Raw genomic sequence first — 57,671 nt, forward strand, 5'->3', positions numbered from 1 at the left:
AGGGAGTGGTCCCCTTGAGCTGACCCTCACCCCCAGGAACACCACTGGCCACACACCTGGGTTTCTGATGGCCACCAGCCTGGACACTCAACGGCCACCTACCTGGGCATCTCAATGACCGTTGACAGAGAACACGGGGCATGGCCGTGAAACTGCGTGATCACCAGGTCGAGGCCGTTGCCGCCATCGTGCGCGGTCTCGATATCCCGCCGGGTGGTATTCCCTTCAACGGTCTGCGCGGGCAGGTGCACGCCGCGTGCGGCACGGGGAAGACGATCATTGCTGCGGCGTCGGCGAAGCGGATTGTGCCCCGCGGGCGGGTGCTGGTGCTCGTGCCGACGCTGGATCTGCTGGCGCAGACAGTCAAGGCGTGGCACGAGGTGGGGCATCGGGGGCCGGCGGTTGCTGTGTGCTCCCTCCAGGACGATCCGGAGCTGTGGAACCTGAAGGTGCGCTCCACCACCAACCCGGTGCAGCTGGCGCTGTGGCACGGGCAGGGACCGGTCACCATCTACGCGACGTACGCGTCGCTGGGTGTCCTGGCGGAGGCCTTCGAAGGTGTCTACGGCCAGCAGCTTGATCCAGTAGACCTGGCGGTCGTTGATGAGGCGCACCGGACTTCCGGGTCGATGGGTAAGGCGTGGGCGGACATCCACGACCAGGCCGTCATCCCGGCCTACCGACGGCTGTACCTGACGGCCACCCCGCGGATCTGGGAGGAGCGTCTCAGTCGGGAGGTTGCCGAGGGGGTGCGGGATCCGCTGCCGCGGGAGATGGCGGCTTCCATGGACGACGAGGAGGTCTTCGGGCCTGTCCTGTACAAGCTGTCACTCGCCTCGGCGGTCTCGCGGGGGTTGCTTGCGCGGTACCAGATCATCGTCCTCGAGCTCCAGGACCCCGCCCTCACCCCCGAGCGGCTCTACGGCGAGGACCGGTACACCGAGGAGGTCCGCGGGCAGCGGCTTGGGGCGCTCCAGGCCGCGCTCCTGCACACCATGGCGCAACACGGCCTCAGCACGTGCATCACCTTCCACCACCGGACCGTCGAGGCGCAGGCCTACGCCGAGGGCCTGGAGCGCGTTGCGGCGAAGCTCCACGCCAACGAGCCGGAGACGTACCCGGCGAAGATGTGGGCGGACTGGCTGTGCGGCGAGAACGCCCCCGAGCACCGGCGGGAAGTCCTGGGCTCGTTCGGTACTACGGCGCGGCGGGCAGTGCTTTCGAACTGCCGCGTCCTCGGGGAGGGCGTGGACATCCGCGCGGTGGACAGTGTGGCCCTGCTGGACCCCAAGGGTGCGCCGCACGACATCGTCCAGGCCATCGGCCGCGCGCTCCGGCAAAAGCCCGGACAGGGGAAACTCGCCTCATTGATCGTGCCGGTATTCCTCCAGCCGGGAGAAACACCAGAGGACATGTTCGGCTCGGGATCGTACCGTCCCTTGGTAAAAGTTCTTGAAGGGCTGCGGGCTCATGATGAAGAAGTCGTTGAACTGCTCGCTATCCCGCAGGAGCCTCGGAAGGACATGGCGCAGCCGTCCGTAAATATTGGCACGGAACCTGAGGAAGGCGAGGAAGAATCTCGTCTGCTGCTCCGTCTCGCGGCCCCACGTGACCCCGTGATGGTCGCCAACTGGGTCTCCTTCAACGTGATCGACACCGAGCGTCAGGACTGGGCGCGTGGCTGGGCGAAGCTCAAGGCGTATGTGGAGCGGGAGGGCCATGCCCGCGTGCCCTACGGGCATCGTGAGGAGGCGACACCCCTCGGGCAGTGGGTGGCAGAGCAGCGCAGGGCCTACGCGGCCGGGGAGATGAGCGGCCAACGCGCCCGGCGGCTCGAGCGGCTCGGCATGATCTGGTCCATGGCCGACGAGCGGTTCCAGGAGAACCTGGAAGCCGCAAAGGCCTACTACGAACAGCACTGGACACTGTGCGCGCCCCGCACCGCCACCATGCTCGACCGGCCCATCGGGCAATGGCTGTCCAACCTGCGCAGGCCCGGGGCGCTGGACGGGCACCCCGAGTGGAGGGCGGCACTGGAGGCCGTCGATGAGCACTGGGACCCGAAGTGGCCGGCGGACTGGCAACGCCACTACGCCGCGGTGCGGGAGATGCTCGCCGAAGAGAACGAGCTCGCGTACCTGGAGCCGGGCGTCACAGTCCATGGAATGGACGTCGGCCGGTGGCTCCACAAGCAACGCCAGCACACCGTCTGGCATGGGCTGAAGGACGAGCAGCGCCAACTCCTCGAGCAGCTCGGCATCACACCGCTCCCGCCGGAGCAGGAGACGCCCGCCAAGGCCCCCAAGACGGCCTCCGGCGCCTTCCAGCGTGGTGTTGCGGCCCTCACCCAGTACAAAACCCGCGAGGGCCACCTGACCGTGCCAAGAGGGCATGTAGAACGGCTCGAGGATGGCACGGAGGTCCGGCTTGGGGTGTTTCTGAGTAACAGCAAGAGCAGGCGCGCCAAGCTCACCCCCGACAAGCTCGCCGCCCTCGCCGAGTTGGGCTACAGCTGGGCTGCAGAACAGTCCGGGCGCTGAGATGTGCCGATGGACGGGCATGCCCATTACCGGATGGGCCGATAAGCCGTTTGGTTCTGTATGCAGGATGCCGGGTGGGACGGAGCGGGGACACGGCGGCTCGAAGTCGAGTCGGTGGATGTGCTGTTCCATGCTGCGGGCGGGGCTAGGGAGTGTTGGAGATGGTCGTCAGCCGCCGCCGAGGTGGTCTTCGAAAATTGTCCGCCGCTGAAGCCGTTCCCGGCCCGCAAAGGCAAGCGGCTGGCGCCGGGATGGTGGTGGTCGTCCACCACGGGGCGGCTGGTGCATTACGGATCCGCTGCGATGCGGCTGCACGTGATGCTCCTCGACCGCGACCCGCGCGTCAGCGGCATGGCCGCCCGGCCGCTTGAACTGCGGTGGCATGTGCCGAGCGGGGTGCGGGCGCATGCTCCTCAGTTGATGCTGCGGCTGGCCGATGGCCAGGGGGTGCTCGCCGACTGCACAGGGAGGGGAGAGCTGTCTCGGCGTCAGCGGTCTGTTGCTGCGGTGGTCGGAGAGATCTGTACGGCGGTGGGCTGGCGGTACTGGGTGCTCGGGCCTGTCGACCCGATCTACCGGCGCAATGTGACCTGGCTGGCCGGGTACCGGCACCCGCGGCATCACGGTGGTCAGTTGCTGGCTGCTGCGCTGCAGGAGGCGTTCGCCGAGCCCGCGCCGCTGTGGGAGGGCGTACGCGGGATCGGGGATCCGCTGATCGTGCTTCCCTCGCTGTTCCATGCCTTGTGGGCGGGATGGCTGACGGCGGACCTGGGGGTGGCGATGCATGAGCGGATGCCGGTGGGGGCGCAGGCGGCAGAGTGAGGGCGGGCAGCGGGATGCCGGGCAGGCCGGTGGTGGAGGTGGGGAGCCAGGTGCGGTTCGGGGGGCGTACCTGGACGGTGGCGGCCCTTGCTGACGGTCAGGTGCGGCTGGTCGCCGAGGGCGGTGAGGTAGCGGCGGTTTTGCTGGCGCTGCTGTTCGCCGATGCGGGGTTCGAAGTCCTGGATGCTCCGGGAGTCTCAAGGGTGCCGCCGCTGGGCTTGCTGGAGTCGTTGCCGGAGGCGGTGCGGGAGCGGGCGTTTGTCTGGGAGCGGCATGTGCGGGAGGTGGAGACAGGGCGGCCGGGCGGGCCCGATGCCGCAGGTTCGCCGCGGGCGGAGTACGACCCGCAGACGCGGACGCTAGCGCAGCGCGAGGAGGCGAAGGCGGCGGAGCTGTCCGCGGCCGGCATGCCCACCAGCGCGGTGACGGTGCGGCGGATGCGGGCCCGCTACCGGCAGGACGGGGTGTGGGGGCTGGTGGATCACCGGGCCACCCGGCTGCGGTCCGTCCTGGGGCGTGCGGACGAGCGGGTGGTGGCCGCCCTGCGGGAGGTGTTGGAGGCCGGGCGGGAGCGCTCCAGCGGGACGCTGGGGCGGCTTCGGGTGTACACCGAGCGGCTGCTGGCCGAGCAGTACGGAGACGGGGTGGTGCGCTTGCCGTCGAGTGCGACGTTCAACCGGCTCGTGCACGCCCTCGCCGACGGCCGCGGGCTGCTGGACAGTGCGCGGCAGCGCCGCTGGCGCTCAGCCCGGCCGGCTCCCCCGTTCGTGCCGACGACCGTGATGGCGCCGGGTGAGCTGGTGATGATGGACAGCACCGTGCTGGACGCCTTCGTGGTGCTCGATGACGGGGTGGTGGAGCGTCCGGAGCTGACCCTCGCGCTCGATGTGGCCACCCGCACCATCTGCGCGGCCGTGCTGCGTGCGAAAGGGACCCGCAGCGTGGACGCGGCGCAGCTGCTGGCTCAGATGATGGTCCCGGCGTCGATGCGGCCCGGCTGGGCCGAAGCGCTGGCGATGGAACACTCGGTGGTGCCCTACGAGCGGCTGCTGAGTGTGGATGCCCGGCTGGAAGGCGCCGCGGCGCAGCCGGTGATCACCCCGCGGACCATCGTGGTCGACCAGGGCAATGTGTTCGTCTCGTCCTCGTTCATCGCCGCCTGCGAGTCGCTGGGCATTTCCGTGCAGCCCACGCCGCCGGGCAACGGGCCCGCCAAGGGGCACGTGGAGCGCACCTTCTCCTCGATCAACACCCTGTTCGTGCAGCACGCGGCCGCCTACACAGGCTCACACACCGGCGAGCGCGGCAAGGACGCCGAAGGCGAGGCGGTGTGGACGCTGGCCCAGCTGGACGACCTGCTGCAGGAGTGGATCATCTGCGGGTGGCAGGAGCGCGAGCACGACGGGCTGCGGCACCCGATGATGCCCCGCTGTGCCCTGTCGCCGAACGAGATGTGGGCGGCGCTGGTCGCCGTGTGCGGGTACGTGCCGGTGCCGCTGGGGCGCGAGGACTACATCGAGCTGATGCCCCTCAAGCGGCAGAAGATCAACGACTACGGCATGCGCATCGACTACCGCGCCTACGACCACAAGGTCCTCAACCCCTACCGCGGCGAGCCCTCGCCGGCGGCGGACGGCCTGTGGGAGATCCACTACAACCCCCACGTGCCCGGCCAGGTCTGGGTACGCCTGCCGAAGCCTGACCAGCCACGCGGATACGGGTGGGAGGCCGTGCCGTGGGTCCACCACACCCTGATCAGCGCCCCGTTCACCGACTTCACGTGGCAGCACATCAAGCGCACCGTCGCCCGCCGTGCAGACCGCGCCCAGCACGAACACGACCTGGCGCTCGCCCTGCGCGAGCTGCTGGAGCGCGCCGCCGCCGGGCAGGGCACCCGCCGGGAGAAGGTCGTCGCTGCCCGCGCCCGCACCGCCGCAACCGAGGGTGCGGTGTGGGGGATCCTGTACGGCCAGCAGCCGGAGGCTGGGGTGCTCGAGCCTGCCGACGAGGACGTCTTCGACGACGGTGGGGACGACGAGGGGCCCCTGACCGACGACGCCGTGGGCACCTGGTCGGCTGAACACGCACAGCCGAGCGACTCCTCAGCGGCTCCAGTGCAGGAATCCGGCGTGCCTGTTCCGCGTCGGGCCAAGGTCACGGTCTACGACCCCTTTGAGGAATCCCTGCGATGGTGAGTCCGCTCTCGAACGACGCCGCGGGGTTCGCCCCGCTGGTCCCTCCGACCGTGTGGCAGGGGTGGGATGCCTTTGTCCACCGTCCCCCGGCACCCGTGCGCGACGCCGACGATCCCGCCTGGTCCCAGACGGGGCGCGAGGACTACCACTCCGAACTCGCCGTCATGTGCACCCCCGCCATGGACAGCGTGTTCACCGCCGTATGCCGGCTGCTGCTGGTAAACCGCCGCCAGCAGGCCGGTGCCCGGCGCGGTCTGATCATCTCCGGGCCAGCCACGACGGGTAAGACCACCACGATGATGGCGCTCGGGCGTTCCTTCCAGCTGGCCGACGCCCGCCAGCACCCAGGACAGGCCGAGCGCAGGCCTGTGCTGTTCATCAGCGTGCCGCCGGCCGCCACCCCGAAGATGCTCGTCAGCGAATTCGCCCGGTTCCTCGGCATGCCCGTCACCGACCGTCTCAACCAGACCCAGATCACCGGCGCCGTGTGCGACCTGCTGTGCGAACTGGGCACCCAACTGGTCCTCGTCGATGACGTCCACCTCCTGGACACCCAGCGGCGCGCCGGAGCGGAAACCTCCGACCAGCTCAAGTACCTCGTCGAACGCATCCCGGCCACCTTCGTCTACTCCGCCATCGACATCGAGACCTCCTCACTGCTCAGCGGGGTGCGCGGGGTGCAGATCGCCGGCCGCTTCAAGCTCTTCCGCCACCGGCCGCTGGCGTATGCGACCGAGCAGGACCGGGCGGTCTGGGACGACCTCGTGCGGGCCATGGAAGACCTGCTGCGGCTGCGCGCGCACCGGCCCGGGACCCTGGTCAAGCACGCCGCCTACCTCCATGCCCGCACCGCAGGGCGGATCGGCAGCCTCTCCTACCTCATCCGCGAAGCCGCCCTGATCGCCCTCACCGAAGGCACCGAGCGGATCACGAAGCAGCTGCTGAGCGAGGTCGAGCTCGACGCCGCCGCTGAAGCCCAGGCCCGGCCGGCCCGGCCCACACGGCGGAAGTAGGGGCATCCGGCATGGCACACCGGCGCAGCAATACCGCACCCGGCGGCGTGCCCGGGGATGGGCGTGCGGCACGCAGGGCGGCAGCGTCCGGCGCGGTCGTGCCTGCCATGGTCGGCGGCGCGGCAGGACGGGTGGCCCCGCAGCGGGGAGAGCTGACGCTGTCGTTCCTGACCAGACTCGCCGCCCGCTACCACCTCACCCTCCGCGACCTGCTCGCCGCCGTCACCGACCTCGGCGGCCTGCAGAACCTCACCGGCATGCTGTACCCGGACAGCGAGATCCGCCTCAACGCCCAGGCCCGTAACCGCGTTGCCACGCTGTGCCGCGTTCCACCGCGGGTGCTCGAGCGTGCCCTGCCCGCATGGAGGCGGGAAGAGCCCTGCGGCAAGTACGGGGCCGGCCCGGTCGGGCGGCTGATGCGCGGCGAGGAGGCCGTCGCCGCCTGGGGACCGGCCTGCCCCGCCTGCACCGCCGCCCGCACCGGACGCCGCGTACCCGCCCGGCGGTACCTGGCACCTGAGGAGCGGGGTCTGCGCGCGCCACCGGTACTGGCTGCTGTACCTGCCCCACACCAGCGGCCTGCCCGTGCCCCTCGGCCAGTGCCCGGAGGTGATCGACGCTCAGCGGTGGCATGTCCGGCTGCTGCGTCGCTCCCCCACCGGAGCGCGGGCCTTCCAGGTTGCCCGCGCCGTCACGAACTCCTGGTGGGACCAGCCTTGGCCGGTCGAGGAACGGGCGTGGCCGGCCCGCCTCAACGCCACGCGACCGGACGACGCCGATCCGGGCTGGTGGAAGGTGGCCGCCCGCGACCTGATCACCTATCCCGAAACCGTCGCCCTCGCACGCCTGCTGGCCTGCCACCCCCTGCAGCGACGCATCCTTACTGAATCGGGCGGGCATCTCCCCTACCGTCTCGGCGAGCTACCCGCCCTGCTGGCTGAACTCGCCGACCAGCTCCAGCGGCCCTGGCTCGCCCACCACCTCGCCGACGTCGCCCACGGACCGCTGTTCACCTGGGCCCACTCCTGCGTACGCACCCGAGCCGCCCCCACACCCGCGGCGCAGAAGACACTGTGGAGGGTGCACTCGGCACACCGGCCCCGCCCTCTCAGCGACCTTCTGCCCCCACCGCGATCAGCCGCCGACAGCGGCCAGCCGGAACCACGGCCGGTCAAACGGCTGCGCGGCCACAGCCTCCAAGCCGAACGTGCCTTCGAGAGAAGCCTTGCCCACGCCCGTGTCTACCACCAGCAGTACGGGCACCTGGCCGCCCCCAAGGAAGACGCTTTCGGGGAGTACCCGCTGGGCACGTGGCTGTCCAACCTGCGCACCCGCCACACCCGCATGCCCGCCGACCAAGCCGCCGCCCTCCACGCGCTGTACCCATGGTGGAACGCACCCTGGAGCACCCTGTGGCAGCGCACCTGACACCAAGCCCGCACCCACACCCAAACCCATGGCCCGCTCAAGCCGGCCCGCGGCTTTCCCTCCACCAGCTACAGCCTGGGCGAATGGCTGTATCTGCAGTGCACCCGCTACCCCGCACTTCACCCCGAACAGCAGCGGCTCCTGGCCGAGATCGGTATCGACGCCGCGACGGCAGCCGCTGCCCGGCCCAGACGACGCAACCTCAAGGCCGGAGCCGAAGAAGCCCTCGCCCACGCCCGCTCCTACGCCGCCGAACACGGCAGCCTGGCGTCCGTAACCTCCGCAACCGTCCACGAGGGTTTCCGCCTGGGACAGTGGCTCGCCAACCAACGCAACTACCAGCGCACCGGCAACCGGCCCCTGCCCGTCGGCCGCGCCCAAGACCTCAACGCCATCGACCCCTGGTGGTGTCCGCCTTGGAACCTGCGCTGGCAGCGCCACTCCTACCGCGCCCGCGACGCCGCAGACAGTCGCTTCCTCCGGGCCGAGAACGGCTTTGATGACCTCAACGACTCTGGGACCGCAGACTGGCTATGGCGCCAGTGCGCCACGTACGACGAGCTCCACCCCGAACAGCAGCAACTCCTGACCGACATCGGCATCGCTGCCGGCGTAGCCCGCGCGGCCCGGGAACACTCGCGCGCGACCTCGAAGACATCGGCTGTGGATCGGGGCTTGGACATGGAAGACACGGCGAGCCGCGTCAGAAGGCTTGCAGACCCTGCGGCTCTGACCGGTCGGCGTCACGCTCGGCGTGCCGTCGAGTTGAAGCGTCCCCGCGAGCCCCGCAGCCATCTGGGGCACCGCCCCGATCTGAGGCCGGGCTTCGAGGCGGCCCTGGCCCACGCCCGGGCCTGGCACGCTGAACACGGCCACCTCGCCGCCCCCCGCGACACCCTCTACAACGGCTTCCAGCTCGGCTGGTGGCTGTTCAGCCAACGCAACCGAGCCAAACAACGCGCCCGAGCAGGACAGTCGCCCTCACCCCACCTGACCGAGCTCACCGCGATCGGCCCCTGGTGGAACCCACCCTGGGATCTGCACTGGCAGCGCAACTACTACCGCGCCCGCGACCACATCAAAGCGGGCTGCCCCTTCGACCCCGCAGCCCGCATCCCCGCCCCAAGCACCGTCCTGGGCAGCTGGATCACCCGGGCATGCCTCCAGTACGACCAGCTCCACCCGGACCAGCAGCACCTGCTGAGCACGATCGGCATCACCGCTCAGACCGCCGGACGGTGGCCGCCCAGCCCCCGCCCCCGGCCCCATGCCGAAGCCCTCACTCACGCCCGTACCTGGGCTAGCGAACACGGCCATCTCTGTCCGCCGATCAAGACCGTCCACGACGGCTTCCCCCTCGGCGAATGGCTCAACCGACAGCGCGAACTCGCGAAGAAACGCAGCAGCCCCTCCCCCACCCAGCAAGCACTCGCCACGATCGACCCCTGGTGGAACCCGCCCTGGCCCATCCTGTGGCAACGCGCCTGCCACCACGCCCACACCCACCCCCGCCACCCGGCGGCCCGAAACTGGGTCCACAGCCAGCGCCGTGGCTGGCTACTCCTCCACCCCGACCAACAACACCTCCTGGTCAGCATCGGCATCGCCCCCGGCCTGATTCGCTAACGCCCGTACCCGAGCTGAGCCCTGTCCCGACAATGAGCAGATGGCCGACGTGCGCTTCTTCAACGACGAGCCCTTCCTCGACCACGAGGAAGGACCTGACCTGCTCGGACACGGACAGTACGCCCAACATGTCATCAACCTGATGGACCGGGTAAGGAACCAGACCGAAACCGGAGTCCTCGCGTTGATCGGCCCCTGGGGCTCGGGCAAGTCCAGCGTCCTGGGCAAGGTGACACGCCGCCTACGGGACGGCGCAGCCAGCGATGACGGCTGGCTGGTCGCGGAACTCAACCCGTGGCTGTACTCCGATCTGGAGTCGCTCACGCTGGCGCTGTTCAGCGAGATCCGCGAAGCCCTCCCAGATGACGGGCGGTGGTCCGAGGCGCGAGAGAAGATCGGCGGATTCGGCAAGGCCATCAGTCCTCTGGGGAAGGTCACTGCTCTCTTCGGCCTGGACTCCGAGGGGCTGATCCAGGAGGTCAGCAACCGCATCAGCGGCGACACGAGCGCATCCGCCGCCAAACACAAAGCCGAGGAAGCCCTGCGCAAAGCGGGCCACCCGGTCCTCGTCGTCATGGACGACTTGGACCGCCTCACCCCCGAGGAGCTCCTCGTCGTCTTCAAGCTGGTACGCCTGGTAGGGCATCTGCCCAATGTGTACTACCTGATCAGCTTCGACGAACGGACCCTTCTGGACGTCCTGCAACGCAGTGAGCTCGTCGGTAACAGCGAGCCGCGCGCACGCGACTTCTTGGAGAAGATCATCCAGGTCCGGCTGGATCTTCCCGCCTTCCGCGAGCGCGACGCCGACCTCCTGGTCGACCGCTCCCTCGCCGCAGTCCTCGCGTCGCACAGCCTGGTCTTGACGCCCGGCGAGCAGCAGCGGCTCTCCGAGGCCTACTACCGGCACCTGCAGGCCCGGCTGCGCACCCCGCGCGCCATCAAACGGTTCTTCGGTCAGGTGGACGCCACCCTCGGCCAGCTCACCGGCAACGTCGACATCGTCGACTTCCTGATCGTCACCTTCCTGCGCACCAGCGAGCCCCGTGCCTACCAGTTGCTGTGGCAGCACCGAGCCGAACTCACCGGCACCAGCATGAACCTGCCCTCGCGCCGCGACGAGCGGCCCGAACAGAGCATCGAGCGCTGGCGTGCCAGGCTGCAGGAGGCGGGCGTCGCCGAGCAGCACCTGGACGGCGTGATCGGCCTGATGGGGATGTTGTTCGCACCAGTCCGGCAGGCTCTCGGCCATGGCATCAACTTTCAGGTCATCGCGCGGCGGCGCGGCATCGGCAGCATCGACCACTTCGACCGGTACATGGTCTTCGGCGTCCCCGACGACGACCTTCCCGAGCACACTTTCGACACCGCCCTGCAGCAACTGGCCGACAACACCCCAGGCACCGAAGCAGACGAACTCCTCCTGCGCCTGCGCGACGACACCCAGCGCATCACCCGCCGCATCGGTTACAAACGCGACGCCGGTGCCCCCTGCCGGCGGCCGCGCTCCTCAAAGCCGCAGCCCCGCACTACGGCCACCTCACCGCCGCCCCTCAAGGGGCCCTCGGCCTGTTCACCGCGGACCGCGCCATGGACTTCCTCGCGAAAGACCTCCTGACCGACCTTGCCGATCCCGACCGGCCCGCAATCCTCAAGACCATGGCCGAGACCCCTGACGGAGCCGTCCTGGCTGCTCGCACCCTCCAACGCGTCACCAGCCGCAACGACTCCGACACCCCGGACCGCCCACAGGCAGCAGCCGCCCTCGACTGGGTAGGTGAGGCCCGCTCACTGATCAGCCACGAGATCGCCCGGCACCTCACCCCCGCCGCGAGCCGGCCCGTACACGGACTCACCGAACGGGAGATCACCCTCATCCGGGCGTGGCGTCACACCGACTCCGAGATCTGCCGGACCTGGATCAACCAACGTTTCGACCAGGGGTGGAACTCGCTTGACCTCCTCGCCACGCTCCTACCGCCCGACCGGGCCCCGCTTCCGGTCATCGACGACGCCACCCTGCAAAGCCTCGACGCGCTCATCGGCCTCGAAGCGCTGTACAGCCGCCTCGGCCCACTCCTCGACACCCCCGCGGCCGACCCCGACACCTCCCCGGAAGAACACCGGGCCCGCATCCTCCAAGCACTGCGCGAACACCGCGGCAACACCCCTGTCAGCGGCTGACCACCCCCTGCCCCATCCCTCCGGACAAGACGGAGCAGCAAGCCGTGACAAACAGACCGTTCGCCCTCGCACCCGAGCAATGGCAGCGCCTCGTCTCCGCCCGCCAGACCTACACCGACACCGTCAGCCCGTACTACGACGAAACGCTGCAACAGGTGACCCAACGCGCACGCGACAGCGGGAACATCGGCAAAGCCGACATCGGAGCACTGCTGATGTGGAAACGGCTCAGAGCCGATACACCCTGGGCCGCCGACCTCCTGGCACTCGCCGACGCCGACGTACGCCGCGCAACCGCCGCGGCCACGACCGCCGCCCGGGACACCACTCTCAGCCGCAGCTCGGCAGCACAAGCCGGCCGAGCAGCCCTGGCCTCACTACCCGGCTTCCGCACGGGTGACGCCCTCGCCTCCGCCGTCCTCACAGCAGCCGCACCAGACCGCATGGCCGTCTACGACCGCCGAGCCCACAGCGGACTACGGACCCTCGGCATCACCCTCAGCCACGCACCCGGCCGGTACAGCCGCTACATAGAAACGATCGATCAGCTCCTGGCCGACGCCCCAGCCCCGATCCGCAACTGGACCGCCCGCGACATCGACACCGCCCTGTACTGGATCAACCACCCCACCAACAACACAACCAGCGCATACCAACACTCAACGAACCTGATCACCACGCGGAGAAACTGACCACAGCTGACCAACACTCACTCCACCTGACAAAGCGCCAGCTCAGCACACAGCCCAAGCCCCCATTCCCTCCGTCGCCGAGCCACAGCAACCGGGGCTTGAAGCGCTACCACCACCAGGCAGCAAACTGATCAACCCAGGCCAACCCACGACCTACTGATCAGAAAAACCGCCCCTGGACATCCGACGCGGCCTACGCCACATCCAGCACCACCGGGACCTCATCGACGGCTGCCTCACCGACACCGGCCTGACCATCAACCCCTGAACCCAGGCGACACCACGAGTTCAACCTCAGTAGACGCCATCGCCGACTGCAAGCTGCTGCTTGCAAAGCTCGAACGAATGGCCCAGGCGATGTCTGCACCTCGCTGGTGAACGGCACCACCGGGTAGCCGCCGCCCCGTCCGATTCGCGTGCGCGAGGCGGCGCCTACGGTCTCGGTCGGTGCTCCCGGCCTCGGGCGTCGCTCCTGGCGGGACATCCACGGCTGGGCTCATCCGCCTCTACCGCCCGGCGGAGACGGGAGTCACGCCTTGTGGTCATGTGTAGTGATGTTTGCAGCGGCTCCGGTCCAGGTACCGGTAGCGCGTCCTTACGCCGGCGCACGTCGGTGTCCCTCGGTGAGCGGAGTGCTGCGATGACCGGTCCCGATCCCGGAGCCCGGCCTGAGAACAAGCCTGAGCACGAGCAGCCCGGGCCCGAACAGCCTCCGGGGCACGGACGGCGCGGACCCGGCGAGCAGGCTGTGCCCGAGCGGGGGCCCGTGGCCGAGCCCGGCCTCGGCAAGCCCCAGCCGGAGACCGAGCGCCAGCCCGAGAACGAACGCCGGACGCGGCCCGAGCACGGCCGGGCCGACAGGGAACCCGAGCAGCAGGAACGCGAGCCCGCGGCGTCCGGGTTCGAGCGGGAGAAGACGTCGGGGCGACGGCCCGAAGGGCCACCGCATGCGCGCGAAAGGACTCTCGGCCAGACGCTCAAGCGCACCCTGACCGAGTTCAAGGAGGACAACCTCTCCGACTCGGCCGCCGCCCTCACCTACTACTCGGTGCTGTCGATCTTCCCTGCGCTGATCGCGCTGATCTCGCTCGTCAGCCTGATGATGAGCCCGAAAAAGATCACCAGCACCCTGAACGACCTGGTCAGTTCGATCGGTCCGGCGTCCGCGGTCGACACCTTCAAGAAACCGATCGCGTCCATGGCTGCCAGCTCCGGCACCTCCACCGTGCTGCTGATCGTCGGCGCCCTGGGGGCGCTGTGGACGGCCTCGGGGTACGTCGGGGCCTTCATCCGCGCCTCGAACGTGATCTACGAGGTGGAGGAGGGCCGTCCCTTCTTCAAGCTGCGTCCGGTACAACTCCTGGTGACACTGATCGCGGTGCTGCTGCAGGCGGCTGTGCTGGTCGCGTTGGTGATCAGCGGGCCGCTGGCGAAGAAGCTCGGGAACGCGCTGGGCGCCGGGAACGCGGCGGTGACCGCGTGGAACTTCGCCAAGTGGCCGGTGATGGTGCTGGTCGTCCTACTGATCATCGCGGTGCTGTACTACGCCTCGCCCAACGCGCGGCTGCGCGGTTTCGGATCTGTGCTGCCCGGTGCCGTACTGGCGTTGGTGGTCTGGGTGGTCGCCTCGATGGGTTTCGCGTTCTACGTGGCGAACTTCGGGTCGTACAACAAGACCTACGGGACGCTGGGCGGGGTCGTGGCCTTCCTGGTGTGGCTGTGGCTCACCAACCTGGCCATCGAGCTGGGTGCCGAGTTCAACGCCGAGCGGGAGCGCGGACGGCAACTGGGCGCGGGGGTGCCCGGCGCCGAGCGGGAGATCCAGTTGGAGGAGCGCTCGAAGACCAAGCGGAAGAAGCGCTCCCGGACGGCCTGACGGCGGAAGCGCGCTGCTGCTGGTCTCGGAAGACGGTCGAGATCATCTCATTACGCCTTTGACCCGTATCTCGGTCGTCCTTCTCATAAATGAACGTTTATGAGAGAGCCCGAGTCAGAGCGGTGATCTTCAGCAATCAAGCGCCCGGCTGCCGGTCGACAACCGGAAGCAGCCTGCTGAAGGTGTTTCGCGTGGCCACCGGGCGGCCGCAAGAGGGTCCCGGGGGGGCGTCAGCCCGAGGCGCCGCTGCGCCGGGCGTAGGCGCGGGCGGCACGGACGCGGTCGCCGCAGCGTGTGGAGCACCAGTGGCGCCGGCCGTGGGTGCGCAGGAGGAACCGGTCGCAGGGGGCTGAGCCGCAGGCGGCGAGGATGCCGGCGTCGGGGCCGGTAAGCAGGTCGGCGGCGTCGGCGGCGAGGGTCGCCAGTGCGTGGTTGACGGCCTGGTCGGTGGGGTGCGCCTGGATGCGGCGCAGTCCCTGGGCCCCGTCCCAGGCGAGGAGGGGGGCGGTGGGCACGGCCGTGAGGGCCTCGTTCACCGCGCGCAGGGATTCCTCGGGCGGCGTGGTGGCGGTGACCCGGGCGGCGAACAGGGCGCGGATGTGTCCGCGCAGGGTGCGCATCCGCTGTGCGCACACCTCGTACAGCTGTACATCCGGGGTGGTCAGGTCGTGGACGGCGAGCCAGCGCATGGCGGATTCCGGGGCGGCGAGCAGGTCGTAGCTCTGGCCGGCGGGCAGGGTGGCGGCGGTGTCGGCGAAGTCCAGGGAGCGGTACCGGTCGGCACCCGGTGCCGGAGGCAGAACGGTCGGTGCCACGTCGGTGGCCAGGGTGTCGTCCATGCCTCTCATGGTACCGATTGCATTTTTCCGTGACACCTGCCTAGCCTTGAATCACGTTAAACGCAGGATTTTTTCATGAGAAACGGAGATGTGATGTCCCAGTCCAACGCCAACCAGTTCCCGGTCCGCACGTTCGGCGGTCCGACCGCCCTGTTCGAGTACGGCGGCCTGCGCTTCCTGACCGACCCGACCTTCGACGGCCCCGGCGACTACGCCTCGCCCGGCCCGACCCTGACCAAGACCGCTCCCTCCACCGCTACCCCTGCCGACCTCGGCCCCATCGACGTGGTCCTGCTCTCCCACGACGAGCACGCCGACAACCTCGACACCTCCGGCCGCGCCCTGCTCGCCGACGTCCCCCTCACCCTGACCACCCCCGGCGGCGGCGAGCGCCTCGGGGTGAAGGCCAAGGGCCTGGCCGACTGGGAGACGGTCGAGCTGGAGCGCCCGGGCGGCGGCACCATCACGGTGACCGGGGTCCCTGCCATCCACGGCCCCGGACCGCGCGAGGAGGTCGAGCCGTTCGCCGGCCAGGTCGTCGGCTTCGTCCTGACGGGCGAGGGCCTGCCGACGGTCTACGTCAGCGGCGACAACGCCTCGCTCGACGCGGTCAGGGAGATCGCCGAGCGCTTCGCCCCGATCGACACCGCCCTCCTGTTCGCCGGCGCGCCCCGCTTCCCCATGCTCTTCGACGGTGGGCTGATCGTCCTGGACAGCGCCCAGGCCGCCGAGGCCACCCGGATTCTTGACGCGCGCCGCGTCGTCCCGCTCCACCACGACAGCTGGGCCCACTTCACCGAGGGCCGCGACGAGTTGGAGGCAGCCTTCGCCGCCGCGGGCCTGACCGACCGCCTGGACCAGGACTGGGCGCAGCGCGCCTGAGCCCGGACCGCCACTCAGGAACCGAGTCGGGGCTCCCCACACGTCGAGCCCCGCCCCTGGGAGCAACCCCTCGCGGCGTTCCCTTCGCCGTGCCAGAGCGACAAAGAAGGACCCGATCACATGTCCACCGCAACGAACGCCGACCTCGTGCACCGCTTCTACCAGGCCCTCAGCAGGGCGACTACGACATGCTCACCGGCATGTTCCACCCGGACTTCGTCCTCTACCCCCAGATCGACAACCCTCGACCCGGCGCCGCAGGGTTCATCGACGCGGAGAAGAAGCACGACGACGCCTTCCCCGGCATCCGCCTGACGGTCCTCGACACCGTCGCCGAAGCCGACAAGGTCGGCGCCTACGTCGTGGTCGAAGGAGACCAGGGCGGCGACTACTACGGCATCCCCCCACGCGGAGCGCACATGCGCTTTTCCATGTTCAACCTGTTCACGTTCAAGGACGGGAAGATCATCGAGAAGCGGGCCCACTACAACCGGGCCGACATCATGGACCAGCTCACGGCCGGCTCCGCCGCCTGACGACACTGGCCTCGACAGGGCCACACCCTGCACCTCTCCACCGCCGCCCACCGACGGCACCCGCCTGGAGCGAAACGCTCCCACCCAGACAACGAGCCGGGCCCCGGCGGGAGACGCCAAGAGCTCCGCTACTCCTCGTCGTCCTCATCTAGGGCGTTTCGTTTGGATCATTGGGGCGTTGGTCTGGCTGTGCCGTTGACTGATGCCCAACGGGCGCGGATCGAGCCTTTGTTGCCGGACCGGACGCCGAAGCGGGGTGGCCGGTGGCGGGATCACCGTGAAGTGATCGACGCGATCGCCTTCAAGTTCCAGACCGGAACGCAGTGGGTGCACCTGCCGGAGAAATACGGCAACTGGCGGGGCGTCTACAACCGCCTGCGCATGTGGGCCGTTGACGGCACGTGGGAGCGGGTGTTCACCGCGCTGGTCGCACAGGCCGACGCGGAGGAGGACCTGCACTGGGCGGTCTCGGTGGACTCCACGATCGTGCGCGCTCACCAGCACGCGGCCGGGGCCCGGCAAAAGGGGCTCCGGCCCGCGAGCCGCACGATCATGCCTTTGGGCGGTCCCGCGGCGGGCTGACCTGCAAGGTCCATCTCGCCGCGGACGGCCGCTGGCCTTCCACCTCACCGCCGGACAGGCCGGGGACGCGCCCGCCTTCGAGACGGTGATGGCACGACTTCGCGTTCCCCGCCCCCGCGGTCGCCCCCGCACCCGGCCGGATACGGTCCTGGCGGACAATGCCTACTCCTCCCGAGCCAACCGCGCCCACCTGCGCAAGCGCGGCATCCGCACGGTCATCCCCGTCCCCGCCGACCAGCGGGCCCATCGCCGACGCCGGGGCCGACGCGGCGGCAGACCACCGGCCTTCGACCGGGAGGCCTACAGGCAGCGCAACACCGTCGAGCGGTGCATCAACCGCCTCAAGCAGTGGCGGGGCCTCGCCACCCGCTACGAGAAAACCGCCACCATCTACCTCGCCGGACTCCACATCGCCGGGATCTTCCTGTGGTCCGCCCGATGATCCAAACGAAACACTCTAGGCATGAACCATCGCGGCGAGCTTGACACGTGAAGATATGTCGAGTTTGCGGTAGATGCTGCGCAGGTGATAGTTCACCGTGTGGTGTGAGAGCGACATCTGCTCAGCTGCCTGGCGGTTCGTCATTCCCGTGGCGACAAGGCGGGCGACGGTGTGTTCCGTCTCCGTCAGGGCCGCCCAGCCTTGCACTGGGCGGTCCGCATGCTTCCAGTGGCGCTTGCGCACACCCCGTTCCCGCAGGCTGTGCCGGACCCGGGCGGCGTCCCGTGGTGCTCCGGACCGCATGTAGGCGCCGATGGCCCACTCCAGATGGTGCACGGCCGTGTTCTGGTCTTCGCACAGACTGGCCAGGTCCTCCTGGGCCTGGGCCCGGGACCAAGGGTCCTGGTGCAGGTCAGCCGCGTGCCGGAGCGCCGCGGTGTCGCCCCGTAGCAGCCCTCGCGCGTGTTCGGCCGCCGCGCCGAGCACCTGTCGGCCCGGGTTGTTCCGGGCCAGGAACCCTGCGGCGGCCGACGCCTCGGCTGCGAACTCCGGCAGCTTGGCGGCCAGCGCTGTGCGCACGAGCCATGGAGCCGTGTACGGGGCGTACAACAGCAGTTCGTACGGACTGACCCCTTCGGACAGCCGCCGTTCGGCCATCCGCACGGCGGCCCGGGGCCCCTGGCGCGCCTCGGTGACCAGCAACGCGGCCCACAGCATGGACGGGGTGGTCCAGTTGGAACGGTGTCTGCTCAGCTCCGCGTCAAGGAACTCGGCCTGCCGCACCGCGGCCGGTATGTCCACCCGGCGCAGCGAGGCGATGGCCAATACCGCGCGGGCGAGCGGTGCGAGCGCGCCGGTTCCGTACTGCCGGCTCAGGTCGAGGGACGCCTCGGCCGCCGGGACGGCGGCCGCCACCTTTCCCTGTTCGAGAAGGAGCAGCGCCCGGAGGCTCCCGGTCATCGCGTGCCACCCTCGGCCGCCGCTCGCACCAGCCCGGGCCTCGGCTTCGCGCAGTTCGGCTTCCGCCTCGGCGAATCCGCGCAGGCTCACCAGATACTGGACGCGGGCCGCTCCGGCGAAGATCGCGGCCACCCGGTCGCCCCAGGACGGTGCGGGGCCGCTCGCGCTGCTCTCGTGCAGCATGTCGAGTGACTCCGCGACCCGTCCCTCGCACCAGGAGCGGTGGCTGCCGACCACGTCGGGATCGGCATACCGGACCCGGTCCGCATCCTTTCCCTTGTCCCTGCCGTCCGCCGCCCGCCACGGCTCTTGGCCGGCGTCGTCCCAGCGTAAGGGACAGAAGTCCAGGAGCAGGGCGGTCTCGCGTGGGGCCCGGGACCTGCCGGCCCGGCTCAGCACCTGCCGGGCCTGTGCGGTGGCCGCCGCCAGGTCGCCGCCGCACAGGTGCACGGTTCCCAGCCGGGCGTGGAGCAGACTGGCCGAGGCGGGTCCCAGCGGGCGCTTGAGCGCCTCCTCCAGACAGAGGACCGCCTCTGACAGCAGTCCACGGACTGTCAGCCCGGCGGCCTTGATCCGTACGAGCCGGACCCGGCCGTCCTCCTCCAGCAGCGGCAGCCGCAGCGCCTGCGCGGCGATGTCCGAGGCGGTGACCGGATCGTTCCGGGCCCGGCGGGCGACTGCCTCGGGCAGGCTCAAGGCGGCCCTGCGATCCCCGCTCTCGGCCGCCCGCAGCAGGTACCCGGCGCTGAGCGTGTCTGCGCCGCCACAGGCCAGCAGTCGATGGCCGACGTCCCGCAGGATCGCGCCACGGACAGGGCGGGGAACAGTCTCCCGCACCGCCTGCCACACCAGGAGGTCCTTGAAGGCGGGCAGCGAGTCCTCCGTGGTCAGCACCCCCGCTTCCCGCGCCTCCCGGATGGCGGGCAGCAGGCTCAGCGGACTGTGTCCGAGAACGGCCGAGAGGGCTTCCAGGTCGAAGGACTGCCCCAGGACGGAAGCGATGTCGAGCATCCGGCGGGTGCTGTCGGACACGCCGGTGAGACGCCTGGAGGCGAGTGCGCGGGCCTGTGGGGGGAGCACACACGCGTCGTGCGGCCGCGCGGTGCCGTCCGGTGCGGTCTCCACCCCGGCCTCCAGCAAGCCGGTCAGCAAGCGCATCAACCGGGCCGGAACGCCACCGGCGTACGAGCAGACCTCCATGATCTCCGGCCCGGGGGGCATCCCCAGCACCTCGGCCGCAAGCTGCTCGATCGCTTCTCGGGGCAGCGGCAGCAGCCGGCAGCAGAGCACGGCAAGGCTCTGGTCGCCGAGCCGGTGCACCTGCTCGCTGTCCCAGGCCGTGCCCGGTTCGGCGGCCGGTTCCGTGACATCGTCCGGGCAGGCCAGTACGACCACCAGGGAGCGGGCCGAGTGCACATCGGCCCCGCGGACGATCCGCATGGCGGATTCGACCGAACGGCACCAGTCCGCGTCGTCGATGGCGACCACGACAGCCCCCTGCGGACTGCCGCCCGGTGCGTGGAAGTCGACCCAGTCGTGCCATCGGTCGGCGAACTCCTCCAACGGCGCCTCGCGCAGTTCGTCCAGGAGGTACCGGAGCGAGGCCCCGGACAGCCCGCCGCCGTTCAGCTGCACGACCTCCAGCCCCGATTCGGCCGCGAGCTGGGATGCCGAGGCCAGGAACCTGGACTTCCCGGTGCCTCGGCCGCCGGTGACGATCAGCAGCCCGGTACCCGGTCCGTTCGCTCTGGCCAGCAGCGTCCTGACCAGCCCCAGCTCTCTGCCCCGCCCGTACAGACGGGCCATCATGACCTCCTCGCGTCGCGCGCGGTGGCCGGGGTCCGAGGGCCCCGGACGTTCCGGGCCGGGCGGCCCGGCATCGGTTCAGGATGCCGAGTTCCCCGGTACCCCGCCAGGGCGTATGAGCGGGATTCGGTCAGCTCCGGGACCGGGGTGCCGGCCTGGCGAATCCGAGCAGCAGGACGGTCGGCACCAGGCCGACAAGCACCGCGTTGGTCGCCCCGCCCGCCCCCGTGAGGACGTCCACGTAGCGGACCAGTACGACCGTGACGCCCGTCATGAGCACCAGCGACACGAGTGCCACCGCGAAGACGGGCCGTCTTCGCGGCAGCCCCGGAGTGCGCCAGAAGAAGACCGCGACCGCCAGTGCTGTGATCGCCTGGAGGAGTATCACGCCGATGATGCCCGGGGTGTTCAGCCAGATCAGCATCGTCCGGTAAGGGGCGCTGCCCGCTGCCGCGAAGCCCGTGATCACGACAGCGGACAGCAGGCTCTGGCACACTCCGGCCACCGACGGCGACCGGTGCCGCGGATGCACCCGGGAGAGGGCACCGGGCAGCAGTCCCTGCATCGCCAGGGAGTGGATGTAGCGGTTCACCATGTTGTGGAAGGCCAGCGCGGAGGCGAGCACGCTGGTGATGATGAGGACCTTCATCACGTCTGCGATCCACGCGCCGACGTAGCGCTCGGCGGCGATGTAGTACATCTCCCGGGTGTTGTGCACCGATACGGAGACCGTCTGGACCGGGCCGAACGCCTGGACAATGCTCCACACCACGAAGGTGTAGAAGGTGCCGAGGAAGACCAGCGCCGTGAGGGTCGCCCGGGGCACCGACCGGTCGGGATCGCGGGCCTCCGCCCGGTAGACGGCGGTGGACTCGAAACCGAGGAAGGAGCCGAAACATACCGTCAGCGCGGCGGCCATGCCCCCGGTCCATATGTGCGAAGGGCGGAACGAGTCCCAGGACAGGCCGTGCGCCCCGCCCTGGACCACGATGGCCCCGGCCACCAGGGCCAGCACCACGGCCTCGACGGCCAGGAGTACCCCGAGTACCCGGGCGCCGATCTCGACGCCCCGGTACCCCAGGAACCACACCACGACGACGCCCGACAGCGCGGGGACCGCCCAGTGCACCCCCGCGCCGGTCAGCGAACGCAGGACCGGGCCGACGGAACTGCCCAGAATCGCGTAGCCGCTGATCTGGATGCCGTTGTACGCCAGCAGGGCCAGCAGCCCCGCGCCCGCACCGGCCCGCCGCCCCAGCCCTCGCTCCACATACGCGTCGAAGGCGCCGGGGCGGCTGACGTACTTGGTCATCGCGACGAATCCCACGGCGAACACGGCCATCACCGCCGCTGCCACGAGATAGCCCGCGGGTGCGCCGATGCCCCCGAGCATGATGCTCAGCGGTGCGATGCCGGCCATCACGGTCAGGGGGGCGGCTGCGGACAGCACCATGAGAGTGATTCCGGACGTGCCGAGGACCCCCTGCCGCAGTTGCTGTTGCGGTGCCGGGCCGGGTCGCGCGGAGCTGACGTCACCCATGGGCGGGGCACCGGGCCTTTCATCGGAGGCGGGGAGCGGTGGACGGCGCCGGCGGGGCGGGACCGCGTCGGTGTCCGTGAGGGGGAGTGCACAGATCAGATCAGCGGTACCACCAGGTTCCCCCGTAGGAATCCGCACAGCGCGTCGGCGTCCCAGCCGCCCATCCAGAAGGCGACCGTCCAGGGCACGGCGGTGTCCGGCCGCAGCCGCCCACGCAGCGGGTCGTGGAGGACCGGCGGGCCGTGCAGCGGGAAGGCGAACTCCTCCACGGCCGTCAGGTTGACGACCCGTTCGTCGGAGGGGTTCCGCAGCGCGATATCCAGTTCCCGGATGCGTTTGCCCAAAGCCGCCCGCCGCATTGGAGGGATGCCGGGCTGCCGCAGTTCGGCGGCCAGCCGTGCACGGCGCTCGGCGCGGTCGGCCAGCGGGTCATGGATGCCGGTCGCGGAGGCGACCAGTGCGGCGTCCATTCGGAAGCCGCGCGCTCCGTATTCCTGGAGCACCCGCTGCGGCAGCCGGTGCACATCCGTCCGCCGGCCGGGCCGCTGTTGTTGACCCGGAGCCGTCCGGGACATGGCCATGGACCGCTCCAGGCGGGGGTGTCCGTCGGCGCCACTCACGCGGAGCCGGAAGGGCACGATCGGCTCCCGCCCCGCCGTGGTCAGGACGAAGTTCCGGTTCTCGAACCGCGGGCGGTCCAGCAGCTCCACCCGCCCGCCCACCAACTCCTTCACCTGGCGGGCCCCGTAGACGGCGCGGGTCACGTGCACGCCGACCTGGGGCGCGTGGCTGCGTACCGTGCCCGGCGGAGGGTCGTTCAGCACGATCACCCGGTCCAGGTCCGGTTCCCCGGCCAGCGCGAAGGTGCTGCCGCTGGCACCCCGGGGCTCGTCCGTGGGATCGGGGTCGGTGGCCAGCCGGCACATGAACCAGCCGCCGAACTCGATGCGCAGGGCACGCTGCCCGCTCACGGCCGGACCACTTCCCCGGCGAACGAACGCGACATCCGCGCCACATCCTTGGCCAGCAGGACCGTACGGTGCTGGAGGCGGTCGGGCACGTTCGCGGCCCGCATCCGGCGGGCGAGCCGTCGGCTGCGGACGGCGAGGGCGGCCAGGCGCTCGGCGAACACCTGGTGGGCCACTCGCGCTTCGGGGATCAGCGCGAGCCCCCGCCGGAACGCGAAGGGCGGACCAGCGCTCGCCGGCGGATTCCCGGCGCGGGCCGGCAGCTCGCTCAGTACCTCTCCCAGCGGACGCACGAACATCGTCATCAGGGGGAAGAACGCCACCCGCTGGATGAGCTGCCGCTCCGTGGGCGCCTCGTCCACCCGGCTGTAGAACCGCAGGAGCATGAGCACCAGCAGGCCGTATCCGTCGTCGAACAGTTCGGCCGCTTCGCGGGCCAGCGGCTCACTGATCAGTGTGGTGCCCTCGGCGTCGGGCACGGGCCGCACCACGGGATTGCGGAGCAGGGGACGGGCCGGTACGAAGGGGCGGCCGGTGCGGGCGGCGGCCAGTTCGGCGTCGAGTTCGGCACGTATGCGCAGCAGCCGGTGGTAGTGCGAGCCCTCCCGGTCCTCCTCGGCGCCCTCCCCCTGCTCGACGATCAGGTCGATGGCCCGCAGTGCGGAAGCCCGGTCGTCGATCGAGAAGGGCTCGACCCCGTACCCCACCGTTACGTCCTCGTCGAGCACGCCCTCGGGGTCGATGACGGCGGCCGAGTCGACCTGCCGGTACCGAGAGCCGATGAACAGCTCCTTCTCCTCCAGATCCAGGACGGTGGCGCGGATCCAGCTGTACAGCTGGCCCACCGTCTGCGGCCCTCGTCCACCCGGCTCCGCGGCCTCCGGGGCGCTCCGCGCGCCCGGCTCCGGGGCCGGCCGCGGTGCGGAGGGCCGCTCGTAGTCGAGGAACCGCTCCAGCGACGTGGCCGAGAACGGCTCCAGTGCCGCGACCGTGCCCAGCGGGTAGTAGCGCTCGGGCTGCGGGAAGTTGGGCCGGTGCAGATGCGCGGCGCCGCCGACGGCGGCCAGCAGATTCAGCGCCAGCCCCAGATGGAGCATCTCCTCGCGTGCCAGCAACAGCAACTGGCCCTTCCATTCGCGCACCAGCTCGGCCTGCACCTCGTCGATACCGCCCTCCTCCGGACGGGTCTTGAGGGAGAAGGCCGCGTACAGGTACTGCAGACACAGCGAGTGCTCCAGTTCGGCCACTTGGCACAGTTCCTCGGTGAGCCGGATCCGGCGGGCCCCCGTACCGCCGCCGGTCACCATCCCGTCCGCCCCGCCCGCGCGAGCCACTGGGGGGAGACGGCCGAGAGGTCCGGCAATACCGCGTGTGCGCTGGAGTGGTCCAGGAACCGGGTCGTAGGAGTGGGTACCGCGACCACGGTCACCCCGGCGGCCCGCGCTGCCGCCACCCCGCTGAGCGAGTCCTCGAACGCCACACACGCCCCGGCGGGGATACCCAGCCGGTGCAGGGCCTCCCGGTACACCGCCGGATCCGGCTTCCTGGCCGGTACGTCGTCCCCGGTGACCACCGCCGTGAAGTGCCGCGACAACCCGTAGCGCGTCAGCCAGCGCCGTACCCACGCGCCGTCCGCGGCCGAGGCGATGCCCAGCGGCAGCCCGGCCGAGCGCAGACCCTCCACGGTCTCCCGCACGGCAGGCAGCAGCCGCACGTACTCCTCGGTGAGGTACTCCTCCCACAGCTCGGCCAGCCGCCGACGCAGTTGCGCGCGGCCCGGCCGGGCCGCGCCGGCTGCGGACCGTACCGCCAGCAGTCGCTCGAACAGGCACTCGTAGCCGGCGGGCCGTCCGCACACCTGCTCCGCCCACCAGCCCTGCGACAACTCCCCGCCGCCGTACTCGCGGTACAGGGCGCGGCACGCGAGCAGATCGGGACGGACCGAGTCGACGATGACGCCGTCGAAGTCGAAGATCACCGCGGCGACCGGTGCCGCGGGCCGCTCAGGGTCGTGTTCGGTCGGCACAGTGCGGGCCCCCATCCGTATCGGTCCAGCGCTCCCAAGGGCCCGGTCCCGGCGTGCCGGGTGGGGCAGGGACGCCACCGCGCCACCAGGACCGGCCACGGCCCACTGTGCCGCCCCCGGCCGGGTGCCACACCGCCCGATCGCTCACCGCGTACGGACTGACCGCCGGCTTGCGGGCCGCCCGGACCGGGCCCGCGGCGGCGCACCGCCGGGAAGCGGGCCCACGCCCTACTCGGTCCAGTGGTGTGGACGGCGCGCCTCGGTGGCACGCTGCCCCCGGACACCCCGAGGCGGGGACCCGAGGCAGGGAGGGGCCGCGGTCATGCGGTACAGCACTCTGGGGGCCACCGGGCTGAAGGTCTCCCGGCTGGGACTCGGTACCACCACATTCATGGGGATCTTCGCCCGTCGGCCCCCGCAAGCGTCCCTGCGGGTTCTGCTGCGCGGCCTGGATGCCGGCATCACCCTCGTCGACACCGCGCCCTCCTACGGCCGGGGCCTGGCGGAGGAGTGGGTGGGCCGGGCGCTGCGAGGGCGGCGCGAGGAGGTGGTGCTGACCACCAAGGTGGGCTGCTACGCGCCCGGGACCTTCGACTTCTCCCCGGCCCGGATCCGCTCCGGCCTCGAAGACAGCCTGCGCCGGCTCGGCACTGGCCACGTGGACGTCCTGTTCGCGCACGACGTCGAGTACTGCGACCCCGACCGGCTCGTCGAAGAGGTGCTGCCCCTGCTGGAACGGCTCCGGGACGAGGGCAAGACCCGTGCCGTCGGGGTGTCCGGGCTGCTGCTCGATCCGCTGGCGGCGGCGGTTCGGCACGGGGCCGAGGTCGTGCAGAGCTACTGCCGCTACGGTCTGCACGATCGAAGCCTGGCCGCACCGGCTGCCGGCTGGCGTGCCCGGCGGGTGGCCACGATCCTCGGCAGCCCGCTTGCCATGGGCCTGCTCACCCGCGCGGGCCCGCCCGGATGGCACCCCGCACCCGCCGCCCTGCGCGCCGCCGCCCGCCGCGCTGCCGCCGTATGCGCCCAGCACGGCACCGACCTGGCCTCCCTGGCCATGCGGTATGCGCTCGCCTGCCCCCAGCTCGACGCGGTGCTCACCGGTGCCGGCGATCCCGGCCACCTCGACCGCAATCTGCGGGCCGTGGAAGCTGCACCCGAGTCCGGGGTGCTGGACGCGGTGCTCGGCTGTTTCGCCGACGTCACCGAGCGGACCTGGCCGAGCAGCGACGGTGACGGGGGCGAAGGCGAAGGCGAAGGCGAAGGCGAACGAGACAGTGACCGGCCGGCCCCCGGCCGGTGACCCTGTGAGAACTCGGGAGGACTCCATGGCCACAAGCGACGCCCGGTCGGACGGCGCCTGCGTGCCGCCGTCCGGCCGGCCGCTCAGATGCGCCGTGGTCGGACTCGGCTTCGGCCGGTGCCATGCCCACGAACTCGTCCGCCTGGACGGCGCGGACCTGGTGGCCGTGGCCGAACTCGACCCGGCCGGCCAGGGCCTGGACCTGGCCGGCTTCAGCGCGTCGCTCGGCGCCTGCGGCTACCGCGACGGCCTGCGCCTGATCGCCGAGGAGGAGCTGGACGCCGTCGTCCTCGCCGTACCGCCGCGCGCCCGCGGGAAGCTGATCCGCGCCGCCGGGGACGCGGGGCTCGCGCTCTTCCTGGAAAAGCCGTTCGCCGCCGACCGCCGGCACGCCGAAGCCCTGGCCCGGCTGTGCTCCGAGTACCCCGCGTCCCCGGTGATGCTGGACTTCTGCTTGCGGCACCTGCCCGCCGTCGCCCGACTGCGGGAACTCCTCGCGGGACCCCTGGGCCGCCCCCTGGTGGTGAACGCGGACCTGATGCTGCCCCGGGACGACAGCCCTGGGTGGGTCGGGGATCCCGCCGACGGCAACGGCGTCGTCAACGAGAACACCTGTCACCTCTTCGACACCCTCGGCTTCCTGCTGGGCGAGCCGGAGACAGTGCACGCCGAAGGCGGCGCCTACCGCGGCGGACGCCTGGAGGACGGCATCGCCGTGGCCATCGGGTACGCCGGCGGCGCCGCCGCCGTCCTGACCGGAGGCAGCCTCGGCGTCCAGGCGCTGCGCACCCCGGCCGCGCTGACCGTCCACGCCGAACGGGGGCAGGCCCGGCTCACCGGCCGCGACCACATGTTCACCGCCCTGGAATGGGCCACAGCCGAGCACACCGAGGCCGTACGGGAGAGCTGGGAGCCCCTCGCGCGTGGCCGGATCGCCTCTGCCGCTCTGCGCCATTTCGTCCGGTCCGTCAGCGCCGGTACCGCCCCCGAGCCGGGCGTCCGGGACGGTATCCGGGCGGTCGGGCTGGCGATGGCGGTACGCACCTCCCTGGAGACCGGCGGCCGGGTGCGGCTGACCCGGCCGGACGGGACGCCCTGACGGCGCGGCGGTGGGCCCGGCCGACACTCACCCGGTGCGGGCACGCTCGCGCACCGCGGCCCGGTGGAAGGCCAGTTGTTTGAAGAAGGCGAGGAGCTGCTGGTCGGGCGGGACCACCGCGAGTTCTCCGCGGGCGCCGTCCAGCGCCCCCCGGTAGTCGGTCCGGTACGACTTCATCGACTCGACCGCCATGGCGAACCGTCCGGTCACCGGGACGCCGCGGAACGCCGGGGAGGCGGGACCCCACGACCGGCGCGGCGAGGTGAACAGGACGACCGACGGCGACAGCGCGTGCCCCGCGGCCAGCGCGCCGAGCAGCAGGCAGGGCTGGGTGCCGTTGGCCCCGATGTCCACGATCACCGGGTCGCCGGGACCCCGGCCAGCGGCCACCCGGAACCGGCGGGCCAGCGCACCGCAGCGCTGTGCGAACAGGCCCTGGTCGATGCCGTGTGCGAGCACCTCGTCCACCAGCGGGTGTGCCGTCCCGAACAGGGTCAGCGGCCCCCCGCTGCGCCGTCCGGCCTGCCCGTGGCCGTCCGCCAGCTCCTGGCGGAACAGCCGGATGAACAGCTCCCCGAAGCCCGCCTCTCCCGCCGCGGCGCGCTCCCGGGCCGCCGAGATCAGCAGGAACAACTGCGAGGCGACCAGCCCGTTGTCCATCCACGCGAAGTGCCGTCCCCCCCGGCCGCCGCCGGAGACGGTATCGGACAGACCGTCCGCGCCGAACACCTCGTGCCGGGTGCGCGCCAGCACCCGCCGCTCGGCATCGCTCAGCAGCGACAGCCGGCTCATGTAGAAGACGCGGGAGGCGTGCGCGCTGCCCCGCCACACATCGTAGGAGAGCTTCAGGAACTCGGCGTCCGTACCGAGGAAGACCACCACCCGGCGCTCGGCGCCGAGCCCCTGCCGCACGGCCTGTACCGTCTCGCTCCCGAGTGCGCACAGCGCCGCGTACAGCGCCGCCGGCTCCGGCGGGCGTGCCTCGGAACCCCCGGCGGAACCGGGCAGCAGCGTCGCGAGGTTGCGGCGGTACTCGGCGGCCTCGTCCGGGCCGAGGGACCCGGCCTGGGCGAGCCCGCGTCCCAGATGGTGTTCCAGCCGGGCGGGGTCGAGCCCCAGCGCCCGGGCCTTGCGCCGGGCCCAGTGGACGGCCTGCCCGGCCTCCAGCGGCCGCGGGACGTCCAGAAGATCCTCGGACACCCGCGCCAGGTGTCCGGCGAAGGCCCCGGGGCCCGAAGCCGGCGGCACGCGCCGTACCAGCCGCTCCAGCGCGTTCGCCGGCACCGGGTCGCCTCCGTCCGCGTCGTGGCCCTTCACCTGCGGTCCCGCAGGGGTTCCGGACCACAGGCCAGGTCGTGGAAGCGGACGATGGCGCCGGCCGAGAGCGGGGCCTGCGCGAACACGCCCGCCCACAGCGGACCTTCGGGAAGGCACAGGGTCCGGACGAACCGCCAGTCCGCGTCCCGCGAGGTACGGAACAGCCCCGCGAACCGACGTCCCTCCCGGGTCACCAGCAGGTCGGCGCGGGGCCCGGGCAGGGCCGGCCCCATGGCCTCGTCGGAGTACGGCAGGGAGGCGACCGTCACTACGGCCCAGGACCCGGCGACCGTCCGCTCGACGCACAACTTGACCCAGCCGGCACCGGTTCGGACGACGAGCCCGCCGGCGTCCGCGAAGCGGGCGCCGTCCTCGACGACGACCCCGGCCGACAGCCGGAAGTCGCCGTCGAACTGCCGCACCAGCGCGGGCAGCGCATCGATCTCGCGTACCGCCGGCATCGCGTACAGGTCGGTGCCGGCTCCCGCCGTCAGTCGAAGCTCCTCCGGCACCGGGCGCACGGCCCCGGCCGGCGGCCCCAGCCAGTACCACGCCCCGGGGAACGGTGCGGCGTGCTCGGCGCGTGGGGGTCCTTGGGCAGCGGTCACGGCTGGGCCATCGCGCCATCGACGCTGATCGCCTGCCCGGTCAGCCGGGGCGCGGAAGCGAGATGGACGACGGTGTCGGCGATGTCCTGCGGGCTCTGGAACTCGCCCTGCGGAATCAGTGCGCGCATCCGCTCCCAGCACTGCTCCCGGGTCTCGCCCGGGCGCACGAACTCGCTCAGTAGGTACTCCCACATCTGGGTGCGGACGATGCCCGGGCACACGGCGTTGACCCGGATGCCGCTGTGCGCAACCTCCTTGGCGAGGGCGGCGGTGAAACCGATCACCCCGAACTTCGCGGCACAGTAGTGGGCCTCCTTGGCGAAGCCCATCCGGCCGGAGATGGAGGAGAAGTTGACGATGGCACCGCCTCCGCTCCGGCGCAGCAGCCCGATCGCGTGCTTGCACACCAGGAAGACCCCGGACAAGTTGCCCGTAAGGACGGCTTCGAACTGGGCGAGCGTCATTTCCTCGACCCGGGAGATGTGTGCGACACCGAAGGCGTTGACCACCACGTCGAGTCTCCCGTGCTCCTCGTCGATCCGCTTCAGCAGGGCCCGTACCGAGTCCTCGTCGCCCGCGTCTACGTCGGCGGCCGTCACCACGAACCCCTTCTCGCCGAGAGTGCGGGCGAGTTCCCGCGCGGCGGCGTATCCGCCCGTCCGCCGGCTGCGGTAGTGGTTGACGTCCGAGGCGAGCTGCTGTGCGTCGGCGGCCACCACGGTGGCGCCCCGGCGAGCGAACGTTTCCACGACCGCTGCACCCATCCCGCGGCCGCCGCCGGCCACCAGGACGACACGGTCGTCGGGCTGTGACGGCTGTGTGGTCATCGGCTCTCCTCATCGACGGTCTGTCGGTACGTCAGGGGTTCGAGCAGCAGCGCGTCCAGCAGTCGGGGAAAGGCCCGGTAGTCGGCCAGCTCGCGCCGGGGCCGGGCGACGATCTCGCGCAGGCCGGGCCACCGGCTTCCGGTACGGGTCTCCAGCCCGGCCAGGGCCGACTCCAGTGCGCTGTCGTTCCGCTGGAAGTAGTCCAGGAACAGACGCTCGGCCCGCTCCAAATCGAGCCCCGGGTGGGCCCGGGACCGCTCGGCCACCCGCAGGGCCCCGGCGATCCGCCGGTCGGGCCGGACCCCGGGGCGCCGGCCGGGCTCCTCCAGCGCCCGCCACAGCGCCCCGGCGTCGTAGGGGCCGCCGTCCGGGAGCCGGGCCGGCGCGTAGGCACGGCGCAGCAGGCGCTCGGCGCAAGTCTCCTCGTCGATCCGGCCGAGCGGCCGGATCCGGCCCATGGTGAACTCCGTGGTGGTGTCCAGGGCCGTCGGTATCAGGTTCTCCGCGGGCAGGAGTTCCACCGCGGGGCCCACGTCCGCCGCGAGAACCGGGACCCCGTGCGCCAGCGCTTCGAGGACCACTCTGCCGAGCGTCTCGCGGGACGCCGTGCTCGGGAAGAGCAGCACATCGACGGCGCGGAAGAAGCCGCCCAGCTCCCCCCGCCCCAGCACGCCCGGAGCCCTGACCTGTTGAGGGCGCACTCCGTGCCGGCTCAGGGCCTCCAGCACCCGCTCCGGTGCGAACCGTTCCGTGTTCGGCTTGCCCGCGAACACCAGCCCCGCCCGGCCTCCGCTCAGTTCGTGCAGCCGGGCGAAGACCCGCAACACCTGGTCGAAGTTCTTCGCCTCGGACAGTGCCCCGAGGTAGCCGATGCGCAGCGTGTCGGTGGGCGCGGGCACCTGGACCGCGGGCCGGCGCGGCAGCCGGTGCAGCAGCGGATAGGCGACCGCCGAGTTCTCCTCGCGGACGCTGTCGAAGTGGCGGATGTACAGCTGCCGCGCGAATTCGGTCGGGAACAGCGCCAGATCGCCGTCCCGGACGTAGCCGCGGCACAGCTCCTCCTGGGCCCAGTAGCCGGACCACAAGCTGGTGTGGATCTCCCGCACGATGCGGTACGACGCCCCGGCCTGCTCCCGCCACAGGTGGTAGAGGTAGGCGTAGGGACCGCTGCCGGCGTACACCAGGTCCCCCCGGGCACCCGGGGCCAAGCCCTCCGGCAGGTCCGGTCGGCCCCGGGTGAGGTCGTGCGGGACGGCGCCGCGACCGGCGAGCAGCTCGGCCATCTCCTGGTGCATGAAGACCGCACCGTCCACCGATCCGGCCGGCCGGCCGCTGCGGGAGTCGTGGAAGTGCCAGTCGACGCTCATCCGGCCGCTCCGTCCTCTCGCAGCGCCCGCAGCCGCTCGGCGAGGGCGCGGGGCGTCATGCCGTGCCGGGACAGCTGCGTGTCGTGAACGCAGTTGCGGATGTCCGAGCGCACCCCGTGCGGCGTCAGCGGCAGTAGGTGCCTGGACCGCAGGCCTTCCCCGAACCCGCCGGACACCCCGTTGTACTCCACGCTCAGCAGCGCACGGCAGCGCCGCAGCCGCTCGACCAGGGCTGGGTCCAGCTCGGGACGCAGCGCCGCGCAGTGCAGATGGGGCACCCCCAGGCCACCGTCACGGTTGGCCTGCGCGACGAGTACGCCCGCGTAACCGAAGGTGATCACGCAGCAGTCGAGGTCCGCGGCGTCCGGGGCGCCGCCGAGCCAGACGGCCGCATCGACGTCCCCGGCACAGTCCTCGCCGGGGGCGGTGAAGCGGGCGTCCACCATGCTCAGCACGTGGGCCGTCGCCGGATCGGCCAGCAGCCGCCGGACGCAGGAGCGGAACTCGGCGGCGGTGACCGGCTCGTAGGCCCGGGTCCCGGTGATCTGGTCCAGCAGGTTCAGCGAGTTGGTGGCGCCGCCCCAGGCCCCCCAGCTGCGGCCGGCCAGCACGAGCAGGTGCCGGGTGCTGGTGGTGGCCTCGGTGAGCATGCCCAGGGAGTCCATGTAGTACATGGCGTCGGTCGCGACGACCTTCACGGTCTCCTCCGGCAGGCTCAGCGTGAGTCCGAGGGAGAGCGTCTCGGCGAGCCCGGTGTTCTCGTACGGCACTGCGTTCGGCAGGCCGAAGCGGGCGGCCATGTCGCCGGTGAAGACAGCGAGGCGGCGGCCAGTGTCCTTCTGGAGCCCGGCGAGCAGCGGGCCGGCCGTGGTGGCGAACGAGGGCCTGGGCGGGGGTGCGTCCGGGGCGGGAGGCAGCTTGAAGCTGTGCCCCTCCTTGCGGGTGGCGCACAGCAGCGCACCGCCGCCCGGCCCGTCCAGCATCACCCGCAGGGACTTGGCGACGGCTTCGGTGTCCAGGCCGTCCGTCTCCGCCGCCTGGCCCAGGTAGTGGGACAGGTACTCTCTGCTGACCGGGGCACGCAGCGGTTCGATGCCCTTGCCGTTGCTGTCGACGACCAGGACCAGATTGTCGAGCCCGGCCTCGTGCGCGAAGCGCAGGCACTCGAAGGTGATGCCCTCGTGCAGTTCCCCGTCCCCGGCCAGGCACACGACCTTGCGGCGCAGCCCCTGCCGGCGCAGGTCCCAGGCCAGGCTCACCGCCTGGGCCAGTCCGACGCCCAGGCTGTAGCGCATGGTGTTGCGGAAGCCCCAGTCCCGGTGGACCACCCCGGTCAGGCCGTCCCGGTGCAGCGTGGCCAGCGGGGTGAACGGAAAGGTGCCCCGCACATACCGCTCGGCGTAGAAGCTGGGGGCGATGTGCCCGCGCCCGACGACGAGTTCGGCGCTTCCCGCGCTCGGGCCGGCGCCGTCGCGCTGCCCTGCGCGCTCCCCGGGGCCGGGCACCAGGCCCAGGTCGAAGCAGGCACGTACCAGGCTCAGCGACGACAGGCAGCTCTGGTGGTTGCCGGATCCGGCGATCTCGTGCATGCGCAGCAGGACCTTCGCGCTGTCCCGGTAGAGCCGCTCGGGTACGGCCGCGGCCACGGCGGCCAGTTCCCCCAGGGGCGTCGCCGGCGCGTACCGTCCCTCCAGGCGCCGCCACTCGGCCAGTTCCTGCTCGATCACCCTGGCCTCGTCCGGGGTGAGCCGGGGCCGTGCCGCGCGGGCCGGCTCCTCGAAGCGGCCGAGCAGCCCCGGGCCGCCGGCCCCGACCGGGCCACTGGTCACCGGCGCGGTCACGGCACCTCGCCCAGCACCTCGTCGAGCGCCGCACCCAGCAGGGCGGCGATCCGGTCCAGATCCGCCTCGGTGGAGACGTAGGCCGGAGCCAGCACTACCCAGTCGTCCTCCCCCCGGATGATCAGACCGCGCCGCAGGCACGCCCGGGCGACCGCCTGGCCCACCCCGCCCTCGCCCCCGGCGGCCGGCGGGCCGGCCGTCAGCGTGATCCCGTACAGCAGTCCGGCCGAGCGCAGTACGCCACGGCCGCGCAGTGTGCTCTCCAGCAGGATCGTGAGGTGCCCGGACAGCCGGGTGACTCTCGTCGGCACATCCAGCTCCCGGTACAGCCGCAGCGCGGCCAGCCCCGCCGCGGCACTGACCGGGTTCGCCGCGTAGGTGTGCGAGGGGGCGAAGGCGTAGGAGGCCGCTCCGGTCGCCAGCACGGGGGCGACCCGTTCGCTGATGAGTACGGCGGCCAGCGGGGCGTACCCGCCGGATATGCCCTTGCCGACGCAGAGCAGATCGGGCACGGCTTGGAAGGTGTCGGCGGCGAACGCCTGCCCGGTGCGCCCGAATCCGGTCACGATCTCGTCGAACACCAGCAGGATGCCGTACCGGTCGCACAAGCGGCGCAGCCCCGGCAGGAAGCCGGGCGGGGGCACGGCCATCCCCAGCAGGTGAACCACCGGCTCGACCACCAGTGCCGCGATCGCGGCCGGGGCCTCCGCCTCGATGGTCCGTTCGATCAGGGCCAGGGCCGTCTGCCCGGCCTCTTCTGGCCCGAGCCCGGACAGCCGGGCCAGCGAGTGTGGCGTCCACACCCGCACGGCGCCGGTCAGGCCGGGGCCGAAGCGGGTGGTGTCGGGGCGCCCGGTCATGGCGAGCGAGCCGTAGGTGGCGCCGTGGTAGCCGTGGTAACAGCTCAGCACCTTGTACCTGCCCGGCTCGCCCCGCTCCCGGTGGTAGAGGCGGGCGAGCCGCAAGGCGGCCTCCACACTCTCCGAACCGCCGTTGACCAGTTTGGCCAGTGAGAGCGGGGCCGGCGCCAACTGGACCAGCTGCGTGGCCAGTTCGACGGCTGCCCGGCTGGTGCCGTGCAACGGTGGGTTGAAGGGCAGTCGGTGCAGCTGCTCGGTGATGGCTTCGACGATCGGTCGGCTGCCGTAACCGAAGCAGGTCACGAAGATCCCCGACACCCCGTCCAGGTACTCTCGTCCGGCCGTGTCGGCCAGCCGGACCCCCTGGGCCGACTCGAACAGGATCGTGTCCGGGGTGCGGGGCGATTCGAAGCAGAAAGCTGATGTGTCGAGGCCGGTCCACGAGGAGGCCGGATCGGTCTGGACGGCTGGCGGCACGGTCATCTCCTTCAAGCCGGCGCCACCTGGGCTCCGGTCGGCAATGGGAAGCTGGTGCGAGAGCTGAGCGTGCGGGGCGGGGAGGGCACGGTCATTGGGTGAGCAGGGCATGGGTGTCTGCCATCCGGGCCGGTGACAGCAAGTCGAGATACTCAGCCCACAGGTCGTCCAGGATGTCCCGTTCGAGGACGTCCTTGGCGATGTCCACGACGACCGGGACGGCGTACCCCAGCAGCCGGGGCATGAGGAGCCCCGCCTCCCCCGGTGCGAGCAGCCCGGCGCCTTCGGCGGCCCGTACGAACGCCCTGGCGCCCTCCCGGCGCACGGCGCGCCCGCCGACCACCCGGCCCGCGCTCGCGGCGGTCCAGGCGAGGTCGAGCAGCCGGTCGTCCACGCGCAGATTGTCGAAGTCGAGGACGCCGGTGATCCGGTGCCGGTCCGCTTCACCGAACAGGAAGTGCCGGTGGTGCAGGTCACCGTGGACCACGGCGGTGCCCCGTGCCGTCTGCTCGCCGACCTCGGTGAGCCGTTCGAGCAGCGGTCCGGCGCGATCCAACTGCCGCAGCACCCCGCTGATGAGCCGCCCCCACCCGTCCGGGCGGCGCGCGGCCATCGGCCCCAGCCGCCCCAGCGCATCGTCCAGGGCGGCCCGCCAGCACGGCTGAGCCACCAGGGGATCGAGGGGGTAGGGCGCGAGCGCCCGGACGACCTGCTCCGGAAGCCCGTCCAGCACCGAGCGCAGGGCGAGTCCGGCGGTCACGATGCCCCGGGCCCTTACAGGGGTGACTGCCGGGTGCGCTGTGCCGGGCAGCACGGGCAAGAGCTCGCAGCCGATTCCGTCCTGGAGAATGGCGGGGGCACCGTCCAGGCCCGGCACGGCGACGGCGACCGGGATGCCCTGCCGCGCGCAGACCTCCATCACCTGCCGCTTGATCACGTGGAACGCTACCGGTCGCAGCGCCTCGGCGGTCAGCTGCGCCTTGAGGACGAACTCGCCCCCTCCACCGCCCGGTTCCCCCGGAACGCTCACCCGCCAAAGCCCCGAGGTGTGGCTCAGGGGCCGCCCCGCGGCGGGTCTCAGCGGCCGGAGCGCGCTCGCGCGAGGGCTGATGCCCCAGTGGGTCTCCAGCACCCGTCCGATCCACGGCGGGCTGCCGGGCCGCGGACCGGCGGGCGACCGCGCCGGCCCGCGCCCGGACTCCCCGGTCGTGGCACACGGTCCGCTGACAGCCATCGGCCCCCCAGATGCGACAGGTTCGACACCATCGTGTGGCCGCCGCCCGGCCGCCACATCACCCGGTCGAGCAGTCCGTGATGCACAAGCGGGTACGGCGCGCGGAACCCGCCATGCCTCCCGCGCCCGCCGGCCCCCCGGGGCGGCGGGCGCGGGAGGCCGACGCTTCACGGATGGCCGGTGCGGCTGGTTCAGCGTCCGTGTGGGCCGGCCGCCTGTGAGCAGGGCGGGCCTGGACAGGTGCGGCCACGGGTCTGCGGGGCGGAAGAGGGCCTGGATGGGTTCGAGTGGGGCCCACAGACCGGAGCCGAGGACGGTGTTGGTGGTTGCCGGACAGCCAGGCCAGGGTGCCGCCGATACCGAGGGCGGTGAGGGCGAGCAGGTGATAGAGCAGGACGTCCGTACCGGTGGTGGTCGAGGGCGTCCTGGTACGCGCATCAGACAAGACGAGATCCAGGAACGTGCGGGAGCGGCGAGGAAAGCGAGACGCTCGAAGGACTTCAGCGATCCCGAGCTGGGCAGGAGGCCCTGCTTTCATGCTTGCTGGGACTGGAGATCACCCAACCGGGACACTGCACTCGAACCAGAGATCATCGTGGATCGACAGAGCGACGGCTTCTCATATGCGTCTCCGCTTTCTCGGGCTTCCAACAGGTCGATGCGGGGTCGGCCCGGGGGCCTGTGTCGGGTCGGCGGGCCGGTGACCGTGGCCGCTGGGGAGGTAGGCCCCTGCCGGCGCCGGATTCACCGGATACTGACTCCCGCCCGGGTAGCCGCCGCCCCCAGCAGCCCTCCCCGGTACAGAGGAAGCGTCCCAGACGGGCGGAACCACCGGAGCAGTGAACGATCGCGGGTGCACCGATCTCCCGCCGGTACTCGCCGACACTCATCCCGGCATCGAACGCCTTGGCGGCGACATCGACGAGGAGCGGCGCATCCCCTTCGAGGCCGGTGAAGAGGAGGACGAGGAGCCGTAGCGTGTACGGATGGCCCCCTCTTCGGGGTGTCTGTCCTGGCTGGGAAAGTCGTAGGTAGTAGGGGGCCATGAGCGCGGGGCCCGTGCAGACGGCGGGTTCGCATTCGCAGGAGAGCATGTACCGAGAACGCATCCCACCCGCTACCGGAGCACCGTTGTGAGGGGATGCCACCCGTATGGCAGGCCCGGCGCGACGCGTAGTCCCGTACCGCCTGGCTGTTCAGACCTTCGCTTCACCCTGCTCGGCCGGACGGAGCCCGCCAGCGGCGACGAACTCGGGGCGGCGCGGACGCTCTGCGGTCGCGGGCAGCGCCAGACGGAGGTCACGCAGCAGCACGAGGCCCATCAGGAGGTGCTGTTCACGATGGCGTGCCGGCACGGCCTGCGATCCAAGCCGTGCCCATCGGGCCTGGACCGTTCCCCGGCCGGAGGTGGCCGCGATGCCTCACCGGGTCGGTGAATGCTCGAAGTGTCGGGGCCGACCATCGCGTGAGCTGCGGGACGAGAGGGCGAGATAAGGGCGTCGGCCTCTTGCCCTTCGCCAGCTTCAGGCGCGCTCGTAGTTCACAATGGCTTCGCCCAGGTAGCGCTTGAGCTGCGCGGGCAACTCGCTGTTCGAGGGCTTCGTGAGTGGGTCCGGAGGGTAGGAGGACACGTACTCCCCTTCGCACTGGGGGCTGATGTCGTTGTCCAGCCAGGAGCGGCCCACCGTGCCGTCTTCCAGCAGCGTCCTGAAACTCCACAAGTTGGCGCCCTTCTACGCTGCCAACGGGCAGTGCAGGTTGCGCAAAGCCCCTCCATCGTCCCGCGCGACAGCAAACACCGGCTGATCAGGCTGCTGCCCGACTTCACCGCACCAAGCTGTCTCGCCGCGGAGCGCAGGCCGCACGACCTGCTCAGCGACGGTCTCAGGTGCCACGTGATCGTCTTCGGCTGCGACCTACAGGTGTGCCAGTGAGCGACGTACGCTGACGTCCTTTTAGGGCGACACTGACTTCCGTCGGACGGGTCAGGTCACGGAATGACCTGCGTGGCCCACCCGATGGTCGAGCCCATGCCTTCGGAAGGACACAGCACAGGTGGACGAGTTGATCCGTTCCCTCGCAGACGCACCGCTCCCCCGGCCACAGTGGCTGCAAGAAGAGCACTGGGACGCACTGGTCGACTTCCACACCCGCCTGGCCGCCGCAATCACGGGCGAAGACCGGCCACTGGTCGTCGGCGCGGCGAAAGAGCTGGTGGAGGCAGTCGCGCGGGTCACGCTCACCGCGCACGGAAAGCCGGTGGGGGACCGAGAGGAGTCCGAGAAGGTCCTCGGGCACGCGCACCGGGCCATCGAGCACCATGCCGCAGCAAACCGACCGCCCAACGATCCGATGCGTCAGATACCCGAGGCCGCCCGCAAAATGGCGTCGCAACTACGGGAACTGCGCAACCGATATGGCACCGGACACGGCCGTGCCGTCCTGCACGACGTCACCGACGAGGTAGCGGAATCCTGCGTGCACGCGGCCCTGCTGTGGAGCAGGTGGGCGCTGGCGCGGCTCCAGACGGTCTTGCTGGGAGCGGTGGAACCGCTGATCGCCTCGCTGCGGAACGACATCTTCTACGGGGGCGATCTCACGGCCCGGCTGGAAGCCGCGAACGTTCCCGGGCTGGAGGAAGACGTCCAACGTCGCCTGGGCGCGGCGGTCGGGCGGCGCACCAGCCGAGAGACGTTCGTCGTGCGCATCGAGGGCGTCGAGTCCTGTCACGCCGAGCCCGAGCGGTGGCCGGACGCTTACCGGCAGGGGGTCGTGGAAGGGCTGTTTCTCGATGAGGACGGCCGGGTGACCGACGGAGGCGCCTACTGCACTTCGCAGGTGCTCGACCACCACTCCGACCCTCTGGGGGTTCTTGTGGACCTGCGGGAGTTGCTGCGGGGCGCCTCGTGGTCACTGGAGTTCCAACAACGTCCCACGAAGGCAGTCGCCGCGATGCGTTCCCAGATCACGTACCTGCCCGACGCTGTACACGAGGCGTGGCTCGACATCGTCGATGATCTGGAGGCCCAGGTGCCCCTGCTCGGGACGGCGTAGCAGACGATCCGTTCCCCGAGAGCGGCGAGGGTCCACGCACGGTGTTCGCGGCCGAGCCGGATCAGCGCACCCGGAGAGCGCTGTGCGGTCAGATCGCGCGCCTTGGCAGAGTTCCATAAAGGGTCGGGCACGACGGCCTCCCCATGCCACACGACCGGGGCTTTTCACGGTACGGGCCGTCGGCGCAGGGCGTCGAGAGTGTTTGCACATCATGCAAACGCCTTGCACAGGTGGGTAGTTGACCACTGCGGGTGTCGCGCGGTGTGCTGGATCCAGCGCCCCGGTCTGCGGGGCTCCGTCCTTTGGCAGGCATCATGACGATGACAGAAGAACGGGCCGCCGATCAGCGCCAGGGCCGAGAGGGACGGCATGGAGACATCGAGGTCGGCGAGCATCGGGGTGAGCACCAGCGCGGAGTCGGGTTGTTCTGCCGCCCCTCCTGCGCCGTGGTCTGCCGATCACCGTGCCGGTGCTGGAGCCGCCCTCACGGCCGGAGCCCCGCCTCTGGAATCCACGCGTGCCGCCAAACCCCTCGACTGGTCGGCCGGCTCGTCCAGTTGGGCCACGGTGTGTTCCTCCCGTCGCAGCAGACCAGATGACGTGGGGTTTTCGGAGCCAGTGAGATCAGCCCGGGAGGGGGATGAACAGCAGGATGCCGTGGGCGGTGGCGGAGGTGTAGCAGGCAGTGCCGGGGAAGGCGGCGGTGTAGAAGGGGGTGGCGACGGCGAAGACGGGGACGATGGCGTTGTGAATGGTGGCGGTGCCGTTGGCGTCGGTGACGGCGGTGCCGAGGTTGACCGGGCCGAAGAGCGTGGTGGCGGTGAAGGTCACCGGCTGACCGGCCACCGGCATCCCCGAGGTGGTCGTCAGGGTGGCGCTGAGGGTGGGGATGTAGAACTCGGGCAGCGGGGTCAGCCGGAGCCGGATCGTGCCTGGCTGCCCGGTCAGCGTTGTGGGGGTGCGGTTCACGGTGACGGGGGTGCTGGTGGAGGAGTCGGTGAAGCAGGTGTCACCGCCGTAGGCGGCGGTGAGGGTGCCGGTGGTCAGGGCGGTGGTGGTGAAGCAGGTCTGCCCCGAGGCGTTGACGGGGACCGTCTGGGTTTGGCCGTTGGGGAGGGTGAAGGTGACCGTGCCGGTCGGCACTGTGGTGGTGGCTGTGGTCGGGGTGATGGTGGCGCATACGGTCACGTTCTGACCGCAGGTGGAGGGGTTCGGCGTCACCGACAGCGTCGTCGTTGTGGGGTTGGGGTTCACGGTGACGGGGGTGGGGTTGCCGTTCACGGTCGCGGTGAACGTACCGGCGGTGTAGGTGTGGGTGGTCTGCCCGCTCCCGGTGGCGTCCAGGGGGACGGTGGCCGTGGGGCTGCTGTCCCCGAAGTTCACCACCGCTGTTCCGTTCGGAGTCCCACCGGAAATGCTGAACGTCACCGGTTGCCCGCACACCGGCGCCGCAGGCGAGGCCGTCACCGTCAACGGCGAGATCTCCGTCACGTTGGCAGAATTGGCGTTGGTGACGTAGACGTTGCTGTTCGGCGCCGCCGCCACCGAGAACGGGAACGCGCCGACGGGGACGGTGGCCAGGACCGTGTTCGTGGCGCTGCTGATCACCGTCACATTGTTGGAACTGCTGTTGCCGACGTAGACGTTGCCGGTCGGCGCCACCGCCACCCCGAACGGGCCCCCGCCGGTGGGGACGGTGGCCAGGACCGTATTCGTGGCGCTGTCGATCACCGTCACGTTGTTCGAAACGGTGTTGGTCACGTAGACGTTGCCGTTGGGCGCCACCGCAATCACTCCCGGGACCGTGCCGGTGGGGACGGTGGCCAGGACGGTGTTCGTGGCGCTGTCGATCACCGTCACGTTGTTCGAGGTCTGGTTGGCGATGTAGACGTTGCCGTTCGGCGCCACCGCCGCCGCGCCCGGGAAACCACCGGTGGGGAGGGTGGTCAGGACGGTGTTCGTGGCGCTGCTGATCACCGTCACGTTGTTCGCGTTCCGGTTGGCGACGTAGACGTTGCCGTTCGGCGCCACCGCCACCGCGTCGGGGACCGCACCGACGGGGACGGTGGCCAGGACCGTGTTTGTGGCGCTGCTGATCACCGTCACGTTGTTCGAAGTGCTGTTGGCGACGTAGACGTTGCCGTTCGGCGCCACCGCCAGTGCGAACGGGCCCCCGCCGACGGGGACGGTGGCCAGGACGGTGTTCGTGGCGCTGCTGATCACCGTCACGTTGTTCGAGCTCTGGTTGGCGACGTAGACGTTGCCGTTCGGCGCCACCGCAATCATGGCCGGGCCTGAGCCGGCGGGGACCGTGGCCAGGACGGTGTTCGTGGCACTGTCGATCACCGTCACGTTGTTCGAATTGGCGTTGCCGACGTAGACGTTGCCGTTCGGCGCCACGGCCACCGCCAGCGGGCTCGTGCCCGCCGGGATCGTCACCGTGGAGAACGCCGCACTGAACGGCGCGGCCACAAGCCCCCGTACAGCGGCCACCACAGATCCACCGGCCGGTACAACCTGCCGAACCCCGCCGGCTACCGCCGGGACTCCCAACCAACCCGTAGTCGGCTTCATGACAAACCTCTCTCAGCTGAGAGGGCCGCCCAAGAACTCCCACCGGGGCCCGCGTCGTACAGCGCCGGTATACGCGAACCGGATCACCGCTTGCACACCGGGACAGAGAGAGGACACACCGACACGTACCACGCACCGGCGCACCGCAGGGGTTGCCCATCTCTCCCCGGAGAGATGGGCAACCCACCGGAAAACGGTCACCACCATTAACCCGAAAGAAGCAATGCGACACAACCGTCTTGACTCGGCTACCACCCGAACGGACCAATTCACAGCCCGGCCCGAGCACGCCGTACGAGAGGACGAACTGCCACGCAATGTGGCCCGGAAGGTGGAGCTGGGCCGGTTCTCGCAGAACCCCTCTCACAACCGCAGAGTTCTGCGAGGCCGTTCTGACAGACGCTGTCGAGGCGCCGCTACCTGCGGAGACCGGCTTAGGGCTCGCAGAGAATCAACATGCTGACTTGATCTCCGTGGGACTGTTGTTGGTGAGGAACGCGGTGACGTCGGCGGGTGTGCGGAACCTGGCTGTCGAGGGTCGAACGGCGCAGCCGTGGTCGGCGAGGAGGGGCTGGATTTGGTGAACGGCCCTGGTGATGGTGCTGCCGTTGACGCCGAAGAGCTGGGCGATCAAGTCTCGGGTGCCGAGTTTGCGCAGGTAGAGCACGGTGGCCAGAACTCGGTCAGCGGCGGTCAGCTTGTCCTTGGCGCCGGCTCCGCGAGCCCGGATGCGGTCTCCTCCTCGCTGCTGTGACCGCCCGTGTTCACGTAGTTCATCGAGTCTCTGGGACAGCTGCTCGACGAGTTCATCCAGTGCCGGCTCGCTCATGCCGGTCAGTTCCAGGTTGCGCAGACCACCAGCACGGGACTGCGAGGGCAGGCTCCCGGTCGGCCGCGGGTCTTCGGCCACGCCGACCGTGTCATGGTGTTGTGGGCGGAGGGTGTAGGTCCAGTCGCCGTGGAAGCGGTGTCGGTGCATGGGTAAGGCGTCGATGTCGGTGTCGGTGACCTTGATGCCGGTGTCGTAGGTGCCCGGGTCGAGTTCCGCGTGGACTCTCAGCCCGGTGTGGGTGGTGGTTGCCCTGATGCTGTTGACGATGACGTCGTGGCTGGTCAGGGGCCTGCCTCGCCAGTTCACGACGTCGAGGGTGCTGGTGCCTGGGACAACGACGGTCTGTTCGTCGAGCGCGTCGAAGATCTCGTCGATCAGACGGGCGGCCATGCGCGGGGCCTTGGGCCGGATCACCTCGACGAGCCTGCGGCGTCCGGCCTTTCGCAGGGCGGCAGGGGATCCGTAGCGTTCCAGCAGCCAGGTGACGGCGCGGTGGTCCAGGCGTGGGCCGAGGACGCGTTCCAGCGAGGGGTGGAACTGGGTGAGCAGGCCGCGTATCCGGTTGGAGGTGCGGGTGGCCTCGGCCGCGAGGTCCTGGTCGAAGCCCACCAGCACGGTCAGTTCAGCTGTGATCTCGTCGGTGAGCTGAAGCGAGCGCAGGGTGTGCGGCATGGTGCGGGCCGCGTCCGCGATCACCGCGGCGTCCTTTGCGTCGGTCTTCGCCTCGCCCGGGTAGAGGTCGGCGATCCGCCGCATCGCCAGTCCGGGCAGGTAGGCGACGGTGCAGCCCGCGTCCCGGGCGACGGCCAGAGGCAGGGCGCCGATGGAGGCAGGCTGGTCCACGACGACGAGCACGGTGCCGAACTTCGCGGCGAGCTTGTCGAGAACGGCCCGCAGTTTCGGTTCGCTGTTGGGCAGCTGCTTGTCGAAGACCTTCTTGCCGGCCGGAGTGAGCCCGTGGCCGTGGTGGGCCGTCTTGCCGACGTCCAGGCCGAGGAAGACGCCCACGTCGTCGATGTTGAACAACCTGTCCTCCGAAGCGGAGTTCGTACGGTGCTGGCCACGGCAGTGGGGCCGCATTCGCGCATCCACGTTATGCAGACCTGCCGCCCGCGAAGTGCCGGGCATTGCGCTCGGCAGGGCGGTAGTCGGACCTCTCATCAGCGTCTCCATCGGCACCCCTCGGGCCCGGTGAACACCACCCCCCAGGTCATGTCCTCGACAGGGGGGAACAGTCATGCCGGGCCCGGAGGCCAGCGGCCCTCTTGCAGGACCGCGAAAAACATAACGGGGGAAGTCCTTGTGCTCGTAGCGTCCGATGGCGCGAGATTGTGCGAACAGGGCCATCACGTCGGGGTTCGCGCGTTTGACGAGCGTGGCCTGGGCGGCGCCGAGGTCGCCGTCGTGCTCGCGCAGCACCCGCGCGACCGTTGCCGTGATCGTGGTGCCCAGATCGCCGTCCGCGTAGCTGGTCGCGCGGCGCGGACGCGTCGGGGCCGGGGCCTGCGGCGTTCCGGGGTCAGCGGCGGCCGACCCAGCGGGAGCGGGCAGGGGCCGCCGTCGGGGCGGGGGCGGGGGCCGGGGCGGGCGGTGTGTCCGTCCCTGTGCCGAGAGGAGTGGGTGACTGCTCCGGCTCGGTACCGGAAGGGAGTTCGTCGGCGGCCGGCGGTCCGGTGGCCGGGGTGGCCGGGGTGGCGGGGAGGCGGTCGGTGGGCAGGCAGTCAACGGCGTGTGTGATGCCCGTCAGCAGGTCCGGCACCGCAATGCCCCAGTGCGCGGAGAGGCGGTCCACGTCATCCAGCGACCAGGTCGCACGGCCGGACTGACGGCGCGACAGGGCCGTCGCACTCAGCCCGACAGCGCCGGCCAGCTCGGCCTGCCGCTCCCCGGTACGCGACAGCAGCGCGGCCACCGTCGCCCGCAGCATCTCCTCCGTACTCATCATGACGCGACTCTAGCAATTATTTGCATAACGGGGTTGCTTGTCGCGCAGACCGCGATGAATGGCGGGTAGAGTCGGGTCGGGCTGCTGGAAGTGCCCGCCCTGGTCGCCGCACTGACCGGGTTCCGTACCCACGCCCTCGCCCGCCCCGGTCCGGGGCGCGAAGTGCTCTGCGGCCTCCCGGTACTCCGCGGCCTCCCGTGCGCGAGCACAGCAGCCCGGCGGCCGGACGAAGAGCCGGGGGGTCTGTGTGCTGGGTGTGGAGGACAAGCTTCTGGGCATGTGGCGTGACAACAGTGCCGGCTGAGTCGTGGAGGAGTCTGCGGATGGAGTCTCAGTCGGTGGAAGGTCGGTCTGCGGCGGGTCAAGTGGTTCGAAAGCTGTCCGAGAGGCTTCTTCCCCGACGAACAGCCGGCCGCCCTTGCCGAGGATGTCGGGCACGGAAGATGACGCGGCTTGAGTACCTCGGCCGGGTGTGCAGGCCGCCCGGGCCGGAACTGCAGGTGCGCCGGGAGCGGGTCATGGCGGATGAGGGGGCGGGAGTTGGCTGCTTTGTACAACGCGTGGTTGACCGCGCAGAGCGTGGCCCGGGAAGTTCGGGCATATCCCCGAGGCTTGCCGGGCGGACCGGGTAAATGGGGGTGGACCGGAGTCACTGCCCGGCATGGGCTCTGCCCGGCATGGGCTCTGCCCGGCATGGGCTCTGCCCGGCATGGGCTCTGCCCGGCATGGGCTCTGCCCGGCATGGGGGTGGGCTCCGGTGCCGGGGCACTTCGTCCCGGTGCCCCCGAGCCCGTGACGGGATGACACCCCCAGAGCCGCTGAGGGGAAAAACTGAGGGGGAAAAGGGAGAGGTCAGGGCAGTGGAGAGCCGGACAGCCGGATACTGAAGCAGGCACCGCCTTCCGGTGCGTGAGCGGCTGTGATCGTGCCGCCGAGCTTGTCGACCAGTTGCGCCGCAAGGGCGAGGCCGAGGCCCGCGCCGACCGGCCGGCTGGCCCGGTAGCGGTGATGGAGCCTTCCTCGTTCGAAGGCCACATCGAGGTCCTCGTCCCTCAGGCCGGGACCGCCGTCGCGCACCGAGAGCACCACGGGGCTGCCCGTCTTTCGCTGTCCCGGGCCGGGGCCGGGGCCGGGGTCCGTGGGCACGGCGAGCGCCACCACCAGCGGCGCGTGTGGCGCGGAGCGGCCGGCGTTCTCCATCAGGATGTCCAGTACCTGCCGCAGACGTACCGGGTCGGTGTGCAACGTCACCGCGTGCGGCGGCAGTTCGGTGCGCAGTTGAGTACCGGTGCCCTTCAGCGAGGGCCGCCAGGCGGTCACTGCCGCCGCGGCCAGTGCGGTGACATCGACCTCTTCCTGTTCGACGGTGAAGTCGTCGGCCTGGAGACGGGCGAGTGCGAGGAGGTCGGTGACGAGCCGTTCGAGGCGTTTCGCCTCGGTCACAAGGGTGCGCCCCGCCCCCTCGGCGGACTCCGCGTCCGTGGACAGCACGCCGTCGGCGAGCGCTTCGGCGTACCCGCGGATGGTCGTCAACGGGGTACGCAGTTCATGGGAGACGGACATCAGGAAATCCTGCCGACGACGCTCGCTGACCTCCAGCGCGGCGGACAATTCGTTGAGGGCGCTGGAGAGTTCACGCACCTCCGCCGGCGGGGACAAGGGCATACGGCAGCCACGCTCGCCCTGCCGCATACGCTCCGCCGTCCGCGCCGCCTGCCGCAACGGCCGCGACAGCCCCCTGGCCAGGAACACCCCCGCGACGGCACCCGCAAGGGCCCCGACAAGCAAGGCGAGCACCAACCCCGGCCCGAGTGTCTCCCCGCGGGCTGCGGACACCCGCTGCGCCAGGACGACACCACTCGCTTTTCCGACCGGCCGGGCTTCGAAGAGCACCTCTTCACCGTTGCGGGTGACACGGCTGTGCACGGGCTTCCCCTCACCGAGCCGTCGCATCGCGGCCCGGGGGACCCAGGCCCGGTCGGGGGTGTGGGCGTGTACGAGCGAGATGCGGATACCGTTGCTGCGCATCAGCCTTCCCAGCTGCCGCACTCCGGCAGGGCGGCCCTCGCGCGCGGCGAGCATGGCCGCGGCCACATCCGCCTGCTCACGCAGGGACTCCCGCGCGTGCGCGGTCGCAGCCTGGCGTATGAGAGGCACCCCTACAGCCGCGGTGGCCAACACCGAGACGACCGCGACGAGCAGAGTGACAAGCACGGTACGGGAAGTCATCCGGCCGGCGCGGCTGATCAGCGGCCACTTCGGCCACCGCCGCGCACCGGTGACCGGTTCATCCCTCCACGCTGTACCCGACACCGCGCACCGTCCGGATCATCCGCGCTCCCCGGCCCAACTTGGCCCGCAGCTGCGCAATGTGCACATCGACAGTCCTCACCCCGACATCGGAGCGGTACCCCCACACCGCGGCCAGCAGATCACTACGCGTACAGACCCGCCCCGGCCTCCCCATCAAATACGCAAGCAAATCAAACTCGGTGACCGTCAGTTCCACGGGCCCGTCTTCCACGAAGACGCGGCGGCGCGGCATGTCCGACTTCACGAGGCCGACACAGCGGATGTCCTCGGCGACGGTGCCGGAGGCGCGTCGCAGCACCGCACGCACCCGGGCCACCAACTCCCGCGGGCTGAAAGGTTTGGTGATGTAGTCATCGCCGCCCAGCTCAAGGCCGAGCAGACGGTCCACCTCCTCGTCGCGCGCGGTCAGGAAGAGCACAGGCGTCCAGTCCTGCCGGCTGCGCAGCCGTCGGCACACCTCGGTACCTTCCATGTCGGGCAGCATGATGTCGAGGATCAGAGCAACAGGCCGGTGACGGTGAGCGGTTGCAAGAGCCGCCTCCCCGGTCGCCTCGACGATGACCGTGAAGCCGTCGCGTACCAGATACGTACGGACCAGATCGGCGATGACCCACTCATCCTCGACAACCAGCACGAGACCGCGATCGTACCCGGTCAGCTGCCCCCCCTCCTCAACAGACTCCGGCATACCACTCATTCCGTTCCACTACTTCCATACGAGACACACCAGACAAGAGCAAAGCAACCCTGCCCGGCATCCTCTACGCGCGCCAGCGCGGGGCAGTTCACCCGGGCTCGGGAACTTCCGGTATCTCCTCCCGGCATTCCCCGCCCACACACCCTTGCAGCTTGTCCAACCGCTGGTCGAGGAACGTGCGGACCTTCTTGTATCCGGGGTCGTTGTGGCGTGAGGTCAACTCGTGTGGGTCGGTCTCCAGGTCGTACAGTTCGCGGCCCCCTGCGCTGTAGCGGATGTAGAGATAGTGGCCGGCGCGAATCGCCTCGTATGCCGCCGAATACTCCTGGCCTCTGGGGGCTTTCCGCTTCTTCTTCCCCTGTGGCCCCAGGGCGGGCGAGGCGGGGCCGTCCATGTCGAGGTCGCCGGCGCCTGCGGCCCGCCCCGCGGAGACATCGTCGTCCGGCGGCCCTCCGGCCGGGGGTTTGCCGTGGCCTCGGGCTGCCACCGGTGTGCGGCGGGCGCCTTCCGCGATCTCCTGGAGCACCGGCCTGTCGCTGCTCTTGCGGGGGTCACGCCCGTATGGCAGCAGCGAACGGCCGTCGAGGGCGAGGTCCGGGTCCGCGCCACCGATGTCGGAGATGGTGGCGGCCAGGTCGACGTTGCTGGTGAGTTCCTTCGAGTGTTTTCCCGCTTCGATGCCGGGGCCGCGGAGCACCAGAGGTACCTGCCCCGACGCGCCGTGCGGAAGGAACTTGCCTGTGGGTACGCGGTGCTCGCCGAAGAAGAATCCGTTGTCGGAGGTGAACACCACGTAGGTGTTGTCCAATTGTCCGGTGGACTTGAGCGTGCTCATCAGCTTCTCCACGGCCTCGTCCACCGCCAGCAGCGATTCCAGCCGTCCCCGGTAGCTCTCGGTTATCTCCTCGGTGGTCTCGCGGTCCAGATTCGGGCGCTTCTGGAGAAACCGCGGCTTGTCGCGCATGTCGCTCTCGTTGTACGCGGGGTTCTCGGGCAGTTCCTCCTTCGCGAACTTGCCCTTGTGGCGAGGCGCGGGGCGAGGGGCCGGCCCGACGACCGGACGCGCGGACTGCTTGGATTCCGGATTGGCGTCCGTGCTGGCTTTCTTCCCCGCATTCCCCTTTTTCCGGGATTTCCGGGGCTTCCCGTCCTTGTTCTTGAGGAGTTCTCCGTGCGGTGCGAGGAAAGCGAGACTCAGGAAGAAGGGCTTGTCTCCTTCAGCCTTGCGCTTGATGAAGTCGACACCTTTGTCACGGTAGACATCGGTCTGATAGAGTTCCGGGTCCTCCTCGTCGGACTTCCCGTAGGTGTGCAGCTTCCCGTTCTCGTTGAGCTGGTAGCCCCACATCTTGTATGTGGTCGGGTCCACCGAGCCGCGCCACTCGTCCCAGCCGGGCGGCACGTGCTCCGGGTCCTTCTTGCCGTAGCCGTTGGGGTATTTACCGATGTGCGAGGTGGCGTAGCCGGCCTTCTGCATCCACACCGGCAGCGTCTTCTTTTCATTCAGCTTGTCGTAGCCGCCCTGCGGGACGGAGTTGTGCCGTACGCCGTTGTTGTGCGCGAACTGCCCGCTCAAATAGGTCGATCGCGAGGTACAGCACAGAGGTGACGACGGGTAGAACCGGTCAAAGGTGACGCCCTCGTCGCCCAACAGCTTCCGCGTTTTGGACAGGACTCTCATCGATTCGAGCCACTGATCGTCGGTCATCACCATCAGCACGTTGGGCCGCTTCTTCCTGTCCTGCGAGTCTCCCTGGACGCCGACGCATCCAGTGGCGGCCGGCAGCAGCACAAACAGGACGAGCACGGCCGGCAGCACGGTCACAACGGAACGCCGGCGCCTGAACGCCGTCCCCTTCCCGGTCTTCGCCGCGGCTTGCGCGGTGCCCGTGATCTTCATGGGGCCAGTGTCCGGATGCAATGTTCGAGGAATGTGAAGCCCGCGTACGAATGCGGTCAGTTCCCGGCGGACAGCTTGCCCGGCCATACACCCCGCTCGCAGAGCCCCATCGGACTCCTTCAGCGGGGGAATGGAGCCGAACTCGGTGCCGGTCACCACAGCGACGGTGCGGGAGCCGACGCCGAGCCCGGCGCGGATGCCTGCCAGGCGCGATTCGACGGCGCCCCCGATCAGGCCGAGCCACCTGCCGCACGACTGGCCGGACAAGCCCCGGCGACCAGGGCGAGGACTTCGCTCTCGCGCCGGGCCAAGGATGCGGTGGGGGCACGCAGCCGCTTCATGAGACGGTCCACGACAGCCAGGGCCAAGGCGGCACGGAAGACGGCAGCGGTGCGGACGGCGGCAGCCAGGTCCTCGGGCGGGGCGTTCTTGAGGAGGTAGCCGGCGGTGTCGGCTTCGACGGCGGCAGCGTGGTGGTGGTCGGCGCCGGAGCCGTATGCGGTGAGACAACCAGCACCCGGGAGGCGCCGGAGCCGACGACGATCCAGGCGGCAGCCCCGCCACCTCTCACCCCTTCACCGAACCACAGGACAAAGCACACCAGTTCGCAAAATCCACGACAGCCAACAGCCGAAACCGATCCCTCACCGCATCGCCCGCAAGGGCACCAAGTCCTCCCAACGCCTGGGCCGACACCGCTGGGTCGTCGAACGGACAGCCTCCTGGCCACCGGGATGCCGACCTCTCCACTGCCGCTACGAGCACAAAGCCGAGCACTTCCTCACCTTCACCACCATCTCGGCGAAGCCCGAATCAGGATCGTGGAAGAGGACTTGCAACCCCGGACGGAGCGAGCGCAGCGACGTTGAAGCCCGTTGTTCCGTGTGAGCAAGCTGCGTAGAGAACAGTCATGATCGCTCCCGGCCGCAGGCGCCCTTGCGTCCGGGGCCGGACAGCCTGTCACGCACACTGCGTGACAGGCACGAGCCACGACGAAGATCGCACGCCGCCGAACTGCGCAGACCCGTTGACACGCGTACGCCGACACCACATCATGATCAGAAAGCTCAGCAGTAGTTATCTATATCTTCCGTAACAGCGAAAATCGCTCAGCCTGGTGGGCCGCGCGATTTCTTTACCCATGAGATAGCGAACCGTGTCGAGCACCCTAGGGTTTCGTAGAGCCCTCAGCCGTTGAACCTTTTGTCCTGTCCCTGGCCAAGTACCCTCAACTGCTGTCTATGCCCATTCCCGATCCGCGTGTGGCGGCGGCCGAAGGCGATCGCTGGCACCGTAGCCAGTGCGTGGTGGAGATCTTATCTCGCGCCCTCGGCCGCGGACGCCCATTCCGAAATCCCCCTGCTCGTTCTGTAGCGGAGCACAGCCGGTTTTCCCGTTCATACGCGCTCAGCGCGCGCCGGTCGAGCCTGCCCCGAAGACGTTCCAGAGAGGTCGAGATGAGAATCCGTAGCTACACGCCGCCTCGATCACACCCGCCGCAAGAAGCCAACCCCGCGACACCTCCGCTCCCCTACCCCGACGGCTGGTTCTGCGTGGGATTCTCCACAGAATGGCCGCCCGGAACAGTGCACACCCGCCCCTTCATGGGGGAAGACCTCGTCATCTACCGCACCCGCAGCGGAAAACTGCGAGCCTCCCGACCATACTGCCCCCACCTCGGAGCACACCTCGGCGCGGGCGGAAAAGTCGACGGCGAACAACTGGTCTGCCCCTTCCACAAATTCAGCTTCGACACCGAAGGAAAGTGCGTCCAAACCCCCTTCGGCCCACCACCCAAAGCATCCCTGACATTCGTCAAGCTCACCGAAGCCTACGGAATCGTCTGGGCCTGGCACCACCACAACGACGACACCCCCACATGGGAACTGCCGGAACTGGGCCTCACCGACGGCCACCCGCCGCTGTTCAAGGGAACAGACATGGCCGGCCACCCTCAGGAGGTCTGCGAGAACTCCTTCGACTACGGGCATATCCAACCGCTGCACGGAGTCGAATTCCTCGGCGAGCTCGCCCCGCCACGCGAGGACGGACAGCTCTACCACGTCGAGATCAAGATCAATCGGAAACTGCCGCTGCTCGGCACGCGGCAGCACAACGCGAGCGCGACAGTCATCGGCCTGGGCGGCATCTCCGTCGTCGTGAATCTCCCCGAGTTCGGCGTCTACTCCGTCAACTGGGTGCTGGCCACCCCCATCGCCCCCTGGCGTATCCGTCTGTATCTGGCAGTCAGCGCACACGTCACCTGGGGCCGCAACTCCCCCGCCCTGGTGCGCACCCCGGTCTCCAACGCGGCCGCGCGGGCAGTCAGCGCCGGCATCCTCAAGGCTCTGGAGCAGGACATCCGGCGCGACTTCCCCATGTGGCATCACAAGAGGTATGTGGAGCACCCGAAACTCTCCCGCGCGGACGGCCTCATCGGAACATTCCGCAAGTGGGCGGGTCAGTTCTATGCGCCGCCCACGGGGAAGGATCCGTCGCCCCGCACCGGGTCCAGCCTGCCGCATGGCGATCTAGAGAGGTCGAGATGAGAATCCGTAGCTACACGCCGCCTCGATCACACCCGCCGCAAGAAGCCAACCCCGCGACACCTCCGCTCCCCTACCCCGACGGCTGGTTCTGCGTGGGATTCTCCACAGAATGGCCGCCCGGAACAGTGCACACCCGCCCCTTCATGGGGGAAGACCTCGTCATCTACCGCACCCGCAGCGGAAAACTGCGAGCCTCCCGACCATACTGCCCCCACCTCGGAGCACACCTCGGCGCGGGCGGAAAAGTCGACGGCGAACAACTGGTATGCCCCTTCCACAAATTCAGCTTCGACACCGAAGGAAAGTGCGTCCAAACCCCCTTCGGCCCACCACCCAAAGCATCCCTGACATTCGTCAAGCTCACCGAAGCCTACGGAATCGTCTGGGCCTGGCACCACCACAACGACGACACCCCCACATGGGAACTGCCGGAACTGGGCCTCACCGACGGCCACCCGCCGCTGTTCAAGGGAACAGACATGGCCGGCCACCCTCAGGAGATCTGCGAGAACTTCTTCGACTACGGGCACCTACAGCCGCTGCACGGAGTCGAATTCCTCGGCGAGGCCTCCCCGCCACGAGAAGACGGGCAGATCTACCATCTCGCGAGCACGATCAACCGGCGGCTTCCGCTTGTCGGCGGGCGGCAGCACAGCATCAGCGCGGCAGTCATCGGCCTCGGCGGCATTTTCGTCGTCATGGACCTTTCCCAATACGGCATCCACTCCGCCAACTGGGTGCTGGCCACCCCCATCGCACCCTGGCGTGTCCGCGTGTACCTGGCCGTCAGTTCCCATGTCACCTGGGGCCGCAACTCCCCCGCCCCGGTGCGCGCCCGGGTCTCCAACGCGGCAGCGCGGGCGGTCAGCGCCGGAATGCTGCAGGGGCTGGCGCAGGACGTCAGACGTGATTACCCCATCTGGCACCAGAAGACGTACCTGAAGCATCCGAAACTCTCCCGCGCCGACGGCCTCATCGGGACATACCGCAAGTGGGCGCGCCAGTTCTATCCGCCGGGCGACCAGAAAGCGCCATCCGGATCAGGAGGTTGAGGTGCCCTCTCACCGTTCCATCCCTCCGGCCCGGCCGACCGCACCATGCCGGTTACCGCGACCGCGCCTGCGAGAGCAGGAGGCGACGCCGGCATGCCCAGGACGTGGCAGAGCCGGCCATCCGACGACGGGGCTGCCCCTGGGGCATCCCCACCATCGATCACGGAGGCGGTGGCGTGGACAGAACTTATGTGGAGGCGGGCAGAGGGATCGACCTGGCCGAAGTCCGCGGGCAGGTCGACGGACACCTGGCCGTCTTCATCGACAGCAAGGGCCTGGCGGCGGCCGGGCACGGGCTGCCCGGCGAGATCGTGGAGGTGCTGCGTGATTTCCTCTTCGCCGGGGGCAAGCGGCTGCGTCCCCTGCTGTGTGCGGCCGGCTGGCAAGCGGCGGGCGCCGGACGTCTCACGAACGCGGTCGTGGGTGCAGCGGCGTCGCTGGAGATGTTCCATGCCTTCACGCTGATCCACGACGACCTGATGGACGAGTCGCCGATCCGCCGCGGCAAGCCCACCGTCCACCACACCTTCGCCGCCGTGCACGCCGCCCGCCCGGATGCCCAGCGCTTCGGCAGCAGCACCGCGCTGCTGCTCGGCGATCTCGCCCTGGCCTGGTCGGACGAACTGCTGCACGGCGCCGGCCTGGACTCCGGCCAGCTCTCGCGCGCCCTGGCGGTCGTGGACGGGATGCGCTCCGAGGTGATGTACGGGCAGTATCTGGACCTGGTCGCCTCCGGGACCGCCACCTGCGATGTCGAGACCGCCCTGAAGATCGCCTACCTCAAGACCGCGACGTACACGGTGGAGCGCCCGCTCCATCTGGGTGCGGTCATCGCGGGCGCCGACGACGCCGTACTGGCCGGACTCAGCGCGTACGGCCGCCCGCTGGGGGAGGCGTTCCAGCTGCGGGACGACCTGCTGGGTGTCTTCGGTGAGGTCCGGGAGACGGGCAAGCCCCGCCTGGATGACCTCCGGGACGGCAAGCACACCGCGCTCCTCGCCCTCGCCTACCGGCGTGCCGACACCCGGCAGCGCCACACCCTGCGCACTCTGGTCGGCAATCCCGCACTGACCGAGGACGAGGCCCACCGTATCCGTGCTGTCCTCACGGCGACCGGCGCACGTGAGGAGGTCGAACGCATGATACGGGTCCGCTCCGAGCAGGCCCACCTCGCTCTGGACCGGGCCTCCTTCCCGATGGCCGCGACCACCGCGCTGCGCCGGATCATCGACACCGCCACCAGCAGGACCGTCTGACACCCGCTCACGCCCGCCCCGGCCGGCCCGTACGCCGGCGCGTCCCGCTCGCCGCCCCCCGCCGGCCGATACCGGTGCACATCCAGGAGGAACCCATGGAACCCATGGACATCGAGACCGACTACGGCATCGACGGTGTACGCCTCGATCTGCCTTTCCCCTCAGAGGTCAGCCCGGATGTTGACCGGGCCCGGGAGCACCACTACGCGTGGGTGGCCGAATGGGGTCTGTGGCCGGACCGCAAGACGGAGTACGCCTACAGACGCGCCGACTTCCCCCTGTTCATCGCGCATGTCTACCCCTGGGCCAGTGGCGCGGACCTCGACCTCGTCACCGACCTCGTCGGGTGGGCATGGCTGTGGGACGACTCCCTCGACCGCCAAGCTCATATCCCGTGGACCGAGAACGTCCTGGGCGCCTACTTCGACGGCATGATCGACCCCTCCCGTGAGCCGGCCGAGGCCGTGGCCATCCCGCTGGTGCATGCCTGGCGGGCCCTCAACGAGAGGCTGCTCGCCCGCACCTCCACGGCATGGCGGGCACGGCACGAAGCCCACTGGGCGATCACCTTCAAGGGCTATTTGGAGGAGGCCCGCAACAACGCCACCGAGACCATTCCCACGTTGGAGGACTACTTCGAACTGCGCCGCAAGACCTCGGGGCCCGAGACCACGTTCGACTGGATCGAGGCGGCCGGGCACTTCGAGGTACCCGTCGCCGTCCACGCCGCCAAGGAGATGCTGCGGCTGCGCCGGGACGCGGTCGATCTCATATCCATCAGCAACGATCTGGTCTCCGCGCGCAACGAGTGGAGCGTGGGCAACACCGACAACATCGTGATCGTCCTCGCCTACCAGGATCAGTGCACCTGGCCGGAGGCCGCCCGGAAGGCCGAGAAGATCGCCGGCGACATCGTGGCGAACTTCCAGGCCACCGAGCAGCGACTGCTGGCCTCCGACCTCTACCGGGGGCTGGCGCAGAACGAACGCGCGGACACCGACCGGTTCATCCACTGCGTCAAGCACTGGATCGGCGGCAGCCACACCTGGCACCTGGACTGCCCTCGCTACAAGGTCCCCGCCACCCGCCCCCTCCAGGTGCCCGCCAAGGACACCAGCCGATCCTGAAGTGAGAGGCAGAGATGAGAATCCGCGGCTACACGCCACCCAGATCACACCCGCAGCAGGCTGCCAACCCCGCGACACCTCCGCTCCCCTACCCCAACGGCTGGTTCTGCGTGGGGTTCTCCACAGAGTGGCCGCCCGGGCAGGTACGCACTCGCCCCTTCGTGGGAGAGGACCTCGTCATCTACCGCACCCGTGGCGGGAGACTGCGGGCCTCCCGACCGTACTGCCCCCACCTCGGAGCACATCTGGGAGCGGGCGGAAAAGTCGACGGGGAACAACTGGTATGCCCCTTCCACAAGTTCAGTTTCGATATCGAAGGCACATGCGTCCGCACGCCGTACGGCCCGCCCCCGAAGGCGTCGCTGAAGATGGTCGAGCTCACGGAGGCGTACGGAATCGTCTGGGCCTGGCACCACCACAACGGTGACTCCCCCTCCTGGCAGCTACCGGACATGGACCTGATGGGCGACCACGCTCCAGTGTTCCGCGGAACGGAGCTCGCGAGCCATACGCAGGAGGTGGGTGAGAACGCCTTCGACTACTGGCACATCGAGCCGCTCCACGGAGTCGAATTCCTCGGCGAGGCCACCCCGGCACGAGAAGCCGGACCGCTCTACCACCTCGACAGCAAGATCAATCGGCAGCTGCCGATGCTCGGCACACGACAACACATCGTGAACACGACCGCCTTCGGCCTGGGCGGCACCTGCGTCGTCGCGGACCTGGCCGAATTCGGCATCTACGCCGTCAATTGGGTGCTGGCCACCCCCATCGCCCCCTGGCGTGTCCGGGTGAACCTGGCCGTCAGTTCCCGCACCACCTGGGGCAACCGCGTCCCTGCCGCGGTGCGCTCCCCGGTCTCCAACGCGGCGGCGCGGGCGGTCAGTGCCGGCGTACTCAAGGCGCTCAAACGGGACATCATGACCGACGTTCCGATCTGGCACCACAAGAGGTACATGCCGCATCCGAAGCTCTCCCGCAAGGACGGGCTCATCGGGCAGTACCGCAAGTGGGCGACCCAGTTCTACCCGCCGACCGACCTGGCGGCGCCGTCGTCCCTGACAGGAAGCTGAGGACCCTTCACGTCGTCTCGACGGCCCCGGGGCTCAACCGGCGGCCGGGGCCGTCTCGATGAGGCAGAAAACGTTCAGCGCCGCCAACCGCGTGATCGTAGACGTCCGGAAGCCGGCGGCGCGGCACAGGCCGATGAAGTCGTCGCGGATGCACTCCCGACCGCCCACGTCCACCAGCATGTTGAGGTCGTTCGGGTGGCGGTGGAGCCGGTGCCCTGGAGCTTGCGGTTGGCCGGCTCGACCGTCAGTTCCTTCTCGCGGTGCATGCTGTCAGCATCGCCGACGACGTTCGATCGGCCGCCTGCCAGCCGCACATCACGCTGCCCGCGTCCGGAGGCCGTGGGCATCCGGCCTGAACAGATGTCAGGGCCGCTGCCGCCGTATCCCCACCGCCGCCAACACCACCGTCAGCACCGGTGCCGGCACCGGCCAATCGAACCGGCCCATCTGGAGCCAGGTGCAGGTCTCGCCCACACCATCCTCCATCGACCCGTAACCCGGGCTCTCATCCGTATCCAAGGCCGAATGACGCCTGAAGCGCGGACAGCCGGCCCGGCGGGACCCTGCGAGGTTCGCCGGGACTCGTGGGGAGCCGACTTGTGGGGAGCCGGTCAGCCGCCCAGGTCGCCGACGGGGCCGACGGTGACCCCGGGGCCGCCGCCTTCGGCGGAGACGGCCAGGTTGATGCTGATCGGCACGCTCTTCGAGCGGGTCTCGTTCGGTGGGGTGACCACGAGGGTGGAGAAAGTCGCTCCGCTGCCGCCGGAGCGGTTCGGCGGGTAGTCGAGGAAGAAGCCGGTGCCCTCGCCGGGCTTCAGGTCTACCGTCGGCGTCGCCGCGCTCTTGCGGTCGGCGTTGATGGTCCCCACGCTGCCCTTGAGGTCCGCCCCGGGGAAGCCCTTGAGGGTGCAGGTTCCGGAGCTGGTGTTCTTCAGGCTCACCATCACGTTGCCCTCGTGCATACCCGCCTGGGTGTCGATGGCGAGGTCGGAGGTCTTGCAGGTGCCGGAGCCACCGCCCGATGAACCGGAGCCTCCGTTTCCGCCCGAGGTCCCTCCGGAGCCGCCTTTCCCGTCCGAGGTTCCGCCGGTACCGTGCCCGCCCGCGCCGGGCGCACTCTGGTCGCCCGCGTTCTCCCCGCCGCTCTTCCCGCCGTTCTTCCCGCCGTTCTTCCCGTTCTGCGACTCCGAGGGTGAGGCGCTCCCCTTGTCCGAGGCGCTCCCGGTGGGGTCGCCCGACGCGGGCGCCGCTCCGCCGACCATCTTCTTGGGGCCACCGGCGTCGGCACCGCAACCGGTCAGCAGGGCCGCAGCCAGTCCCGCACCGACGACCGCCGCGAGGCACGTCCGCGTACCGAACCGCGGGCGGGCGGCCCCGGCCTGTTCGGCCCGCCCGCCCGCGCGCTCCCC

Annotated in this window: 44 protein-coding genes and 7 pseudogenes (1 of these 51 running past the window's edge); 27 read left to right on the top strand and 24 right to left on the bottom strand. The window is 70.1% G+C overall.

Translation table 11 applies throughout. From position 1 onward, the window contains the following. The first annotated feature begins 140 nt into the window (after positions 1-140). From ABD339_RS31610 to ABD339_RS31665, 12 genes and pseudogenes are all read left to right on the top strand, one after another. Complete coding sequence (locus tag ABD339_RS31610) at positions 141-2,540, top strand: DEAD/DEAH box helicase (protein WP_344570607.1); 2,400 nt, start codon at positions 141-143, stop codon at positions 2,538-2,540. A 183-nt stretch (positions 2,541-2,723) separates the two neighbouring features. Next, complete coding sequence (locus ABD339_RS31615; RefSeq protein ID WP_425576159.1) at positions 2,724-3,362, top strand: TnsA-like heteromeric transposase endonuclease subunit; 639 nt, start codon at positions 2,724-2,726, stop codon at positions 3,360-3,362. Between the two features lie 14 nt (positions 3,363-3,376). Next, positions 3,377-5,557, top strand: coding sequence for a transposase (locus tag ABD339_RS31620; protein ID WP_344570608.1), 2,181 nt, complete (start codon positions 3,377-3,379; stop codon positions 5,555-5,557). Then, positions 5,551-6,570, top strand: a complete 1,020-nt coding sequence (locus ABD339_RS31625; RefSeq protein WP_344570609.1) for a TniB family NTP-binding protein — start codon at positions 5,551-5,553, stop codon at positions 6,568-6,570. The genes ABD339_RS31620 and ABD339_RS31625 overlap by 7 nt, the downstream gene beginning before the upstream one ends. Positions 6,571-7,155: 585 nt before the next feature. Beyond that, the gene (locus ABD339_RS31635; RefSeq protein ID WP_344570610.1) at positions 7,156-7,998 is read left to right on the top strand and encodes a helicase associated domain-containing protein; all 843 of its coding nucleotides are present in this window, start codon (positions 7,156-7,158) and stop codon (positions 7,996-7,998) included. Between the two features lie 264 nt (positions 7,999-8,262). Next, positions 8,263-8,337: pseudogene (locus tag ABD339_RS31640) on the top strand (hypothetical protein); the annotation flags it as partial. A 426-nt stretch (positions 8,338-8,763) separates the two neighbouring features. Beyond that, a complete protein-coding gene (locus tag ABD339_RS31645; RefSeq protein ID WP_344570611.1) occupies positions 8,764-9,624 on the top strand; it encodes a helicase associated domain-containing protein in 861 nt (286 codons plus the stop codon). A 40-nt stretch (positions 9,625-9,664) separates the two neighbouring features. Next, positions 9,665-11,242, top strand: a complete 1,578-nt coding sequence (locus ABD339_RS31650) for a KAP family P-loop NTPase fold protein (protein ID WP_344570612.1) — start codon at positions 9,665-9,667, stop codon at positions 11,240-11,242. Further along, on the top strand, positions 11,215-11,808 hold the full coding sequence (locus ABD339_RS31655) for a hypothetical protein (RefSeq protein ID WP_344570613.1): 594 nt from the start codon (positions 11,215-11,217) through the stop codon (positions 11,806-11,808). Before ABD339_RS31650 ends, ABD339_RS31655 begins: the two co-directional genes overlap by 28 nt. A 44-nt stretch (positions 11,809-11,852) precedes the next feature. Next, positions 11,853-12,500 (top strand): hypothetical protein, encoded by a 648-nt coding sequence (locus ABD339_RS31660; RefSeq protein WP_344570614.1) that lies wholly within the window; start codon positions 11,853-11,855, stop codon positions 12,498-12,500. A gap of 181 nt (positions 12,501-12,681) precedes the next feature. Next, positions 12,682-12,768: pseudogene (locus ABD339_RS33940) on the top strand (transposase); the annotation flags it as partial. 372 nt (positions 12,769-13,140) lie between these two features. Continuing rightward, a complete protein-coding gene (locus tag ABD339_RS31665; RefSeq protein WP_344570615.1) occupies positions 13,141-14,376 on the top strand; it encodes a YihY/virulence factor BrkB family protein in 1,236 nt (411 codons plus the stop codon). 230 nt (positions 14,377-14,606) lie between these two features. Here the strand turns inward: ABD339_RS31665 and ABD339_RS31670 are convergent, their stop codons facing one another. Further along, complete coding sequence (locus ABD339_RS31670) at positions 14,607-15,224, bottom strand: ABATE domain-containing protein (protein WP_425576160.1); 618 nt, start codon at positions 15,222-15,224, stop codon at positions 14,607-14,609. Between the two features lie 66 nt (positions 15,225-15,290). Here ABD339_RS31670 and ABD339_RS31675 point away from each other — a divergent pair, with 66 nt between their 5' ends. From ABD339_RS31675 to ABD339_RS31685, 3 genes and pseudogenes are all read left to right on the top strand, one after another. Next, on the top strand, positions 15,291-16,097 hold the full coding sequence (locus ABD339_RS31675) for an MBL fold metallo-hydrolase (protein WP_344570617.1): 807 nt from the start codon (positions 15,291-15,293) through the stop codon (positions 16,095-16,097). 89 nt (positions 16,098-16,186) lie between these two features. Continuing rightward, positions 16,187-16,633: an ester cyclase gene (locus tag ABD339_RS31680; RefSeq protein WP_344570618.1), complete on the top strand. Its 447-nt coding sequence runs from the start codon at positions 16,187-16,189 to the stop codon at positions 16,631-16,633. Between the two features lie 183 nt (positions 16,634-16,816). Further along, positions 16,817-17,657: pseudogene (locus ABD339_RS31685) on the top strand (IS5 family transposase). A gap of 15 nt (positions 17,658-17,672) precedes the next feature. Here the strand turns inward: ABD339_RS31685 and ABD339_RS31690 are convergent. The 5 genes from ABD339_RS31690 to ABD339_RS31710 form a co-directional block, all read right to left on the bottom strand. After that, positions 17,673-20,426, bottom strand: a complete 2,754-nt coding sequence (locus tag ABD339_RS31690; protein WP_344570619.1) for a helix-turn-helix transcriptional regulator — start codon at positions 20,424-20,426, stop codon at positions 17,673-17,675. Between the two features lie 127 nt (positions 20,427-20,553). Further along, on the bottom strand, positions 20,554-21,963 hold the full coding sequence (locus tag ABD339_RS31695; protein WP_344570620.1) for an APC family permease: 1,410 nt from the start codon (positions 21,961-21,963) through the stop codon (positions 20,554-20,556). Positions 21,964-22,058: 95 nt separating this feature from the next. Further along, complete coding sequence (locus tag ABD339_RS31700; RefSeq protein ID WP_344570621.1) at positions 22,059-22,934, bottom strand: hypothetical protein; 876 nt, start codon at positions 22,932-22,934, stop codon at positions 22,059-22,061. Beyond that, a complete protein-coding gene (locus ABD339_RS31705; RefSeq protein WP_344570622.1) occupies positions 22,931-24,265 on the bottom strand; it encodes a ferritin-like domain-containing protein in 1,335 nt (444 codons plus the stop codon). Before ABD339_RS31705 ends, ABD339_RS31700 begins: the two co-directional genes overlap by 4 nt. Further along, positions 24,232-24,957: an HAD family hydrolase gene (locus ABD339_RS31710; protein WP_344570623.1), complete on the bottom strand. Its 726-nt coding sequence runs from the start codon at positions 24,955-24,957 to the stop codon at positions 24,232-24,234. The genes ABD339_RS31705 and ABD339_RS31710 overlap by 34 nt, the downstream gene beginning before the upstream one ends. A 322-nt stretch (positions 24,958-25,279) precedes the next feature. Between ABD339_RS31710 and ABD339_RS31715 the strand changes: the two genes are divergently transcribed. Both ABD339_RS31715 and ABD339_RS31720 read left to right on the top strand, forming a co-directional pair. Then, positions 25,280-26,260, top strand: a complete 981-nt coding sequence (locus tag ABD339_RS31715; RefSeq protein WP_344570624.1) for an aldo/keto reductase — start codon at positions 25,280-25,282, stop codon at positions 26,258-26,260. Positions 26,261-26,285: 25 nt separating this feature from the next. Continuing rightward, positions 26,286-27,359, top strand: coding sequence for a Gfo/Idh/MocA family protein (locus ABD339_RS31720; protein WP_344570625.1), 1,074 nt, complete (start codon positions 26,286-26,288; stop codon positions 27,357-27,359). A gap of 27 nt (positions 27,360-27,386) precedes the next feature. On the opposite strand, the gene ABD339_RS31725 is transcribed toward ABD339_RS31720, so the two are convergent. The 7 genes from ABD339_RS31725 to ABD339_RS31755 all read right to left on the bottom strand — a co-directional run bounded on the left by ABD339_RS31725 (position 27,387) and on the right by ABD339_RS31755 (position 35,686). Beyond that, a complete protein-coding gene (locus ABD339_RS31725; protein WP_344570626.1) occupies positions 27,387-28,676 on the bottom strand; it encodes a hypothetical protein in 1,290 nt (429 codons plus the stop codon). After that, positions 28,673-29,284: a DUF1349 domain-containing protein gene (locus ABD339_RS31730; RefSeq protein WP_344570627.1), complete on the bottom strand. Its 612-nt coding sequence runs from the start codon at positions 29,282-29,284 to the stop codon at positions 28,673-28,675. The genes ABD339_RS31725 and ABD339_RS31730 overlap by 4 nt, the downstream gene beginning before the upstream one ends. Then, positions 29,281-30,111, bottom strand: coding sequence for an SDR family NAD(P)-dependent oxidoreductase (locus tag ABD339_RS31735; protein ID WP_344570628.1), 831 nt, complete (start codon positions 30,109-30,111; stop codon positions 29,281-29,283). Before ABD339_RS31735 ends, ABD339_RS31730 begins: the two co-directional genes overlap by 4 nt. Continuing rightward, a complete protein-coding gene (locus tag ABD339_RS31740) occupies positions 30,108-31,478 on the bottom strand; it encodes a glycosyltransferase (protein WP_344570629.1) in 1,371 nt (456 codons plus the stop codon). Before ABD339_RS31740 ends, ABD339_RS31735 begins: the two co-directional genes overlap by 4 nt. Then, the gene (locus ABD339_RS31745; protein WP_344570630.1) at positions 31,475-33,319 is read right to left on the bottom strand and encodes a transketolase; all 1,845 of its coding nucleotides are present in this window, start codon (positions 33,317-33,319) and stop codon (positions 31,475-31,477) included. Before ABD339_RS31745 ends, ABD339_RS31740 begins: the two co-directional genes overlap by 4 nt. Then, positions 33,316-34,656, bottom strand: coding sequence for an aminotransferase family protein (locus tag ABD339_RS31750; protein ID WP_344570631.1), 1,341 nt, complete (start codon positions 34,654-34,656; stop codon positions 33,316-33,318). The genes ABD339_RS31745 and ABD339_RS31750 overlap by 4 nt, the downstream gene beginning before the upstream one ends. A 91-nt stretch (positions 34,657-34,747) precedes the next feature. Next, positions 34,748-35,686: a phosphotransferase gene (locus tag ABD339_RS31755; protein ID WP_344570632.1), complete on the bottom strand. Its 939-nt coding sequence runs from the start codon at positions 35,684-35,686 to the stop codon at positions 34,748-34,750. 1,043 nt (positions 35,687-36,729) lie between these two features. Here ABD339_RS31755 and ABD339_RS31760 point away from each other — a divergent pair. Next, the gene (locus ABD339_RS31760) at positions 36,730-36,867 is read left to right on the top strand and encodes a hypothetical protein (protein WP_344570633.1); all 138 of its coding nucleotides are present in this window, start codon (positions 36,730-36,732) and stop codon (positions 36,865-36,867) included. Positions 36,868-37,086: 219 nt separating this feature from the next. Here the strand turns inward: ABD339_RS31760 and ABD339_RS31765 are convergent, their stop codons facing one another. Next, positions 37,087-37,245 carry a hypothetical protein gene (locus tag ABD339_RS31765; RefSeq protein WP_344570634.1) on the bottom strand — a complete coding sequence of 53 codons (159 nt, stop codon included), beginning with the start codon at positions 37,243-37,245 and terminating at the stop codon, positions 37,087-37,089. A 168-nt stretch (positions 37,246-37,413) separates the two neighbouring features. Then, the gene (locus tag ABD339_RS31770) at positions 37,414-37,611 is read right to left on the bottom strand and encodes a hypothetical protein (protein ID WP_344570635.1); all 198 of its coding nucleotides are present in this window, start codon (positions 37,609-37,611) and stop codon (positions 37,414-37,416) included. Positions 37,612-37,641: 30 nt separating this feature from the next. Between ABD339_RS31770 and ABD339_RS31775 the strand changes: the two genes are divergently transcribed. Together ABD339_RS31775 and ABD339_RS31780 are read left to right on the top strand one after the other, a co-directional pair. Next, positions 37,642-37,824, top strand: coding sequence for a hypothetical protein (locus ABD339_RS31775; protein ID WP_344570636.1), 183 nt, complete (start codon positions 37,642-37,644; stop codon positions 37,822-37,824). A gap of 121 nt (positions 37,825-37,945) precedes the next feature. After that, complete coding sequence (locus ABD339_RS31780; RefSeq protein WP_344570637.1) at positions 37,946-38,944, top strand: abortive infection family protein; 999 nt, start codon at positions 37,946-37,948, stop codon at positions 38,942-38,944. A 624-nt stretch (positions 38,945-39,568) separates the two neighbouring features. Here the strand turns inward: ABD339_RS31780 and ABD339_RS31785 are convergent. The 7 genes and pseudogenes from ABD339_RS31785 to ABD339_RS31815 all read right to left on the bottom strand — a co-directional run bounded on the left by ABD339_RS31785 (position 39,569) and on the right by ABD339_RS31815 (position 49,205). After that, positions 39,569-41,437, bottom strand: coding sequence for a virginiamycin B lyase family protein (locus ABD339_RS31785; RefSeq protein WP_344570638.1), 1,869 nt, complete (start codon positions 41,435-41,437; stop codon positions 39,569-39,571). A 532-nt stretch (positions 41,438-41,969) separates the two neighbouring features. Beyond that, positions 41,970-42,653 (bottom strand): annotated as a pseudogene (locus ABD339_RS31790) (helix-turn-helix domain-containing protein); the annotation flags it as partial. Further along, a pseudogene (locus tag ABD339_RS31795) lies at positions 42,654-43,376 on the bottom strand (IS110 family transposase); the annotation flags it as partial. A gap of 493 nt (positions 43,377-43,869) precedes the next feature. After that, positions 43,870-44,295, bottom strand: coding sequence for a helix-turn-helix transcriptional regulator (locus ABD339_RS31800; protein WP_344570639.1), 426 nt, complete (start codon positions 44,293-44,295; stop codon positions 43,870-43,872). Positions 44,296-45,147: 852 nt separating this feature from the next. After that, complete coding sequence (locus tag ABD339_RS31805; RefSeq protein ID WP_344570640.1) at positions 45,148-46,509, bottom strand: HAMP domain-containing sensor histidine kinase; 1,362 nt, start codon at positions 46,507-46,509, stop codon at positions 45,148-45,150. A gap of 73 nt (positions 46,510-46,582) precedes the next feature. Then, entirely contained in the window at positions 46,583-47,242 is a 660-nt protein-coding gene (locus tag ABD339_RS31810; RefSeq protein ID WP_344570641.1) for a response regulator transcription factor, read from the bottom strand. A 151-nt stretch (positions 47,243-47,393) separates the two neighbouring features. After that, positions 47,394-49,205 (bottom strand): sulfatase family protein, encoded by a 1,812-nt coding sequence (locus ABD339_RS31815; protein WP_344570642.1) that lies wholly within the window; start codon positions 49,203-49,205, stop codon positions 47,394-47,396. 639 nt (positions 49,206-49,844) lie between these two features. Here ABD339_RS31815 and ABD339_RS31820 point away from each other — a divergent pair. The 7 genes and pseudogenes from ABD339_RS31820 to ABD339_RS31845 all read left to right on the top strand — a co-directional run. Next, a pseudogene (locus ABD339_RS31820) lies at positions 49,845-50,093 on the top strand (hypothetical protein); the annotation flags it as partial. 569 nt (positions 50,094-50,662) lie between these two features. Further along, on the top strand, positions 50,663-51,754 hold the full coding sequence (locus tag ABD339_RS31825; RefSeq protein WP_344570643.1) for a Rieske 2Fe-2S domain-containing protein: 1,092 nt from the start codon (positions 50,663-50,665) through the stop codon (positions 51,752-51,754). After that, the gene (locus ABD339_RS31830; RefSeq protein WP_344570644.1) at positions 51,751-52,806 is read left to right on the top strand and encodes a Rieske 2Fe-2S domain-containing protein; all 1,056 of its coding nucleotides are present in this window, start codon (positions 51,751-51,753) and stop codon (positions 52,804-52,806) included. Before ABD339_RS31825 ends, ABD339_RS31830 begins: the two co-directional genes overlap by 4 nt. A 176-nt stretch (positions 52,807-52,982) precedes the next feature. After that, entirely contained in the window at positions 52,983-54,062 is a 1,080-nt protein-coding gene (locus ABD339_RS31835; protein ID WP_344570645.1) for a polyprenyl synthetase family protein, read from the top strand. A gap of 95 nt (positions 54,063-54,157) precedes the next feature. Beyond that, complete coding sequence (locus ABD339_RS31840; RefSeq protein ID WP_344570646.1) at positions 54,158-55,189, top strand: terpene synthase family protein; 1,032 nt, start codon at positions 54,158-54,160, stop codon at positions 55,187-55,189. A gap of 14 nt (positions 55,190-55,203) precedes the next feature. Beyond that, positions 55,204-55,521 (top strand): annotated as a pseudogene (locus ABD339_RS33945) (Rieske 2Fe-2S domain-containing protein); the annotation flags it as partial. Positions 55,522-55,557: 36 nt separating this feature from the next. Then, complete coding sequence (locus tag ABD339_RS31845) at positions 55,558-56,262, top strand: hypothetical protein (protein WP_344570647.1); 705 nt, start codon at positions 55,558-55,560, stop codon at positions 56,260-56,262. A gap of 33 nt (positions 56,263-56,295) precedes the next feature. Here the strand turns inward: ABD339_RS31845 and ABD339_RS31850 are convergent, their stop codons facing one another. Both ABD339_RS31850 and ABD339_RS31855 read right to left on the bottom strand, forming a co-directional pair. Continuing rightward, positions 56,296-56,442 (bottom strand): hypothetical protein, encoded by a 147-nt coding sequence (locus ABD339_RS31850; protein ID WP_344570648.1) that lies wholly within the window; start codon positions 56,440-56,442, stop codon positions 56,296-56,298. A 431-nt stretch (positions 56,443-56,873) separates the two neighbouring features. After that, positions 56,874-57,671: the 3' portion of a DUF4232 domain-containing protein gene (locus tag ABD339_RS31855; protein ID WP_344570649.1), read on the bottom strand. It continues 27 nt past the right edge of the window; the window shows 798 of its 825 coding nt (coding positions 28-825); the start codon falls outside the window, past its right edge; the stop codon is at positions 56,874-56,876.

This window comes from Streptomyces axinellae (assembly GCF_039532135.1).
GTDB classification, from domain to species: Bacteria; Actinomycetota; Actinomycetes; order Streptomycetales; family Streptomycetaceae; genus Streptomyces; species Streptomyces axinellae.

Bases quoted from the DNA above. Each gene is read 5' to 3' on its own strand.
- ABD339_RS31650 (WP_344570612.1), top strand. From the start codon at position 9,665: ATGGCCGACGTGCGCTTCTTCAACGACGAGCCCTTCCTCGACCACGAG.
- ABD339_RS31720 (WP_344570625.1), top strand. From the start codon at position 26,286: ATGGCCACAAGCGACGCCCGGTCGGACGGCGCCTGCGTGCCGCCGTCC.
- ABD339_RS31715 (WP_344570624.1), top strand. From the start codon at position 25,280: ATGCGGTACAGCACTCTGGGGGCCACCGGGCTGAAGGTCTCCCGGCTG.
- ABD339_RS31740 (WP_344570629.1), bottom strand. From the start codon at position 31,478: ATGAGCGTCGACTGGCACTTCCACGACTCCCGCAGCGGCCGGCCGGCC.
- ABD339_RS31620 (WP_344570608.1), top strand. From the start codon at position 3,377: ATGCCGGGCAGGCCGGTGGTGGAGGTGGGGAGCCAGGTGCGGTTCGGG.
- ABD339_RS31815 (WP_344570642.1), bottom strand. From the start codon at position 49,205: ATGAAGATCACGGGCACCGCGCAAGCCGCGGCGAAGACCGGGAAGGGG.
- ABD339_RS31830 (WP_344570644.1), top strand. From the start codon at position 51,751: ATGAGAATCCGTAGCTACACGCCGCCTCGATCACACCCGCCGCAAGAA.
- ABD339_RS31695 (WP_344570620.1), bottom strand. From the start codon at position 21,963: ATGGGTGACGTCAGCTCCGCGCGACCCGGCCCGGCACCGCAACAGCAA.
- ABD339_RS31665 (WP_344570615.1), top strand. From the start codon at position 13,141: ATGACCGGTCCCGATCCCGGAGCCCGGCCTGAGAACAAGCCTGAGCAC.
- ABD339_RS31825 (WP_344570643.1), top strand. From the start codon at position 50,663: ATGAGAATCCGTAGCTACACGCCGCCTCGATCACACCCGCCGCAAGAA.
- ABD339_RS31845 (WP_344570647.1), top strand. From the start codon at position 55,558: ATGGTCGAGCTCACGGAGGCGTACGGAATCGTCTGGGCCTGGCACCAC.
- ABD339_RS31690 (WP_344570619.1), bottom strand. From the start codon at position 20,426: ATGATGGCCCGTCTGTACGGGCGGGGCAGAGAGCTGGGGCTGGTCAGG.
- ABD339_RS31625 (WP_344570609.1), top strand. From the start codon at position 5,551: ATGGTGAGTCCGCTCTCGAACGACGCCGCGGGGTTCGCCCCGCTGGTC.
- ABD339_RS31675 (WP_344570617.1), top strand. From the start codon at position 15,291: ATGAGAAACGGAGATGTGATGTCCCAGTCCAACGCCAACCAGTTCCCG.
- ABD339_RS31850 (WP_344570648.1), bottom strand. From the start codon at position 56,442: ATGCTGGTGGACGTGGGCGGTCGGGAGTGCATCCGCGACGACTTCATC.
- ABD339_RS31610 (WP_344570607.1), top strand. From the start codon at position 141: ATGGCCGTGAAACTGCGTGATCACCAGGTCGAGGCCGTTGCCGCCATC.
- ABD339_RS31655 (WP_344570613.1), top strand. From the start codon at position 11,215: ATGGACTTCCTCGCGAAAGACCTCCTGACCGACCTTGCCGATCCCGAC.
- ABD339_RS31840 (WP_344570646.1), top strand. From the start codon at position 54,158: ATGGAACCCATGGACATCGAGACCGACTACGGCATCGACGGTGTACGC.
- ABD339_RS31800 (WP_344570639.1), bottom strand. From the start codon at position 44,295: ATGATGAGTACGGAGGAGATGCTGCGGGCGACGGTGGCCGCGCTGCTG.
- ABD339_RS31735 (WP_344570628.1), bottom strand. From the start codon at position 30,111: ATGACCACACAGCCGTCACAGCCCGACGACCGTGTCGTCCTGGTGGCC.
- ABD339_RS31670 (WP_425576160.1), bottom strand. From the start codon at position 15,224: ATGAGAGGCATGGACGACACCCTGGCCACCGACGTGGCACCGACCGTT.